Genomic DNA, 54,220 nt, shown 5'->3' with positions numbered 1-54,220 from the left:
GAGGGGCCGTCATCGACCGCCATCAGGATCGTGAATTCATCGCCGCCGGTCCGCGCGACCACGTCGCCGACGCGTAGCGCCCCCTTCATCCGCCGCGCGACCGAGATCAGCAGCTCGTCGCCCGAGAGTCCGCCCATGCACGCATTGACGCGGCTGAAGCGATCGAGGTTGATCGATAGCACCGCGAATGCCGCGCGCGAACGCTCCGCAATCGCGGTTTCGAGCTGTTCGGTGAAGCCCGCGCGATTGGGCAGCCCGGTGAGGCTGTCGGTCATCATTTCGCGGCGCAGGCTGTTCTCGGTACGCGTCTCCGACGTATTGTCGATCAGCGTCACCAACGCGCGCTTGTGGACGTGATCGACCTTCCGTCGACTGATCTTGACCCGGAAATAGCGGCAATCGACGGCATCGCCGAACGCCCAGTCGAATTCGATCGACCGTTCGTCGCTGGCGAAGAAGCTGGCGATCCGCTCCCCCAGCAAGCCGATCACCGGCGACGACTGCGCAGCGACGCCCAGCCCCGCGCGCCGGAACGCCTGATTGATGCCTTCAAACCCGAATCCGGTGCTCGTGAGCACCACGATCGCCGCCGGGATCGGCAGCATGTCAAGAAACTTGGCGCTCTTTTGCGGCCCGAACAGCTTGGTCGACGCCTCTAGCGACAGCCGGGGCGTGTCTGAAGATTGCGCTTCGCAGGCATCGGGTACTTCCATTTTCCCAGCGCTAGGGCGAAATGGTTAAAACCGCTTGAAGAACTACGGGATCACGGCGCGCGCCGAAGTGGTTCAGCCGAAACGATTATCGCGCGGGAAGCCGTTGGGCGGCATCCGCCCCGCCGCGCCGCGTGCGGCACGCCAGGCCGACATATCGGCCTCGGTCCGCGTCCGCGCGCTTTCGCCGCCCATCGTCCAGCTCAGTCCCTCGGCGAAGCGGAAGGTGCGCGCATCGGACAGCCCGCCGTCGCGATAGCGCTGCAACTGCACCCCCTGCCCGCGCGACAATTCGGCCATTTCGGTCAGGGGAAACACCACCAATTTGCGATTGTCGCCGATCGCCGCGACATAATCGTCAGCCGGATCGATGACGCGCACCAGCTTGAGCTTCCCCCCGGCGCGCGGGGTCACCACCTGCTTGCCTTTGCGCGTCTCGGCGATCAGGTCGGCCATCCGCACAACGAAGCCGCGCCCGTCGGTCGCCGCGACCAGCAGCCGCATGTCGGCGGCGCCGGCGCGCACGAACGCGACGATGTCGCCATCGCCGTCGAGGTCGACCATCGCGCGCACCGGCTCGCCAAAGCCGCGCCCGCCGGGCAATTTGTCGGCCCCCAGCGTGTAGAAGCGCCCGCTTTCGGACGCGAGCACCAGCTTGTCGGTGGTTTGCGCGTGGAAGGCGAAGCGCGGGCCATCGCCTTCGCGGAACTTCATCGGCTCGGTCGATGCGAGGTCGGCATGGCCCTTCATCGCGCGGATCCAGCCGCGCTGCGACAGGATGACGGTGATCGGCTCGCGCTCGATCATCGCCTCGAGCGGGATTTCGCGCGCTGGTCCGGCTTCCTCGATCAGCGTGCGCCGCTTGCCGAGCAGCGTCTCTGGACCATAGCGCTCGCGCACCTTGCCCAGGTCGCGCTTCAGCCGCGTGCGCTGCTTGCCGGGCGACGCCAGCAACGCCTCGAGCTCGGCCTTTTCCTTGTCGAGCTTGTCGCGTTCGCGGCGGAGTTCCATTTCCTCGAGCTTGCGCAAGCTGCGCAGCCGCATGTTGAGGATCGCCTCGGCCTGGCGGTCGGTCAGCGCGAATTCGGCGATCAACACCGGCTTTGGCTCATCCTCGGCGCGGATGATCGCGATCACCCGGTCGAGGTTGAGATAGGCGATGATATAGCCGTCGAGCAGCTCGATCCGGTCGGCGATCTTGTCGAGCCGGTGCTGCGACCGGCGCTGAAGCACCACAAACTGATGCTCGACCCACGCCGCCAGCGCCTCGCGCAGCGACATCACCCGCGGCGTGCGATCCTTGTCGAGCACATTGAGGTTCAGCGGCACGCGCACTTCGAGGTCGCTCAGCCGGAACAGCCCATCCATCAGCGTCTGGGCGTCGACGGTGCGGCTGCGCGGTTCGAGGACGATGCGGATTTCGGCATCCGATTCGTCGCGAATATCGGCGAGGATCGGGAATTTGCGGTCGTTGATCAGCGCCGCGATCGCCTCGATCAGCTTGCCCTTCTGCACGCCGTAAGGGATTTCATGCACCACCGCGGTCCAGCCGCCGCCCTTTTCGCGCTCGATCTGCCACTTGGCGCGCACGCGAAACCCGCCGCGCCCGGTGGCGTAGCTCTCGGCGATCGACGCGGGCGAATCAACGACGATGCCGCCGGTGGGGAAATCGGGGCCGGTGACATGCGCCAGGATCGCGGCGTCATCGGCATGCGGCTGGTCGATCAGCAGGATCGCGGCATCGAGCAATTCGGCGGCATTGTGCGGCGGAATCGAGGTCGCCATCCCCACCGCGATGCCGGCGGCACCATTGGCGAGCAGATTGGGGAAGGCGCCCGGGAACAGCTCGGGCTCGTGATCCTCGCCATTATAGGTCGGGCGATAATCGACCGCATCCTCGTCGAGCCCGGCCATCAGGTCGATCGCAACCTGCGTCAGCCGCGCCTCGGTATAGCGATAGGCGGCAGCGTTATCGCCGTCGATATTGCCGAAATTCCCCTGCCCGTCGACCAGCGGATAGCGCAGCGCAAAGGTCTGCGCGAGCCGGACCATAGCATCGTAAACCGACTGATCCCCATGCGGATGATATTTGCCGATGACGTCGCCAACGACGCGCGCGCATTTCTTATAGCCGCTGGCGGGATCGAGCTTGAGCAGCCGCATCGCCCATAACAGCCGCCGATGCACCGGCTTCAGCCCGTCGCGCACGTCGGGCAGCGATCGCGCGGTGATCGTCGACATCGCATAGACCAGATACCGCTCGGACAGCGCGCTGTCGAACGGGGCATCCACGATCAGGTCGAAGGGGTCGGGTGGATCGGTCAGGTCGGTTGCCATTACGCCAAGCGATAGCAAGCCAGGGCCGCGCTGGCGAGATGCCAGCAGTAGGCGGCTGACGCCTCGAAGAAGATCGCCTCCCCTCCCTGGAAGGGAGGGGTCGGGGGTGGGTCGGGCGGTTGGCTAGCGCACCGCCCGCCACCAACCCACCCACCCCCAGCCCCTCCCTTCCAGGGAGGGGGGTAAAATGCGCGTTCTTCTAAAGATCGTCGGAAGGTCGTAACGACCGGCAATGCCTCGTATCGCCCTCCTCGCCGCGCTGCTGCTCGCCGGCTGCGCCGCCACCCCGCCGCCCGCCGCGAGCGGCGCCTTCACCCCGATGCGCTGGCCCGCGCTCACCGATCGCGCCAAGCCCGCCCCCGATGCGACGGTCGCCTATGGTGCCGACGCGATGCACAAGGTCGATGTCTGGCTGCCCGCGGGCACCGGCCCGCACCCGACCGTCGTCATGGTGCATGGCGGCTGCTGGACCAGCAGCATCGCCGATCGCAGCCTGATGAACTGGATTTCGGACGATCTGCGCCGTGACGGGATCGCGGTGTGGAACGTCGAATATCGCGGGGTCGATCTGCCCGGCGGCGGCTATCCGGGGACGTTCCGCGACGTCGCAGCCGCGACCGATTCGCTGCGGACTCATGCCGCGCACTTCCGCCTCGATACCCGCCGGATCGTCGCGGTCGGCCATTCGGCTGGCGGCCATCTGGCGCTGTGGCTGGCGGGCCGCCCGAAGCTCCCCACCGGCAGCGCGCTGCGCACCGCCGATCCGCCGCCGATCGCGCATGTCGTCAGCCTGGGCGGGTTGCCCGATCTCGAAGCCACCGCCGCCGCCACCGACAATGGCTGCGGCACCGAAGTGGTGGGCAAGCTGGTCGGCCCCTCGCCCACCGAACGCCGCGACGTCTATGCCGACACCTCGGTCCCGCGCCTGTTGCCGATCGGCGTGCCGCACACCCAAATCGTCGGGCGCGAGGATCGGATCATTCCGATCCGCCTGCCGCAGGGCTTCGACGCCGCGGCGCGCGCCGCCGGCGATAATGCGACGCTGACGATCGTGCCCGGCACCGGCCATGTCGAACTGATCGCGCCCGAAACCGCCGCCTGGGGCCAAGCCAAGCGCGCGATCCGCAAGGCACTCAAGCCATGATGACGCTCGACGAAGCCCGCGCGCGCGACCCCGCCGATCCGCTGCGCGATCTGCGCGATCGGTTCGTGCTGCCCGAAGGCGTCATCTATCTAGACGGCAATTCGCTCGGGCCGCTGCCGCGCGCGACGATCGCCGCGCAGACCGACCTGCTCGAGCGCCAATGGGGCGACCGGCTGATTCGCAGTTGGGGCGAGGGCTGGATGGACAGCCCGGCGCGGATCGGCGGCAAGCTCGCGCGCTGGATCGGCGCCGAGGCGGACGAAATGCTCGTCGCCGATTCGACCTCGACCAATCTCTTCAAGCTGATCGTGGCGGCGCTCCGTCATGATCCGACGCGCACGGTAATCGTGAGCGAGGCGGGCAATTTCCCCTCCGACCTGCACATTGCCGAGGGCGCGGTCGCCTGCGTCCCCGGCGCAACGCTGCGCGCGGTGCCGCGCGAAACGCTGGCCGAAGCGATCGACGAGCGCACCGCGCTCGTGCTGCTGACGCATGTCCATTACAAGACGTCGCAGCGCTTCGACATGCCCGCCTGGACCGCCCGCGCGCACGATGCCGGCGCGCTGATCTGCTGGGATCTGAGCCACAGCACCGGCGCGGTGCCGGTCGATCTCACCCAAGCCAATGCCGATTGCGCGGTCGGCTGCGGCTATAAATTCCTCAACGGCGGCCCCGGCGCGCCCGCATTTTTGTACGTCGCCAAGCGGCATCAGGCGGGGTTCCACAATCCGATCTCGGGCTGGATGGGCCATGCCGACCCGTTTGGTTTCGCCGATCCCTATGAAGCCGGCCCCGGCATGGAACGCTGGCGCACCGGCACCCCCGCGATGCTGGCGATGGGCGCGCTCGAGGCCGGGCTCGATTCGATCGCCGACGTCTCGATCGATTCGCTCGCCGCCAAGAGCGCGGCGCTGTTCGACGTCTTCGTCGGCATCGGCGATGCGCTCGGCCTCGAATGCGTCTCGCCGCGCGATGCCGGCCAGCGCGGCAGCCACATTGCCTTTCGCCATCGCGATGCCCGCGCGATCATCGCCCGGCTGATCGACGCAGGGGTGATCGGCGATTTCCGCGATCCCGACATTCTTCGCTTCGGCCTGACCCCGCTCTATATCGGCTATGCCGACATCGTCCGCGCGGGCGAAGTGCTCGCCCAAGTCCTTCGGCACGATTGATTGCGCCGCCGCATTCGTTTCGATATATGCGCGGTCAACATGCCCCGGCACGCGCGGCGAAAGCCGAGCGCCGCCGGGGTCTCTCATTTTCAGGGGTTCCGCCCATGGCACGCCGCCGCCAAATCTATGAGGGCAAGGCCAAGATCCTTTACGAGGGTCCCGAGCCTGGCACGCTGATCCAGTATTTCAAGGACGATGCCACTGCGTTCAACGCGCAGAAAAAGGGCACGATCAGCGGCAAGGGCGTGCTGAACAACCGAATTTCCGAGCATGTCTTCACCTTGCTCGGCAATATCGGGGTCCCGACGCATTTCCTGCGCCGCCTCAACATGCGCGAGCAGCTGATCCGCCAGGTCGAGATCGTGCCGATCGAAGTCGTCGTGCGCAACGTCGCCGCCGGATCGATGTCGAAGCGCTTGGGGATCGAGGAAGGCACCCAGCTGCCGCGCACGATCATCGAATATTGCCTTAAGGACGATGCGCTCGGCGACCCGCTGGTCACCGAAGAGCATATCCTGTGCTTCGGCTGGGCCGCGCAGGAAGAATTGCACGACATCGCCGACCTGGCGATCCGTGTGAACGACTTCCTGTCGGGGCTGTTCGCCGGGATCGGCATCCGGCTGGTCGACTTCAAGCTCGAATTCGGCCGCATCTGGGACAATGATTACAGCCGGATCATCCTGGCCGACGAGATCAGCCCCGATAATTGCCGGTTGTGGGACATGACCACCGGCGAAAAGCTCGACAAGGACCGCTTCCGCCGCGATCTTGGCGGCGAAGTCGAAGCCTATCAGGAAGTCGCGCGCCGCCTGGGCCTGCTGCCCGAAGACGCCGATTCGGCGGTGCTCGACCTCGAAACTCACCGCAAGCGCCGGGGCAAATAACGCCATAACAACGGCCCAATAACCCGTTCGTTTCGAGCGAAGTCGAGAAACCGCTGCCGGATAAGCCCCGCGCTTGCCCGGCCGCGCACGAGACGAACGGGCTGCTCGCTTGCAGCCCCGGCCCCATCGCGGCATAGCGACCGCGACATTCCGCATCACCCGAAGGCGCACCCCATGAAGCTTCGCATCATCGTCACGCTCAAATCGGGCGTCCTCGATCCGCAGGGCAAGGCGATCCAGCACGCGCTGGGGTCGCTCGGCTTTGCCGGCGTCGCCGATGTCCGCGCGGGCAAATTGTTCGAACTCGACGTCGCCGACGACACCAGCGATCAGGCGATCGACGATATGTGCCGCAAGCTGCTCGCCAACACGGTGATCGAGAATTATCGGGTCGAGAAGCTGGCATGAAGACCGCGGTCATCGTCTTCCCCGGATCGAATTGCGACCGCGACATCGCGACCGCGCTCCACGACGTGACCGGGGTGGCGCCGACGATGGTGTGGCACGGCGACACCGATTTGCCCGATGGCATCGGCCTGGTCGCGGTGCCCGGCGGCTTTTCCTATGGCGACTATCTGCGCTGCGGCGCGATCGCCGCGCGCTCGCCGATCGTCGCTGCGGTCCATGCGGCAGCCGAACACGGGATGCCGGTACTCGGCATCTGCAACGGCTTCCAGATCCTCACCGAGACCGGACTGCTGCCCGGCGCGCTGATGCGCAATGCCGGGCTCGATTTCGTCTGCCGCGACGCGCGGCTGAGCGTCGCCAACGACCAGTCGATCTTCACCCGCGGCTATGACGCGGGCGAAGCGATCACCGTCCCCGTTGCGCACCACGACGGCAACTACTTCGCCGACGCCGAGACGCTCGACCGGCTCGAGGGCGAAGGCCGCGTCGCCTTCCGCTATGCCGAGGACGTCAACGGCTCGGCGCGCGACATCGCCGGCGTGCTCAACGAACGCGGCAATGTGCTGGGCATGATGCCGCACCCCGAACGCCGGATCGAAGCCGCGCATGGCGGCACCGATGGCCGCCGCCTGTTCGAAGGCCTGCTCGCCGCGATTGCGTAATATAGGGCGATCGATACACTGAAGCCGTCCGGAGAATCGAACGATGACGGCTATATCCATCACCGAGTTCAAGCAAAACATCGCCCAGCTCATCGATCGCGCGGCCAAGGGCGAGGTGATCGAGGTCACGCAGAACAACCGCACGATCGTAGAGCTTCGGCCACGGCGCGGTGCAAGCGATGCCGAGTGGAATGCCGCCAACAAGCGAATGATCGATACGATGCGCCGCGGTTTCGTGCTGGAGGCCGGGACGATCACCGAAGATGACAAATATGGTGACGTCGCGCTTTGAGATACTCGCTGGATTCGAACGTCCTGGTCTATGCGCTGGATCGTGGCGAACGACAGAAACGCGATATCGCGCTCGACATCATAAGCCGCGCCGACGGCTTGCTGTTGGTGCTTACCAGCCAGGTGATCGGCGAATTCCTCAACGTCGTCCGCCGCAAGAATGCGGCCGCCTATGAAGAAGCCATAGGATTGGCAGCCGATTGGTCCTTGCTCTTCGCCACGTCGCCGACCCAGCCCGAACACGTCATCGCCGGGGCGCGGTTAGCCCAGCGGCACAAGCTGCAGCTCTGGGACTCAATCATCCTGGTGTCGGCAAAAGCGATGGGCGCCGAAACGCTGCTGACCGAAGACATGCAGGACGGGGCCATCATCGACGACGTCCGGATCGTTAACCCGTTCGCACCGGCGAACGCTGCGATCGTCGCCAGCTTGAACGATTAGGCCTCAAACCCGCGTGCGGAACGGGGTGAAGTCGGTGCCTTGGTCGAACACGTCGACCCCCTCACGGCGCTTGAGCCAGCCGACGACGGCATAGGTGACCGGGGTCAGCAGTGCCTCCCACAGCACTTTCAGCCCCCAATTGGTGACCAGCACGGTGAAGACCTGCGCGGTGTCCCACACCCCCAGGAACGCCAGCGGATAGAAGATCAGGCTGTCGACGCCCTGCCCCACGACCGTCGATCCGATCGTGCGCGACCACAAGTGCTTGCCCTTGGTCAGCAGCTTCATCCGCGCGAGGACATAGGAATTGACGAACTCGCCCGCCCAGAACGCGGCGATCGACGCCAGTACGATCCGCGGCACCGCGCCGAACACCGCCTCATACGCCGCCTGCCCCTCCCAGCCGGGCGCCGGCGGCATCGCCACCACCACCGCGGACATCACCGCCAGGAAGATCATCGCGCCGAACCCCGCCCAGATGCAGCGGCGCGCGCGGGCATAGCCATAGACTTCGGTCAGCACGTCGCCGATCACATAGCTGACCGGAAAGAACAGGATCCCTGCGCCAAACACGAAGCCGTCGATCGCCGACACCTTGCCCGCGCCGATGACGTTCGACAGCAGCAGGATGGTGACGAACGCCGCCATCACGAAATCGAAATAGCGAAAGCCGCCGCCGCCGATCCTGTCGGCGGGGATCGCCGCCGGCCCCTTCATGCTGTCCTGCTCGCTCATCGCCCACCCCTTCGATGCAGCTTCATCCGCGATCCGCCGGGCGACGGCAAGCCGCCTCAACGTCCATCACGAAGCTCGGTTCGCGTGCGCCCGCGGCGTTTCCTCGCCCCGCGAAATCGGCTAGGGGAAGGTGGCGCGCGCCCGTAGCTCAGTTGGATAGAGCAAGGAGCTTCTACCTCCTCGGTCGGGGGTTCGACTCCCTCCGGGCGCGCCAATCCTATGCATTATTGCTGGGACAGCCTTACCATGCCCAAGGGGCCACCTTGAAGCAGCCCCCCTGGCTAATCAGTCCCGGGACAACGTCAGGAAAAAACGTCTGTTCGATCCTGAACTCAAGGCCGTCGGCCAACATGGATGTCGAATCCGACGCGATTTGCCCAAGCATGTGAGATACGGCGGCGGAGACAAGCGCTTCAACCAACGATGAATTTTCGTCGAAACCGTCGAAAACGCCTGCCCTCTCCGCAAGCGAAGCGCCATAACGATCTCCCAACCGCGAGCGGACGTCAGCTCCATGCCACGCCAGAACGTTATAATCGATCTGCATGGAAAGCTCGACGCCCTTCTGGGCGGCCAACATCGCTCACGTCGGGATCAGCGTTCATATCTACCGGCTGCAGCAGAGTCTGCATGGAGGACTGCGCGATCCTATACGCTTTCGCAGAAGGGATGCGACGACGCGCACTAAAAAAAGGCCTGTTAGCGCCGCTTGGTTCGGCCATGACCTAAGATGCAATTAGCGCCATTGGAAGCGCCACCCGGCGGGCCGACCATGCGAAGCATCATGCCGTCGCAGATATGCCAGTAGGAGGATCGATTGACCCGTAGATTTCAGCTGCCTGGCATGATCCTCCAATGCGCACTCGTGGGCGGAATAGCTGCACTAACATTGGCGCCACCCGCCGAAGGCGTGATGTTGGTGGCACCCCTGCGACCTGGCACTGCAGCATCAACTTTGGGCTGGGTGCTACCAACCGGTGCCCGGCTTGTGGCTCCCGGCTTCTATGAAGGTTCGTTTATCGTATACGGTGTGAGATCGGCACTGATCGCTTCCGCCGTGAAGCATGGCGCACTGCTTCTTTCATTCCGCTTTTACGGATGTGGCACTACCGCGAGCACCGTTGCATGAATACCGATCTCGGTCTTGCGAAGCTTCGTCATGTGGGCATGCGCCTTGTCGTGGGCCTGATCGCTACCTTGGCGGCTTTGGCAGGCCTCATGGTGCTGTTTCTCCCAACGCCTGACAAATGGCCGGCAGCGGTGCTCGCGCTCTTGCTCGTCGTTTATCCGGGGGTTCTGATTGCGCAGCGCCGCATCGATGCGGGTGCCCGCTTGGCGGTAAGCATTACCGTGGCCGCCCTACCCGCGCTTCTGCTGTTCATCAGCGAGGGGTATGGCTGGCAGACCGACCTGCACATGCTGTTCTTTGCGCTGCTCGCAGCAGCGTCGATCCTTTGCGACTGGAAGGCACTCGCCGCAGCAACGGGCGTCGTTGCCGTCCACCATCTCGGGCTTGGCATGATTATGCCACAATGGTTGTTTGCCGGTGACGGCTCGTTGGCGCGGGTCGCCTTTCATGCGATCGTCCTTGTTGTCGAGGCAGCCACGCTCATCTGGGTGGCGCAGCGTATCGTTGCGTTGGTTAACGCCAATGACCGGCAAACCATAGATCGAGAACATTCGGCGGAGGCACTTGCCACCGAACGTGCCGAGCAGGCGCGTATCCTTCAAACAGTCACGACTTGTTTGGGCGAGAGCTTAACAGCGCTTGCAGCCGGCAATTTGACCGAAACAATCGAAGTGGATTTCCCTGGTGACTATGCTCTGCTCAAGCGGGACTATAACGCCGCGGTGTCGTCGCTACGGACGACGATCGCCGCGGTGAGCGACAGCGCGATCAACATCCGTACCGGCTCGAGCGAAATCGCGCAGGCGTCCGAGGATCTTGCTCGCCGTACCGAAAGCAACGCCGCTAGCCTCGAAGAGACCAGCGCAGCGCTAGTACAGATTGAGCGCCGCCTCAGGGCCACCTCGTGAACTACGCGGTCAACGCGCCCTATGCGTCGCTGAACTACCACATCGGCAAGATCGCGATCGGCGGCAGCGTCCGCTATGATTTCGGCAAGGTCGCCGGCACGTTGTTCGGTCTCGAGCTCGGCGGCGGTCGGGTCGGCGTGCTGCCGTTCGACGTCAACCGCAATGGCCAGATTTCGCAGGCCGAGCGTCAGGCCAACGTCCTGCCGCTCGACCGCCCGGGTCGCATCGATTACAACTATGGCTACCTTAGCTATTCGGGCGGCATCAACTTCCGCATTGCCGAGCCGCTGGCGATGTTCGCGCGCTACAGCCGCGGTGGCCGCGCCGCCGCCGACAAGATCCTGTTCACGCCGGCGGTCAATTACGGCAGCGGTTCGCTGTTCGATGACGACAGCGGTTTCGACACGATCAAGCAGGCCGAAATCGGCGTCAAGTTCCGCCAGCGCGGCTTTACCGCCAACGTCACCGCCTTCCAGGCCAAGACCAGCGAGCGCAATTCGCAGGTCACCAGCCTTCCCGATGGTTCGTCGACGATCGTCGACATCGTCCGATCGTACAGCGCGAAGGGCGTCGAGTTCGAAGGCGGCGTACAATATGGTGTCTTCAACCTGACCGCGGGTGGCACCTATACCGAAGCCGAGATCGCCGCCGACGCGACCAACGCCGCGATCGTCGGCAACACCCCGCGCCGGCAGCCCAGCCTGATCTTCCAGGCGACGCCGCAGATCGACCTGAAGCATGTGACCTTCGGCGCGAACGTGATCGGCACGACGAGCAGCTTCGCGCAGGACGTCAACAGCCTGAAGCTGCCCGGCTACACGCTGGTCAACGCCTTCGTGCAGGTCCGCCCGACCGATCGGGTGCAGTTGATGCTAAACGTCAACAACCTGCTCGACACGCTCGCCTTCGCCGATGTTACGCAGGGCGCGATCCCGGCCAGCGGCGTCGTGCTCGGCCGCGCCTACACCGGCCGGACCCTCTCGGCGACAATGCGTTACGCGTTCTGATCGCGGCCCGGCCGGTGCGCCATCGCGCCCCGGCCGGGAGGATCGCCCGCCCGCCGATCACCGCCGCCACCTATCCGCCTTGTCCCAGTTCCTGAACAACATGGCACGGATCAGTGTCGGTGATCGAATGATTGCGCGCCAAAACGCTCGCCGGTGATCAGCCGTCTATAATGGAGATATGCCAGCCTCGGGCAAGCTGAGGCTTCGCATTAAGTTAAAATTTCGTTTCAACCATCTGTCAACGCAAGCTGCACCTGATTTCGATCCGTTCCCGCTTGGTTGATCTTTAATTGGATAGTCAGTGAACCGCCTTCGCCTCTTGCTTACGGTCGCGCCAATGGCGCTGTTGGTCCCGGGCCTCGCCCATGCGCAGTCTGCCACAAACAAACAGGCAGCCGAGCGATCCGATCCCCAAGCGGAACAAGCCGCAAAGGAAGCGCCTGCCGAGGAGGCTTTTACCACCGGCGTCGCCAAGGGCCGCGACCGGCTGGACAGCGCGACCTCGACCAGTGCGCTGAAGGCGACCGAGATCGAGAAGTTCAGCGCGCGCTCGCTCGGTGAAGCGCTGCGCAACATCCCGGGCATGCGCGTCGAATATGCGATCGGCGAGGGCAACGCCAATTTCACGATCCGCGGCCTGCCGATGTCGGGCACCGGTTCCAAATATCTGCAGCTGCAGGAAGACGGCCTGCCGGTGTTCGAATTCGGCGACATGCAGGGCTTTGGCGCCGACATGTTCATGCGCTTCGACCTCAACGTGGCGCAGGTCGAGGCGATCCGCGGTGGGTCGGCATCGACCTTTGCGTCGAACTCGCCGGGCGGCGTGCTCAATCTGATCTCCAAGACCGGCGACGTCGAGGGCGGCGCGGTCCAGACGACGGTAGGCCTCAACTACGGCGAATATCGCGTCGATGGCGATTATGGGCACAAGATCAGCGACACGCTGCGCTTCCACGTCGGCGGCTTCTTCCGCCAGGGTGAAGGCCCGCGCAGCCAGGGCTTCGACGCCTTCCGCGGCGGCCAGGTCAAGGCCAACATCACCAAGACATTCTCGAACGGCTATGTCCGTGTGTACGGCAAGTATCTGAATGACATCACCCCCCCCTACCAGGCGATTCCGCTGCGCGTGACCGGCACCAATGCGGCGCCGGTCTATGCCAGTGTGCCAGGCCTCGACATCAAGTCCGATACGCTGATGTCGCCCAACACCGCCGGCATCCTGGGGCTCGATGCCGACAATAATCCGACACGCAGCGATTTGCGCGACGGCCAGCACGCGATCGTCAAGTCGATCGGCTTCGATGGGCAGTTCGATTTCGGCGCGTGGACCGTCAGCAACAAGTTCCGCTTTGCCGACATGTCCGGAAAGTCGCTTCAGAACTTCCCGCGCTCGGTCGGATCGGCAGCGGCGCTGGCCGCCGCCAGCGGCGGCGCGGGTGCGCGGCTATCCTACGCCACCGGCCCGTTGACCGGGCAGGCGATCACCGACCCGGCAGCGCTGAACGGCAACGGCCTGCTGGTGCAGACGCTGTTCATCGATCGCACCGCGAACAGCCTCAACAATGCCACCAACGATTTGCGTATCAGCCGCGTCTGGCAGGTTGGCAACGGCAACCTGACGACCACCGCCGGCTTCTACAAGTCGTCGCAGGACTATAAGACCGACTGGCACTACGCTACCATCCTGTCCGACGTGCGCGGCGGCGGTAATGCGGCGCTGGTCAACATCACGACAGCAGCGGGCGTACCCGTGACGCAGGAGGGTTACCTCACCTACTCTGTCAGCGGCGGCTTTGGTCATCGCAGCTACGACGTGAACTACGCGATCAACGCGCCCTATGCCTCGCTCAACTATCACATTGGCAAGATCGCCATTGGCGGCAGCGTCCGCTATGATTTCGGCAAGGTCGCCGGCACGCTGTTCGGTGCCGAGCTCCTTGGCCGTGGCCCCGGCGCGCAACCGTTCGACGTCAACGGCAATGGGCAGATTTCGCAGGCCGAACGACTGACTGGCGTGCTACCGCTCGACCGCCCGGGTCGCGTCGATTACAACTATGGCTATCTCAGCTATTCGGGCGGCATCAACTTCCGTATTGCCGAGCCGCTGGCGATGTTCGCGCGCTACAGCCGCGGTGGCCGCGCTGCCGCCGACAAGATCCTGTTCACGCCGGCGGTTGGTTACAGCAGCGGTGGGCTGTTCAATGACGACAGCGGCTTCGACACGATCAAGCAGGCCGAAATCGGCGTCAAGTTCCGCCAGCGCGGCTTGACGGTCAACGTCACCGCCTTCCAGGCCAAGACCAGCGAACGCAATTCGCAGGTCGTCAGCAATGCCGATGGTTCAAGTCAGTCGGTCAACATCGTCCGGTCTTACAGCGCCAAGGGCGTCGAGTTCGAAGGCGGCGTACAATATGGTGTCTTCAACCTGACCGCGGGCGGTACCTACACCGACGCCGAGATCACGGCCGATGCAACCAGCGCCGCGATCATCGGCAACACCCCGCGCCGGCAGCCCAGCCTGATCTTCCAGGCGACGCCGCAGATCGACCTGAAGCATGTCACCTTCGGCGCGAACGTGATCGGCACGACGAGCAGCTTCGCGCAGGACGTCAACCAGCTGAAAATGCCTGGCTACACGCTAGTCAATGCCTTTGTGCAGGTCCGTCCGATCGAGCGGGTGCAGTTGATGCTGAACGTCAACAATTTGTTCGACACGCTCGCCTTGGCCGATGTCACGCAAGGCACGATTCCGGCCAGCGGCATCGCGCTCGGCCGCGCCTACACCGGCCGGACCATCTCGGGAACGCTGCGCTACGCCTTCTGACGCGGCGCACCGACCGGGGCGCCTGCGCGCTCCGGTCGGGCATTCCCACGGACCTCAGCTACCGACCGAAAGATCCCGTCATGTTCAAATCCATGAAGATCCCGCGCAAACTCGCGCTGTCGTTCCTCATCATCTGCGTCTCGGCAGCGGCGATGATGGCGGTGTTCTTCGCGAACATCACGTCGATCCGCAACGCGTCGGACGGCAACAACCTCAGCCAGACGATCCATTCCAAGGCGTTGACGCTGGAAACCTCTTTGCTGCGGCAAAACAGCCAGATGCGCGGGTTCCTGGTCACGGCTGATCCGAGCTACCTCAAGTCCTACGACGAGGCGCGCGACGAATATGATGCCGCGTCGCGCGAGCTCGAGACGCTGCTGACCGACGCGCCGTTGCGAGCCGCGCTGCTGCAGTCGCGCACCGCGACGCTCGACTGGCGCAAGACCTGGGGCGACCGGCTGATCGCGCGCGTCAAGGCCGGCGAGCGCGAAGGCGCGGAGGCCGAAGTCCGCGCCGCCGGCAAGGCGGTGCTGACCAGCGCCGCGGTACTGCCGCTGCGTGAGATCCGCGACGCCGAAGAGGCGTTGATCAAGACCAATTCGGAAAGCCAGCAAAGCGCGATCAATTCGGCCGTCACGGTGCTGATCATCGGCGGCATCGCGATGATCGGCATTGCGATTGGGCTCGCCTTCATGCTCAGCCAGCTGATCGCCCGCCCGGTCTCGCGACTGACCGGCACCATGGCCGATCTTGCCGCCGGCAAGCACGACATCACCGTCCCCGACCTCGATCGCCACGACGAGCTGGGCGACATGGCACGCGCAGTGCTGGTATTCCGCGACGCCGCGGTGGCCAAGGACCAAGCCGACGCCGCCGCCGCCCGCGCCGAAGCCGAGCAGAAGCTGGTCGTCGACACGCTGTCGCAGCATCTGTCGGACGTCGCCGAGGGCGACCTCACGGCCGAGATCACGCGCGACTTCCCGGCGAGCTATGCCGCGGTGAAGTCCAACTTCAACGACGCGATCGGCTCGCTGCGCGAACTGATCGGCTCGGTCGGCGAGTCGACCGCATCGATCCGCACCGGATCGAGCGAGATCGCGCAGGCATCGGAAGACCTCGCACGCCGAACCGAGAGCAATGCGGCGAACCTCGAGGAGACGTCGGCTGCGGTGATCCAGATGGACACCCGCCTCAAGACCACCGCCGAAGCCGCGACGCGCACCGTGCACCGCGCCAATGGCACGATGACGACCGTCGCCGACGGCCGTGCAACCGCCGAGGAAGCGGTCGCCGCGATGAGCCGGGTGTCGGACAGCGCCAAGGGAATCGACAGCGTGATCGAGGGGCTCGACAAGATCGCGTTCCAGACCCGCGTGCTGGCGATGAACGCCGCGGTCGAGGCAGGCCGAGCGGGCGATGCCGGGCGCGGCTTCGCGGTGGTCGCCGATCTCGTCTCGGCGCTGGCGATGCGCGCCGAGGAAGAGGCCGGCCGTGCCCGCGACCAGCTCAGCGCGACCCAAACCGACATCATCACCGCGGTCGAGGCGGTGCGCCGCGTCGATGGCTCGCTGGCCGACATCTCGACCGGGGTCGTCGAAGTGAACAGCCTGCTAGGCGACATCGCCACCGACAACCAGGCGCAGTCGACCGCGATCACGCAGATCAGCGCCGCGATCGCGACGATGGACCAGGCTACCCAGCAAAATGCCGCGATGGTCGAAGAGACCTCGGCGGCTGCGCGCAACCTTGCAACCGAAGTGCGCGGCCTTTCGGAACATGCCGGTCGCTTCAATGTGGGGACCGCCGCGGTGGTCGATGGATATGCGACGCAGGTCCGCTTTTCGGGACCGGTCAAGCAACTGCCCAAGGCTGCGGTGGCGGCGCTCGTCCGTCCGGCAGCGACCGAATCGGACGATTGGCAATCCTTCTAAAGGCTTCCCACCGCTCGCGGTCCCTTCCGAACGAACCAACGCCCGCACCCCGGGCAAGGAACCACAATGAACATGTACGCGCCAATACCCGAACGGGGGGAGCTATGGCGTCACGCCGAGGTTGCACGCGATCTGGGCTCGCCGTTCGTCGCGGCGGTCCTTGAGGCAGGCCAGCGCCAGTTGCACCGCGCGCCGCGCACCGCCGCGCTGATCCGCGACTGGCCGGGCGATCCGCTGCGCGATGCGGTAGCGGTGCGCTTCAATGCCGGGCTGCATGCGATCGCCCGGCGGGGCAGCTCGCCGGCATTGAGCGCGCTGTACGCCGGCCAGCATGACGATTTCGACGGCGCGATCGGCGAAGCGCTGGCGGCGCATGACCAGTTGATGGCGACATCGATGCACGATACGCCGCAAACCAACGAAGTAGGTCGGTCGGGGGCGATCGCGGCGGCGCTGATGGAAGCCAGCCGTGAGTTCGGATTGCCCTTCGAGCTGCTTGAGATTGGTTCGAGTTGCGGCCTCAACCTCAATCTGGGGCTGTATGCCTTCGAACTGGGCGGCATCGTTGCCGGCGATGCCGGTTCGCCGGTCCGCGTCGCCCCTTCATGGCGCGGCGAAGCGCTGGTGCGCGCGCCGCTGACGATTGCCAGCGCGCGCGGCACCGATCTCAATCCCTTGCGCGCCGACGACATGGCAACCCGCGACCGGCTGTTGTCCTACATCTGGGCCGATCAGCCGCAGCGCGCCGACCGGCTCGAACAGGCTTTGGCGCTGGCGCAGCGCCATCCGCCCCAGGTCGATCGCGGCGATGCCTGCACATGGCTGGCCGCGCGGCTGGACGAGCCCCAACGCGCCGGAATCTGCCGGGTGGTGGTGCATTCGATGGTATTGCAATATCTGCCCCAGGCACAGCGCGATGCCATTGCGGCGATGCTGGCGCAGGCCGGCAGCGACGCCACCATCGATCGCCCACTGGCGCGGATCAGCTTCGAATGGAACACGATGCGCCGCCAAGTCCAGTTGCTGCTGACGTGCTGGCCCAGCGGGCAGGAACGACTGCTGGCCACCTGCCACGCTTATGGCGACTGGCTCGACTGGTCGCCCGGCGCACATGCTTGAGCGAGAAGGCGTTCGCCGACGCCATCCGCAACTTTCCCGAATCGAGCAGGTCGAGCATCCCGTCCTGGATTACCTCGGTGTACGACGTCATGTCGCCGAACGGCCCGGTCACCAGCCCGCTCAACACCGCATTGGCGATATTGCCCACCCCCGATTGCAGCGGCAGCAACGACGCCGGCAGCCGCCCGCGCGCGACTTCGTGCGCGAAGAACTCGATCAGATGCCCGGCGATCGCATGCGCGGCAGCATCGGGCGCGGCGGCATCGGGCGCGGCAAAGGGCAGGTTGCAGTCGGGGCTTCGGTCTCGACGATCGCGACGATCTTTTCAGGATCGACGCGGAAACAGGCCTCGCCGATCCGGTCGTCGGGGCGGATCAATGGGATCGGCACGCGATGCGGCGGCAGCGCGGTGCCGTAATAGATGTCGTGCATCCCCTCGAGCGCGGGGGCCGAACGTACGATCGCGGCACCGGAACTCGCTCGGCTTCTCAACGTCCCGACGAACCCGCTCGTCAAGATGATGGCAAAGCAACACGACCTGAGGAAGGCCAGCATCGATTGGGTGAGAAGCGAAGTCGAAACCAATCTGCAAGCTCTACATCGCGCCGCGGCGGTGCAGCCTTGGTGCGGTCAGGACTGCGATAACGATCATCCTTGACGATTGGTCAGCTTCAGAACGGTGACTATGCCATTTGGGCGTGTTCAGGTCGTCCCGGTAAGGTTGTCTGACGCTATCTGTTCTCCCATTCACCGGCCCCAACGAGTGATTGCGTTCAGCCTTTCCCAGCCATCCGCGCGAGCCGAGCGCCGCTAGCGTGTTCTGGGCCAGTTCGGCGGCCAAGATGTGTCGCCTCCGCGTCGAACCGAGGCTCGGTTGCGGCAAGGCTGGCGGTGTGCGAAAGCCCCCCGCGATACGCCAGCAAAGGTATGACATGCGCCAAGCGCGTGCGGAGAAGCAATGACCAGTACCGCCGAAACGCTCAAGCCGCTGTTGTGGGAACCGAAGAATCTGGTGAGGGCGATCGAAGCAGCCGGGGTCACGCTCTGGTCTTGGAACGTCGATACCGATGCGCTGGCGATGGACGATCACGCCTATGATCTCTGGGGTATTCCCCGCGCCACCGATGTGAGTTTCGAGGATTTATCGGCGCACATCCACCCCGCCGATCGCGACCGGGTCCGCGCGGCGTTCAATGCGACGCGCGCGATCATCGGCCCCTATGAGATCGATTTTCGGATCATGATCGGCGACGAGCTCAAATGGATATCGGCGCGCGGCAAGGGCGATGATGCCGGCATGGTAAGCCGAATCATGTTCGGAATCTTCATCGACGTAACCGGGCGCAAACAGGCCGAGGAAGGCCGCGAACTGCTGGCTGGGGAGATGAGTCATCGCGTGCAGAACCTGCTCGTGATCGCCTCGGGGCTTGCCGCGATATCGTCGCGATTGACCTCGACCACCACCGAAATGGCCGAGGAACTGACGCTTCGGCTTACCGCGCTGGGGCGTGCGCATGATCTGGTTCGTCCGGTCCCGGGGCAGACGAAGGCCGCGTCGGCATTGCTGGGCGATCTGTTGACCGTCTTGCTTGCGCCGTATGACGATCTGGGCGCCTTCAGCGGGCGCATCCGCGTGTCGGTGCCGCGAATGAGCGTAGGCGATTCGGCGACAACGATCCTGGCCCTCGTGATTCACGAGCTGGCCACCAACTCGCTCAAATACGGCGCACTGTCGGTCGACGACGGCACGCTAGACGTTTCGTGTTCGGCGCAGGACGAAGCCGTCACGATCGTATGGACCGAAAGCGGCGGCCCCAAGGTCGAACCGCCATCGGGAAAGGCAGGCTATGGCAGCAAGCTGGTCGAGCGGAGCGTAACCGGACACTTGCGCGGCGCGATCGATTACGACTGGGCCGAGAGCGGGCTTATCGTGACACTGAAAGTGGCACCGGGACGCCTGGCCGCCTGAAGCCGCTCTCGCCGCCCTTTCGGCGGATTGCAAATAGTCTTCAGCACAGGTTCGCGCTGGCACCTTTCGCGAGCAAGAACGCGGGTCAAAGGAGCGGTCGCTCGCCATGTTCGAGCAATGCGGGGACGACAATTTCCTCCTCGTCGGCAAGATGCCGCAGCATCAGCGCCAGGAAGCGGTCGGCGCGCTGGGCATAGCCATCGGCCGCGCGCAGGCCGGCGTCGCCGGGGAGCGCCAGCGCCGTGAGCAGCGCGCGCGCATCGTCGACGGTCTTGAGCAGAAGTTCGTGGATCAGCGCGTGATCGGCCTCGAGCAGGTCGAAGCCGGCGACCATCCGCGGATCGATCGTCTTGAACCTGGGGAAATACGCCGCATCCTCGATCTGGTGATGCTGTTCGAGATGCCCGAGAAAGCCGTTGAGCCGCGGCACGAAGGCGCGCTGGAAGGCATGAGGATCGAGCTGGCGGACGCGAAACCGATCGACGACGCTGGCCACCTCGGCGCCCTCGCTACGCAGCGATTCGTGGACGTGCAGCCAGAAATCGGCGAGCTGCCCGAAATTGGCATGCGTGCGCCATCCAGCTTGCGGATACGCACCGCGCAGATAAGCGATCGAATCGTCGATCCCCGAACGCTCGGCCAGCGCCAGATCGGTGTTGTCCTCAGCGATGCCGCAATCCTCCTCGTCGCCCCGCGCGGTCCAAAGCGCGCGCTCGGAACGCACATACAAAAAACCCCGCCAGCTCGTCGAGCCGGCGGGGTTTTTGATGGTGGGCGCGGCAAGGATTGAACTTGCGACCCCTGCGATGTCAACACAGTGCTCTACCACTGAGCTACGCGCCCCCAGTGGGAGCGACGCCATTAGCGAGGGTCGCCGCCGGGTGCAAGCGGGTAAACGCCTGCGCGGCCCCCGCGGCGCATCAATTATGGGTGGGAACGGTTTCGCTCTCGAACAACCGGTCGATCTCGAGCACCAGATCGCGCAGGTGGAACGGCTTCGACAGCACGCGCGCATGCGGCACCGCCTTGCCCGCCTTCAGCGTCACCGCGGCGAAGCCGGTGATGAACATCACCCGCATGTCGGGCGCCATCTCGCCCGCGCGCTGCGCGAGTTCGATCCCGTCCATCTCGGGCATCACGATGTCGGTCAGCAGCAGGTCGAACGATTCGGCCTCGAGCAACGGGATCGCCGCGGTCCCGCGATCGACCGCGCTGACGACATACCCCGACCGTTCGAGCGCGCGCGTCAGATATTCGCGCATGACGTTGTCGTCTTCGGCCAGCAAAATCCTGTACATCACGTCCCCGTCTCTCGCCGGCCCCGGCGCCCTCGCCATCCTATGGGACAAGCCCTTAATATTTTCCAGCCGACGCCGCGGCGAAACCGGCGCGAATGCGGCCCCGATACTGCATTGTCGGCGCCATCGGCAGCGTTTAGCAACGAAGCGGTGACCAGCAGCGCAGCATCGCCGAGCTTCGATCGGTTCGGCCCTGCCGAGCCCGCATCGCCGGTGGTCCTGTCGGTGCCGCATGCCGGACGCGAATATCCCGCGGCGATGCTGGCGGCGATCCGGCTCCCTCTCGCGGCATTGCTGCCGCTTGAGGACCGCCATGTCGATTCGATCGCGCATGCCGCGCGCCGCGACGAAACGATGCTGGTCGCGCGCCGCGCCCGCGCCTGGATCGACCTCAACCGCGGCGAGGACGAGCGCGATCCACGGATCGACGAAGGCGTCTCGGCCAGCGCGATGCCGTTCGAATCGGCCAAGCTCAAGGGCGGGCTCGGGCTCGTCCCGCGGCGCGCCGGGGTCTCGGGCGACGTGTGGCGGCGGCGGCTGCGCGGCGACGAGGTGATGGCGCGGATCGTCGAGGATCATCGGCCCTATCACGCAGCGCTCGCTGCCGCGCTGGCGGCGGCGCGGCGGCGCTTCGGCGTCGCGGTGCTGCTCGACATCCATTCGATGCCGACGCTGGCGGGCGAGGCGCCGGCGCGGATCGTGCTGGGCGATCGCTTCGGCCAGAGCGCCGCAGCGCCGTACCTCGCGCGGATCGAGGGCGCCGCCACCGCCAGCGGGCTGCGGATCGCGACCAACGCACCCTATGCCGGCGGGCATATCCTCGACGCGCATGGCGCGCCCGCAGCGGGCATCCACGCGGTGCAGATCGAATTCGATCGCACGCTGTATCTCGATCCCATGACGCTGACCCCCAACGCGGGCGCGCAGCGGCTGGGACATATCCTGCGCACGATGATCGATGCGCTGCTCGACGAGATCACCCCGATCGCTGCCGCCGCCGAATGACCACGACCGCGAGCACCGCATAAAAAAACCACCCCGTACGTAACCGTACGAGGTGGCCAAGGTTCAGGGAGGAGACACGCCTGAAAGGCGTGTCGCACGATCCCGCGAAAGGGGGGACACGAGATCGCGTAAGGCCGATATAGGCGATGGGTTTTGGCGCTTCAAGGCTTTCGGGCGACATTCGCCCAAGCGTTGCAAAGCATCGACAAATCGGCGCCGCGACCGTCGTTGGGACGGCCGCGGCGGGTGTGCGTCAGTTGAGTGGCTGGGCGTTCAGCGGCTGCGCCTGCTGCGGCATTTTGCCCTGCTGCATTTGCTTCGAGAACAGGTCGCGCATCAGGCTGAGCGAGAACAGGTGCGCATAGACGAGCGGCAGGATGCCGTTCTGCGTCAGCTTGCGCAGCTGGTCGCCGCGCAGATCGTTCAGCTTCTTCTCGTCGACCATCTGGAAACCACGATAGACGAAGGGCTGCGCGCCCTCGGGCTGGATCGAGATTTCGCCGTCCATCAGGATGCCCAATTCCTTGAGCTCGCGCATGAACTGGCCGGTGCGCTGGCCTGCCTGCTCGAACTGCTCGGCGAAGTTCAGGATGCCCTTGGTCAGCTCGGTCGGCTCGCCGTTCTCGAACAGGCGTTCGCCATCCTCGAACGCGCCGATCGTTTCCGACGTCGGATCGAAGCACAGCGACAATTCGTCGGTGTCGGGACGCAGCTTGGCGAGCAGATAGGGATAGCGGCGGATATAGGCGGGGACATACACCTCGTTGTCGACCAGCGCGCCAGCATCGTCGATGAAGGTGTTCACGCCCTCATTGAGGCCCATCAGCGCCAGCGGCACCGGATCGTCACCGATCGAAAAGACGATCGGCATCCGGCGCTGGACCAGCGGGAATTCCTCGACGGTCAGCGGCACCGCGTGATGCTTGGCGAGGAACGGCGCCACATTGGCCGGGCGCACGCGGAAGTCGGCATGGGTCTGGCTCGAAAGCGGCTCGAGGTTGTTGTAGAAAAGGGGCAGCGATTGCGACTGCGGCACGGTGGCCATCTTACTCTCCCGGACGAATAAAGTCCGCCGCGCTCTAGGTGGCGGGCAGGTCGCGCGCAAGGGACACGAGTTTGCCCGGGTTGAAAAGCCCCTGCGGGTCGAACGCGGTCTTGATCGCGCGCAGCGCCGCCAGCCGCGACGGTGGCCCCAGCCGCGCCAGTTCGTCGCGCTTCATCTGCCCGATACCGTGCTCGGCCGAGATCGACCCGCCCGCGGCAACGACCAGATCGTGGACGAAGCGCGTGGCGATCGGCGCATCCTGCGAATACCAGCGCGCGGGATCGGCGCCCGCTGGCGCGCGGACGTGGAAATGGACGTTGCCGTCGCCGAGATGGCCGAACGCGGTGGCGTGGGTGCCGGGGAAGCGCGCCTCGACCGCCGCCGCCGCCTCGATCATGAAGCGCGGCATCGCGGGCACGGGTACCGAGATGTCGTGCTGCGCCGCCGGCCCGGTCGCGCGTTCGGCCGCCGACAGCGAATCGCGCAACGTCCAGAATGCCGCGGCCTGCGCCTCGCTCGCGGCGATCGTCGCATCGGCGACCAGCCCGTCGGCGATCGCATCGCCAAGCAGCGTTTCGAGCGTCGCGGCGGGATCGGCCTGCGGATCGCCGCTCGCCGCCTCGATCAGCACGTGCCAGCGATGCGACCCCGCCACGGGCGACCGGCCGCCGGGAACATGCGCGATCGCCAGCGCCAGCGTGTCGCCGGGAATGATCTCGAAGCTTTCGACCAGCTCGGTGCGCGCCTCGATCCGGCGCAGCAGCGCCAGCGCGTCCTCGGGCGAGCGCAATCCCGCCCAGGCGACCGCGCGCACCGCGATTCCGGGCACCAAGGTCAGCGCGGCGGCGGTGACGATCCCCAGCGTCCCCTCGGCGCCGATCAGCAGCTGGTCGAGATCATAGCCGCGATTGTCCTTCTTCAGCGACGACAGCCCGTCATGCACCGATCCGTCGGGCAGCACCGCCTCGATACCCGTCACCAGCCGCCGCATCGTGCCGAAACGCAGCACCTGGGTGCCGCCGGCATTGGTCGATACCAGCCCGCCGATCGTCGCCGATCCGCGCGACCCCAATGTCAGCGGAAAGCGCATCCCCTCGGCATCGGCGGCGGCTTGCAGATCGGCGAGGATCACCCCCGCCTCGGCCACCGCGAGGCCTTCGCTCGGCGATACCGATCGCACCGCGTTCAGCCGGCGCAGCGACAGGATCAGCGCGCTGCCATCGGCGGGCGGCGTCGCCCCGCCGACCATCGAAGTGTTCCCCCCCTGCGGCACCAACGCGACGCGATGCTCGGCGGCCAGCGCGACGATCGCGGCGACGCCCGCGGTATCGGCGGGCTGGAGGATCGCCGGCGCCTGCCCATGATAGCGGCCGCGCCAATCGACCAGCCAGGGCGCGATCAGCTCGGAATCGTCGATCACCGCGCGTTCGCCCAGGCGCGCGCGCGCCGCCGCGATCATCAGGGTCTGGGCTGGCGTCATGGTCACGCAAGGCGTAGCATAGCCGCCGAGGCGCGAGCAATTCATCGGACGTTCAACCCAGTTTCCGCAGTTTCGCGCACGATGGTGCATGTATTGGCGATACCGTTTCCTTTTTTGACGGCGATGCTCCTTTGGATCGGGGCGGCGCCCGCGCAGCAAGCGCAGGTTCGCCCCGCCGAACCCGCCCAGCCGGCCACGCTTCGTGTCCGCCAGCGGATCCTGATCCGCGTCACGCGCCTATCGATACCGCGCACCCCGATCGCCTCGGCAGCGCCGCTGCCGCCGATCAGCTGGGTCGAACAGCGCAGCGAACAATGCGTGCCGATGGAGTCGCTCGCAGGCGCAGCGATCACGCGGCCCGACAGCGTCGACCTGGTATTGGCCGGCGGCAAGCGGATGCGCGCCAAGCTGGACGGCGATTGCCCCGCGCTCGGCTTCTATCAGGGCTTCACCGTCGCACGCACCAGCGACGGGCGGTTGTGCGCGCAGCGCGACACGATCCGCTCGGCATCGGGGGGCACGTGCCGGATCGAGGGTTTCCGGTCGCTGGTGCCCGCGCGCTGACGCGCGAACCTTGACAATCCGGCGCAAATCCGCGACCCGATTTGAACCTGCGGGTGCATCGCGCGCCCGCGATTTCCGGACATTCGCATGAGCTTTGCCGATCTCGGCCTGTCTGACGAACTACTGCGTGCCGTCAATGAATCGGGTTATACCGAGCCGACGCCGATTCAGGCGAGCGCGATCCCCTCGGTCCTGATGATGCGCGACCTGATCGGCATCGCCCAGACCGGCACCGGCAAGACCGCGTCGTTCGTGCTGCCGATGATCGACATCCTGGCGCAGGGGCGCAGCCGCGCACGGATGCCGCGCTCGCTGATCCTCGAGCCAACCCGCGAACTCGCCGCGCAGGTCGCTGAGAATTTCGAGAAATACGGCAAATATTCGGGCCTTTCGATGGCGCTGCTGATCGGCGGCGTGTCGATGGGCGACCAGATGGCGGCGCTCGAAAAGGGCGTCGACGTGCTGATCGCGACGCCGGGCCGGCTGATGGACCTGTTCGGGCGCGGCAAGATCCTGCTCACCGGCTGTTCGCTGCTGGTGATCGACGAGGCCGATCGGATGCTCGACATGGGGTTCATCCCCGATATCGAGGAAATCTGCACCAAGCTGCCCAAGGCGCGCCAGACGCTGTTGTTCTCGGCGACGATGCCGCCACCGATCAAGAAGCTGGCCGACAAGTTTCTCGACAATCCCAAGATGATCGAGGTGTCGCGCCCGGCATCGAGCAATCTCAGCATCGCCCAATATCTGGTGCCGCTGAAGTCCGACGCCAAGCGATCGACGCTCCTGGCGCTGCTGCAGCAGGAAGAGGTGCGCACCGCGATCATCTTCTGCAACCGCAAGACGACGGTGCGCGAGCTGAACAAGAGCCTGCGCCGCTCGGGGCTGGCGTCGAGCGAGATCCATGGCGACATGGACCAGTCGGCACGGCTGGCCGAGCTCGATCGCTTCAAGCGCGGCGAGGTCAATATCCTGGTCGCGTCGGACGTCGCCGCGCGCGGGCTCGACATCAAGGGGGTCAGCCACGTCGTCAATTTCGACGCGCCCTGGCATCCCGACGATTATGTCCACCGCATCGGCCGCACCGGCCGCGCGGGCGCGACGGGGGTCGCCTATACCTTCGTGACCCCCGAGGACGCCGAGAACGTCGCGAATATCGAGAAGCTGCAGGGGCAGAAGATCGAGCGCCTGGCGGCCCCCGCCGCCGCAACGGTCGAAACGCCCGCCGCGCGGGAGCCCGTCGCCGACAGCCCGCGCCGCGAGCGCTCGCCGCGCCGCGGTGCCAAGCCGCGGACGAACGCGCCGAGCTTCGAACCCGAGATCGCCGAAATCCTCCCCGAGCCGATCCTCGACGATCCGCTGCCCGCCGAGATCGTCCGCCCGGTGCGCGAAGAGCGCCGTCCGCGCGACGATGCACGGCCGCAGGAAGCCAGCCGCTCGCGCGACGAAGGCCGTTCACGCGACGAGGGGCGCTCGCGCCGTGGCGACCGTCCGGCGCGCCACGAACGCCAGGCCGACGATCAGCCCGACGATGGCTGGAACGGCCCGTTCCCGGCGTTCCTGGAAGTCACGCTGAACCGCTGAAGCACGCAATGGCCGCCGCCGACTTCATCGCCTTCCCTTCCCCGCCCAAGGTAGCGAGCCCGTGCAACCTGGTCTGCACGCTCGACAAGGCGACCGGCTGGTGCCTGGGGTGCGGGCGCAGCGGTAGCGAGATCGCCACATGGTCGGCGGGCGACGACGCCGCGCGGCAGGCGATCCTCGATCAGCTGCCCGCCCGGATCCGGCTGCTGGGCGACCGCGCCGTCTCCACCGACGACGCGGTCAGGGGAGTCCCGACCCCTCGCTGACCGTCGTCGTCGCGGGCTGGCCGTAGGTGATCGTCGTCGTCATCACCGGCGGGTAATAATAGCCATTGGCGACATAGCCTGCGGTGGTCATCACCGTGCGCTGCGAGGTAATCACCCCCGGCTGATAGGTGCGGGTCGTCACCGTTCCCGCGGCATAGTCGCGCGGCATCGCGTTCGCACCGGGCCGGCTATCGACATTGGCGACCATCGTTCCGGGCAGCGGCTGGACGACCTCGCCGCGCTCGCCATAGCGGACGCCCGCGCGCGGCGGCGCTAGCGGCGCCACGACCGGTACCGAAGCCGCGGCATAATCGACGCCGCGGCGCTGGCTGGGCGGCGGGGGTGGCGCTTGCGGTCCGCGATCGTTGGCGCGATTGATCGCGGCGCCGGCGACGGTGCCCATCATCGGGGCATCGTCGGTCGCCCGGGCAGCATAGGCCGTATCGCGATACGGCTCGGCGCGATCGACATAGCCGCGTCCGTCGCGGTTCCAATCGACCCCAGCGACCGAATCATGGACATAGCCCGCCTGGTCGATCAGCACCGCGTCGTCATAATAGCGATACCAGCTATAGCCCTGCGGCGGCGCGCCGAGCCCATAGCCCGCGAAATCGGCGATGTAGAAGCTCGGCTGGATCCAGTAGCGCGGCACGCCAAAGCCGCGCACCGGGCGGCGATAGGCGGTCCAGCCGCCCGGCGCGCGGTATCCGGCATGCCAGCGGCCCTGATAGCGCTCGCCCCAACGCGCCGGCTGGATCGCGGGGCGCGGCATCGACACCGGCTGGGCTACCGGGGCGGGCGCGATCGCGGGGCGGGCCTGCTGCCGCGCCTGCACGGCGGTTCCGATCGGCAGCGCCGCCAACAGCACCGCGGTCTTCATCAAGCTTCGCATCGGTCCACTCCCTGCCAGCCATCGCCAACGCGATCGCGAAGGTAGCGATCACGTTCACGATTTCTTAACAGTTTGCGCGCGCGCCCGCGAATCGAGTCACGATACGCCGGCGTCCCTTATCGGGGCAGGTCGAGCCGGTCGGCGAGCATCGCCACCAGCGCCTCGCACCCCTTGGCGTCTTCGCCATCGAAGCGCCCGGGCAGCGGACTGTCGAGGTCGAGCACCCCGAGCAACACCCCGTCGCGAACGATCGGCACCACCAGCTCGGAGCGGCTGGCGGCGTCGCACGCGATGTGGCCGGGGAAGGCGTGGACGTCGGCGACCACCTGCGTCTCGAACGTCGCGGCGGCGGCGCCGCAAACGCCCTTGCCGAACGCGATCCGGATGCACGCAGCCTTCCCCTGGAACGGTCCGAGCACCAGTTCGCCCTCGACGACGCGGTAGAATCCCGCCCAGTTGAGGTCGGGCAGATATTGCCACAGCAACGCCGCGGCATTGGCCATGTTCGCGATCCCGTCGCGCTCGTCGGCGGTCAGCGCGTCGAGCGCTTGCGCGAGATCGCGATAGAGGTCGGATTTCTGGGTCGCGGTGATGGCGAAGTCGTACATGGCGGGCTTTCGGATGCGTTGGTTTGCTCCCCCCTACTCCGTTCGCCCTGAGCTTGTCGAAGGGCGGCCCGCAATCTCGAATGGCGCGCGGGTTGATGGTTCGGGCCGACCCTTCGACAAGCTCAGGGCGAACGGCAGGGAGATGGGCTGCTCTGCTCCCCTCCCCCCTTCTCCTCAATCCATCGACACCTTGCCGCGCCCCGCCTTCACATTCGCGCGGCTTTTCTTCGCATCGACCCGCTTGGCCTTGGCATTGCGGCTCGGCTTGGTCGCGATCCGCCGCGCCTGGCGCACCATCGCCTGGCCGACCAGTTCAGACAGCCGCGCGCGGGCATCCTCGCGATTCGCTTCCTGCGTGCGAAATCGCCGCGCGGTGATCAGCAATTCGCCGCCCGCGGTCATCCGGCTGCCCGCCAGCGTCTTGAGTTGTGCATAGGCCCAGGGCGCGAGCCCCAGCCGGTAAACATCGACGCGCAGTTGCACCGCGGTCGCCACTTTGTTGACATTCTGCCCCCCCGGCCCGGTCGCGGCGAGGAAACGTTCCTCGACGATCGCTTCGTCGGGGATGCGATAGTCAGACACCCGCCGGGTCGCTCGGCTGATCGCTCGGCTCGGCAACGGCAACCGGCACCGGCCCGAACCCCGCCAGCGCAAAACGCTCGGGTAGCTCCGACGTCGCGGCGACCGGCGGCTTGCCCTCGCGCGGCACCGACAGCTCGACCGCGTGCAACAGCATCACCAGCCGCTGGTCGGCCCGGCCATAGACCGGGTCGCCGACGATCGGGATTCCCATGCCGTGCGAGGCGTGGACGCGGATCTGGTGCGTCCGCCCCGTCTCGGGCGTGAAGGCCACCAATGCGCGGCCCTGATGCTCGCGCAGCACTTCCCAATGCGTCACCGCGCGCTTGCCCTGCGGATCGCCGACCATCCGCCAGCCGGTTTCGGCGGTGCTGACCTTCGCCAGCGCCATGTCGACGGTGCCGGTCGCCTCGTCGGGCACGCCGTCGATCACCGCGAGATATTTCTTGGTCACCAGCCCTTGTTCGAACGCCTGCTGGAACCGCTTGTGCGCCTTGGGGTTGCGCGCCAGTAGCAGGCAGCCGCTGGTGTCGCGGTCGAGCCGATGGACGGGCAAAGGAACGCGCTTGAAACCGAAAGTCAGCTCATCGAGCATCGATTCGACACTCGGGCTGCGGTCGCGCGGCGAATCCACCGGCAGGCCGGCGGGTTTGTCGAGAATCAGTGCCTCGCCATCGATGAACAGGATGCGGTCGCTTAACATGGCATTGCCCTTAGCGCTGTTTGGCCAAAGCGCGAACCTGTCATCGCACATTCGACGAATGCCCCCCCTCCCGTTCGTTTCGAGCGAAGTCGAGAAACGGGTACGTGGCGCGTTGCGCGGTTTCTCGACTGTGCTCGAAACGAACGGGCGGAGCGTACTGGGGATTACGGCAGCGCTCACCCTCGCCGCCTGCGCCGCGCCGCCGGCGGAGGTCGCCGCGCCTGCCCCACCCCCGCCGGTCGCGGCACCCACGGTCGCTATCGCCCCGCCACCGATCGTCGCACGCACGCCGGTCGCGCTGTGCGGTCGCGGCAGCGTCGCCCTCACCAGCGACGGGCGGCTGCTCAACCATTTCCCCTATCCCGGCGTGTCCGAAAGCGTGCTGCTGCCCGCCCCGCCCCCGCTCGACGACGGCGGCGCGTGCCGGGTCCATCCGGCGATGCTGGGTGATCTCAACCGGCTGATCGCCGCTTCGAACGCCGATCCCGCGGTCGCGGGCAAGCTTCGCTCGGTATCGTGCCATCGCGGCGTCGCCTTCCAGGCGCAGACCTTTTGCGCGGGCATATTGTCGGGCCGAAGCATGGGCTTTCGCGACCGCGCCTGGGCATCGGCGCCGCCGGGCTATAGCGAACACGCCACCGGCTATGTGGTCGATTTCGGCACCACCGATCGCGGCGGCTGCCCCGATGCCGATGCGTGCTTCGCCGCGACGCCGGTCGGCAAATGGCTGATTGCCAACGCCGCGCGCTACGGCTTCGAAATGTCGTTCCCCGCGGGCAACAAGCAGCAGATGAAGTGGGAGCCGTGGCATTGGCGCTGGGTGGGCACCAGCGCTGCGGTGCCGGGGGCTACGGCGGCGCGGGCTACCTTCTCGCAGGCGCGCAAGGCATTCCCGGCGAGGCCGAGGCCGGAGTGACTTCTGACGTACCGTTCGTCCTGAGTAGCCGCTGAGTAGCTGCGCAGCAGCGTATCGAAGCGGCGTATCGAAGGACCCGCCCGCTTGGGGCAATGTCCTTCGATACGGGTCTTCGCCTTCGCTCAGCCCCTACTCAGGACGAACGGTGGGGGTTGACCCTACCCGAACAGCTTCGCCGCGACCTCGGCGATCCGCCGCCCCTGATAGCGCGCGCCGTCGAGCTCGACCGCGCTCGGCTGGCGGCTGCCGTCGCCATCGGCGATCGTCGTCGCGCCATAAGGCGATCCGCCCTTGACCTCGTCGAGGCCCATCTGCCCCTGGAAACCATAGTCCAGCCCGACCACCGTCATGCCGAAGTGCAGCAGGTTGGTGATGATCGAAAACAGCGTGGTCTCCTGCCCGCCATGCTGGCTCGCGGTCGAGGTGAACGCGCCGCCCACCTTGCCGTTGAGCGCGCCGCGCGCCCACAGGCCGCCGGTGGTGTCGAGGAACGCCGCCATCTGGCTGCTCATCCGGCCAAAGCGCGTGCCGGTGCCGATGATGATCGCGTCATAGTCGGCCAGCGCGTCGGGGCCTTCGATCACCGGATGCGAGCTGTCGGTCTTGAAATGCGCGGCTTCGACCACCGCCTGCGGCGCGGTTTCGGGAACGCGGCGGATATCGACGCTCGCGCCGGCACCGCGTGCGCCCTCGGCGATCGCCTCGGCCATCGTCTCGATATGGCCGTAGGACGAATAATAAAGCACCAGAACTTTTGCCATCTTCAATCTCCATTCCAAACCATGATCGTCACCCAGCGAAAGCTGGGGTCTCCCGCGGCCAGAGACCCCAGCTTTCGCTGGGGTGACGCGCGGGCAGCCGCAGGGGGCTATTCCGAATCGACCAATACGATCTCGGCTTCCGCGGTCGCGCGGATCGACACGGTCTGGCCGCCCTTCAGCGCAGCACCGTCGCGGGCGTTCACCGCCTCGCCATTGACCTCGATCGCGCCGGTCGCCGGCACCAGATACACGTGCCGCCCCTCGCCGATCACATAGTCAATTGTTTCTCCGGCCTTCACCGTCGCCCCCAGCACGCGCGCCTCGGCGCGGATCGGCAGCGCGTCGCTATCCTCGGCAAAGCCGCTGGCGAGCACCGCGAACTGGCCTGAACGCTGCTCCTTGGGAAAGGGCTTGGCACCCCAGGAAGGCGCGCCACCGCGCCGGCTCGGCTCGATCCAGATCTGGAAGATCCGCGTCGTCTCGGGCTCGAGATTATATTCGGCGTGGCGAACCCCGGTGCCTGCCGACATCACCTGGACATCGCCCGCCACGGTGCGGCCTTCATTGCCCATCGAATCCTTGTGGGTGATCGCACCCGAGCGGACATAGGTGATGATTTCCATGTCGCTGTGCGGATGCGGCGGGAAGCCCGAATTGGCGGCGATCTCGTCGTCGTTCCAGACGCGAATCTTGCCCCAGCCCATCCGCGCTGGATCGTAATAATTGGCGAACGAGAAATGATGGCGCGCCTTGAGCCAACCATGGTCGGCATGGCCCAGGCTTTCGAACGAACGTTTGTCGATCATCGCTGAGTTCCTTTCGTGTTGAAGGGAACATAAGTGCGATCGATGGTCACGAAAATCGAAACGATGGAAACACTTCGTTTCGCTGCCAGCTATTGGCGATAGCGTATTTCGCAAAGCCCCTGCTGGCCCTGCGTCGTGCGCCACTGGCCGGTCCATTCGCCGCGTTCGCGGATCGCTACCCCCTGGCACTTCACCTGCGCATCGACCTGGTTGAAGATCACCCCGGCAGCGACTTCGCGCACCAGGTCGCGCGAGCGCATGTCGTCGCGGTCGTCGTAGCGGCGGTCGTCGTAGCGGCGGTCGTGGTAGCGGCGATCATCATAGCGACGGTCGTAGCGGTCGCGGCGCCGGTCGTAGCGACCGCGCCCCACCCGGTCGCCGGCGCCGGTCCGCGTGCCGTTGATCGCGTACAACCGCCGCCACGCGCCGCGCCGCTCGGTGATCTCGATCACCCGGCCGCGAATATTCAGGCGAATCTGCAGGTCGCGGGTGGCATCGTCGAGGTCGATATGGCCATCGGTGCGCCCGGTCTCAACGAACCGCGCCTTCACCCGCCCGTCGCTCGCATATTCGACCCACTCGCCGCGCCGACCTTCGACGAAATAGCCGCCCGAATACTCGACGCGACCGACATCGAGCGCGACATCGCCGCGCCGATCCCAACGCTGCACCACCGCCTCTGGCCGCGCCGCCGCTCCGCCGATCCCCACCAGCACCGCCAACCCAAGAGCAACGCTACCCAGCATCGTCCCCTCCGCCGAAGTCGTTTCGATCGCACAACCATATCGCGGCCACGGGGCGAGGGGAACATGGTAAACACCCGCGCAATTGCCGATCGGCTTCGGTTGGCTTATCCCACCGACACGATGCAGCTCCCCGACCTAGAAGCATGGGCGATCTTCGCCGCGGTGGTCGAACAGCGATCGTTCAGCGGCGCCGCCACCGCGATCGGCGTCAGCAAGGCGACGGTGTCGAAGGCGATCACCCGGCTCGAGGCGCGGCTTGGCACCTCGCTGTTCCACCGCAGCTCGCGCAAGCTGACGCTCACCGACAGCGGCAAGGCGCTCGCCGAACGCGCGCAGCGAATCGTCGAGGAGGGCCATGCCGCCGAGGAAGCCGCGCGCGAGGCCGCGACCGCGCCCGCCGGGCTGGTCCGCGTCGCCGCGCCGATGACCTTCGGCGTCCGCCACGTCGCCCCCGCGATCGCCGATTTCCTGCTCGCCAATCCGGCGATCCAGATCGACCTCACCTTGTCCGACACGCGGATCGACATCATCGCCGCCGGCATCGATGTGGCGCTGCGGATCGCCGACCTGCCCGACAGTTCGCTGCGCGCGCGCCGGCTGGCGAGCGTGCGCGGGCATATCGTCGCCGCCCCCGCCTATCTGGCGCGCGCGGGCACCCCCGCGCATCCCGCACAGCTCGCCGAACATGCCTGCTTCACCTATACCAACCGCCCCAACCCGACCTGGCAGTTCGAGGGGCCGAATGGCGAAGTCGCGGCGATCCGCCCGAGCGGACCGCTCGCCGCCGACAGCGGCGATGCGATGCTGCCGGCATTGCGCGCCGGGCTCGGCATCGCGCGGCTGCCCGATTTCATCGTCGACGACGACCTGGCTGCGGGATCGCTCGTCACCATTCTTCCCGAATGGGCGGGACAGCCGATCGGGCTGCATTTACTTACCCCGCCAGGTGCAAGGCGCCCCGCGCGCGTCGAGACCTTGATCGCCTTCTTCGCCGATCGCTTCCGTAACTTGGCCGCCAACCCCTAACAATTCGCTGCGACTCGCGGGAATAGGCCGGTTAGGGACAAATTAACCTTTTGCCTTCAGATGTGTTTAGGTTAATCGAATGCTCAGGGGTGGGCTGTCCGCAGGGGGGGCAGGTTCGCTCTACACGAGTACAGGGGGACGAACCGATGCGCGTATTGCTGATCGAGGACGAGCCGACGACCGCCAAGGCGATCGATCTCATGCTGACGACCGAAGGTTTCAACATCTATACGACCGATCTGGGCGAAGAAGGCCTCGATCTGGGCAAGCTGTACGATTACGATATCATCCTGCTCGACCTGAACCTGCCCGACATGCACGGCTATGAAGTGCTCAAGCGGCTCCGCGTCGCACGGGTTTCGACGCCGGTGCTGATCCTGTCGGGCAACAACGAAATGGACAGCAAGGTGCGCTCGTTCGGCTTCGGTGCCGACGATTACGTCACCAAGCCGTTCCACCGCGACGAGCTGGTCGCGCGCATCCACGCCGTCGTCCGCCGCTCGAAGGGGCATAGCCAGTCGGTGATTCGCACCGGCAAGCTGGCGGTCAATCTCGATGCCAAGACGGTCGAGGTCGACAATGCGCGGGTGCATCTGACCGGCAAGGAATATGCGATGCTCGAGCTGCTCTCGCTGCGCAAGGGCACGACGCTGACCAAGGAAATGTTCCTCAACCACCTCTATGGCGGGATGGACGAACCCGAGCTCAAGATCATCGACGTCTTCATCTGCAAGCTTCGCAAGAAGCTGAGCATGGCGACCGACGGCGACAATTATATCGAGACCGTATGGGGGCGCGGCTATGTGCTGCGCGATCCCGACGGGATCGGGCTGAGCCTGGTCGAGGCGCAGGTCGCCTGACCCGAATGCTTTACCAGCGGGGGCTGTGAAGCGTAGCGGCCGCGGTTTCCGACAGGGAGCCGCGGCCGTTTCTTCGTGATGCGGCGCGCCGAAGCGTCTTTCGCTCGTCACGCTTCGGTGGCAGTGCCCGGCCATGCACCTCATCACCCGCCTCACCGCCGTCGCGCTCGCCGCTGCGCTCCAGGCCTGCGCCGCCGGCCCCGCCATCGCCCCCGAACCACGGCTTGCGGCCGCCTCCGCCGAACAGCGCGAACCGGTGACGATCCTGCTGTCGATCGACGGCTTCCACCCCGATTACCTCCAGCGCGGGCTCACCCCCAATTTGTCGCGGCTGGCGGCGCAGGGCGTCCAGGCGCCGATGCGCCCGTCCTTCCCGACCAAGACCTTTCCCAACCATTATGCGATCGTCACCGGGCTGCATCCCGACCGCAACGGCATCGTCGCCAACCGCTTCGAAGACCCGACGCGCCCCGATGAAGTCTTCACCATGGCCAATCTCGAACCCTATTGGTGGGACCAGGCCGAGCCGATCTGGGTAACCGCCGAAAAGGCGGGCATCCGCACCGCGACGATGTTCTGGCCGGGATCGAACAGCAAGGTGCGCGACACCTATCCCAGCGACTGGCAGCAATTCGCGCAGGCGCTGCCCGAGCGCAATCGCGTCGCCGCGGTGGTCGACTGGCTGCGACGCCCCGCCGCGACCCGCCCCAAGCTGGTGACGCTGTATTTCGACACCGTCGATACCGCGGGCCATCGCTTCGGCCCCCAATCGCCCGAGGCGAACAAGGCGATCGGCGAGGCTGATGCGCAGATCGGCGATCTGATGCGCGAGTTGGACACGCTTGGTCAGCCCGCGAACCTGATCGTGGTGTCCGATCATGGCATGGCCGAGGTGTCGGCCGATCGGACGATCGACCTGCTCGCCGCCTTCCCCGCGAGCGACATCCGGCTGGCCGAGGACGGCCCCTACGCGTCGTTCCACGCGCAGCCGGGACGCGAGGCTGCGGTGCGCGCCGCGCTCGCCAAGCCACACCCGCACATGCGCTGCTGGGAAAAGGGCGAACTGCCCGCGCGGCTCGCTTACGGCCGCAACCCGCGCGTCCCGCCCTATATCTGCATCGCCGACAGCGGCTGGACGATCCTGGGGCAACCGCCCAAATATCCGGTCAAGGGCGGCGCGCACGGCTATGACAATGCCGATCCCGCGATGCACTCGATCCTGGTGGCCAACGGCCCGGCGTTTCGCCGCGGCGTCACGCTGCCGATCGCCGACAATGTCGATGTGTACGCCCTCCTCCGGCACCTGGCGGGACTCCCCGCCGCGACCGACGTCGATGCCCGGATCGAGCCACTGCGCGCGGCGCTCGCCGAATAGGGCTTGCGGGAGACGCGTTTCGCATCGAAACTGACCGCATGCGTTATTTCGAAGACCTGCAAGTCGGCGACAAGGCCGCGTTCGGCAGCCACCTCGTTACCCGCGACGAGGTGCTGGCGTTCGCGACGCGCTACGACCCGCAGCCCTTCCACCTGTCCGACGCGGCGGCAGCCGAGACCTATTTCGGCCGGCTGTCGGCGAGCGGCTGGCACACCTGCGCGATGACGATGGCGATGTTCGTCGCGCACCTGAAGGAACACCCCCAGGCCGCGCTCGGCGCCGCGGGCGTCGACGAGCTGCGATGGCTCAAACCCGTCTATCCCGGCGATACGCTGCGCTGTGAGAACGAGCTCATCGAAAAGCGCGCATCGCGTAGCCGCCCCGAGATGGGCAGCACGCGTGCGCGCATGACGACGTTCAACCAGCATGACGAGCCGGTGCTGACCTTCGTCGCGATCGGGCTGATCGCGACGAGGCCAGCCTCTGCGCCGTAAGCCTTATTGCGGGCGGACTGCGCCGCGGTTCATCGCCCGCGTCGCTTGACGATTGGCGCGATTGACCTGGCGGGTGGCGCGGTTCTGCTGGCGATTGACGCCGGTGGGACGGTTCGGCCGCGTGATTTGACGGTTTTCACGACGCAGTTGGCGCGCATCGCCACGACGTTCTTGGCGAAACTCGCGCCGGTCGTCGCGTCGCTCGGCGCGGAATTCTGGCCGGGTTACTTCACCCTGGCGGAAGTCACGGCGGTCACCACGGCGATCCTGCCGGAAATCGCGCGTGTCCTGGCGGCGATCCTGGCGGAAGCCCTGCCAATTGGCGCGCAGATCGCGGCGCTGCGCAGGGGCAAGATTGCCGCGGCGGCCTTCCCAATAACGCTGTTGCGCGCCGTTCCAACGGACCGGGCGCCGATCGCGGCCATACACATAATAACCGGTGCCGGGATAATAGAAGCCGTTGTTCCAGCCGAAATAGGAACCGCCGATGCCACCGCCATACAGCCCGCCGAAGCCGGCACCATAATAGCCGTCGTCATAATAACCATCGTCGTAATAGCCGGTACCGACCCCGACCCCCAGACCGCCATAGCCATAGCCCTGGTTATAACCACAGGCCGACAGGCCGATAGCGGCGACGATGGCAAAACCTGCCGTGCGAATGCGTGACGTGAACATCTGGGAGCCCTCCAGGGTACGCGGAAGTATGGTCCGCCTATACATTAGCGCGTTGAACCGAGTGTGAACCGGTGATGCGTGCTGAACGGGGGACGAGTGGTGAAGGTTCCCGCGCCGCCCGCTGGCTAGGCCGCCTCGGGCACCCGTCACGTCCTCCCCCGCCAGGGGGAGGGGGACCGCCGCGCAGCGGTGGTGGAGGGGGCGTACACGAACGCGCCGTTGGGCAAACCGCCCCCTCCGTCAGCCCTCCGGGCTGCCACCTCCCCCTGGCGGGGGAGGATGTTGCGCATCGCGCGCCTGCATGGGCCGTTGAAGCTAAGGCACCCCACATCCTCCCCCGCCAGGGGGAGGGGGACCGCCGCGCAGCGGTGGTGGAGGGGGCGGACACGAGCGCGCCGTTGGGCAATCCGCCCCCTCCGTCAGCCCTTCGGGCTGCCACCTCCCCCTGGCGGGGGAGGATGTTGCGCATCGCGCGCCTGCATGGGCCGTTGAAGGCTAAGGGCACCCCCACATCTCCCCCGCCAGGGGGAGGGGGACCGCCGCGCAGCGGTGGTGGAGGGGGCGGACACGAGCGCGCCGTTGGGCAATCCGCCCCCTCCGTCAGCCCTACGGGCTGCCACCTCGCCCTGGCGGGGGAGGATCAAGTGCGGCGCGTCAGTGGCCCTCGAACGCCACCAGCGTATGCACTTCGATATCGTCGCCGCGCAGCGCTCCGGCGCCGCCGAGTTCAGGCAGGTCGATCACGAACGCCGCCTGCGTCACCACCCCGCCCGCCTTGCGGATCAGCCGCACCGCGGCGCGCGCGGTGCCCCCGGTGGCGATTAGGTCGTCGACCAGCAGCACGCGCGCGCCGGGCGTCAGCGCGTCGGCATGCATCATGATCCGATCGGTGCCATATTCGAGCGCATAGTCCTCGGCGATCGTCGCGCCGGGCAGCTTGCCGTCCTTGCGGATCAACAGCACCCCGGCGTTCAGCGCCAACGCGAGCGTCGGCGCGAACACGAATCCGCGCGCCTCGATCCCCGCCACCAGATCGACCGGGCCGGTGATCGCCGCCGCCATGCTGTCGGTCGCCAGCCGCAGTCCCGCGGGGTCGAGCAGCAGCGTGGTGATGTCGCGGAACTGGATCCCGGGCTTGGGGAAATCGGGGATCGTGCGGATGAGCGAGCGAAGCTGGTCGGCAACGGTCATGTCGGTCTCCAATAGGGCGTCCTGCGCGGGTCGCATGAAAAAGGCCCCGAACTCCTGGCCGGAGTTCGGGGCCTTTCGTCGAACCGTCAACCGACGATCAATGCTTCAGGTCGCGCCAGATGTTGCGATAGGCGCCATAAGCGAGGCCCGTGAAGACCAGGATGAACAGGAATGCCGCAAGGCCCGCCTGGTGGCGCACTTCGAGCTTGGGCTCGGCGGTCCAGGTGAGGAATGCCGAGACGTCCTTGGCCATCTGGTCGACCGTTGCCGGCGTGCCGTCGGCATAGGTGACCTGGTTGTCGGCCACCAGCGGCGGTGCCATCGCCAGGTTCAGCGTCGGGAAATAGGGGTTGTAGTGCAGCCCCGGCGGGGTCGCGGCGGTCGGGTGCTCGGCCACCAGTTCGGCGGGCTGCGGCTGATAGCCGGTCAGCAGCGAATAGACGTAATTCGCGCCATCGCCGCGGGCCTTGGTCATCAGCGACAGGTCGGGCGGGATCGCGTTGTTGTTCGCGGCGCGCGCGGCGACTTCGTTGGCATAGACCTTGGGCAGCCGATCGGCCGGCGTGTTCTTGCGCGTCGCGACTTCGCCGGTGTCGGGGTTCACGCTGGGCGCCTCGACCGTCCACTGGTTGGCGATCGCCTTCACTTCGCCTTCGCTATAGCCGAGCGAGGCGAGGTCGCGGAACGACACCAGGTTGACCGAATGGCACGCCGAACAGACTTCCTTGTACACCTGGAAGCCGCGCTGCAGCTGGCGGTTGTCGAACTTGCCGAAGATACCTGCCGAAGGCAGGCCGGCGTCGCGCGGGCTCTGGTGGAACTCGTGCGACACGTCTTCGGGCTGGGCTTCGGCGGTGAGCGTGCCGAACAGGCCCAGCACCAGGACGAAGGCGAAGCCCAGGCCGATAAGTGGTGCGATGATACGGATCATGTGGGTCGTCTCGTCCTTGGTTCGACTGGCTTATTCGGCAGGCTGCGGCTGCGCGCCGTGCGCCTCGGGAATCGCCGTCTGCGCCGGGCTGGTACCGCCCTTCCCCTTCAGCACTGCTTCGGTGATCGAATTGGGCAGCGGGCGCGGACGCTCGGCAGCCGACACGATCGGCAGGATGACCAGGAAGTGGAGGAAATAATAGGCGGTCGCAATCTGGCCGATCATGACGTTGAAGTTGGTCGCGGCGGCGCCACCGACATAGCCGAGGACCAGGACGTCGACCAGCAGCACGATCAGGAACATCCGGTTCTTCGGGCGATAGTTCGACGAACGCACCGGCGAACGATCGAGCCATGGCAGGAAGAACAGCAGGAGGATCGAGCCGAACATCGCCAGCACGCCCCACAGCTTCGCGTCGAGGATGAAGTCGGCGGTGAAGCTCTTGAGGATCGCGTAGAAGGGCAGGAAATACCATTCGGGCACGATGTGCGCAGGCGTCGAAAGCGGGTTCGCCTGGATGTAGTTATCCGGGTGGCCCAGGAAGTTGGGCGCGAAGAACAGGAAGCCCGCGAACACCAGCAGGAACACGCCCAGGCCGAAGCCGTCCTTGGCGGTGTAATAGGGGTGGAACGGCACGGTGTCCTGTTCGCCCTTCACCTGGACGCCAGTGGGATTGTTCGATCCCGGAATGTGCAGCGCCCAGATGTGCAGGATGATGACGCCGGCGATGACGAACGGCATCAGATAGTGGAGCGAGAAGAAGCGGTTCAGCGTCGCGGCATCGGGGGCATAGCCACCCAGCAGCCAGATGCGGATCGGCTCGCCCACCAGCGGTATCGCCGAGAAGAAGCCGGTGATCACCTGCGCGCCCCAGAAGCTCATCTGGCCCCATGGCAGCACATAGCCCATGAACGCGGTCGCCATCATCAACAGGAAGATGACGACGCCCAGCAGCCACACCATCTCGCGCGGCGCCTTGTACGAGCCGTAATACAGCCCGCGGCAGATATGGATGTACACCACGATGAAGAACATCGACGCGCCGTTGGCGTGTGCATAGCGCAGGAACCAGCCGGCGGGGACGTCGCGCATGATGCGCTCGACCGAGAAGAACGCGGTGTTCGCGTCGGTCGAGAAATGCATCGCCAGGAAGATCCCGGTGATGATCTGGATACCGAGCGCCGCGCCCGCGAGCACGCCGAAGTTCCAGAAATAATTCAGGTTGCGCGGGACCGGATAGCCGGCGCCGACGGCGTTGTAGGCCAGACGCGGCACGGGCAGCCGTTCGTCGATCCACTTGGTGAGCGGCGAGGCCGGCTCATATTGCTTTGCCCAGGGGAAGCTCATCTGCTCGCTCCTCAGCCGACCGTGATCATGGTGTCGGTGGTGAATGCATATTCGGGAACCGCGAGGTTCGTCGGTGCGGGGCCGGACCGGATCCGGCCGGCGGTATCATAGGCCGAACCATGGCACGGGCAGAAATAGCCGCCAAACGCGCCCTTGTTCTCGCCCTCGGCAGCGCCCAGCGGCACGCAACCCAGATGGGTGCAGACGCCCAGCGTCACCAGCCAGTTCGACTTGCCCGCCTTGGTCCGCTCGGCCAGCGTCTGCGGATCGCGCAGGTCGCTCAGCGACACCTTCTCGGCGTCGGCGATTTCCTGCGGGGTCAGGTTACGGACGAACAAGGGCTGTTTGCGGAAGCTCGACTTGATCGCCTGGCCCGGCTGGATCGCCGAAATGTCGATCTCGGTGCTCGATGCCGCCAGCGTGTCGGCGGCGGGGCTCATCGAATTGATCAGCGGCAGCGCGATCACGCCGGCGCCGACGCCGGCAAAGGCGACCGCACCGATGGCCATATAGTCGCGGCGACGCGGATCGGCAGGGCCTTCGCCATGCGTCTCGTTGTGCGGGATAGTCGTATCAACCGTAGCCATGCGTCAGCCCTTGAAAACCAATGCCTTGGGCGGATAATCGCACGGATGTCGCCTGCATGCGAGGCGAATCCCGTGCGGTCGCGCCGGACCCACCGGACAAGCGGTGGCTGCGGCCTGATAGACGCGCATGTGGCCTTTTGCCAACACCCCATTTCGACGGTAGCTGCAGCGGCCCCCTTCCGAACGGATTTCTTATCATGCGCATTGCCCTGTTCGAACCCGATATCGCCGGCAATGTCGGCGCGATCCTGCGCACCGCCGCCTGCCTGAACGTCGCGGTCGATCTGATCGAGCCGATGGGGTTCACCTTCAGCGACCGGGCGCTCGCGCGCGCCGGCATGGACTATGCGCGGTCGGCACAGGTGACCCGCCATGCCGACTTCGCGGCGTTCGCGGCGGCGTTGCAGGGGCGACTGGTGCTGGCGACGACCAAGGGCGCGACGCGGCTCGACGCCGCGGCGTTCAAGGCCGGCGACACGCTGTTGTTCGGGTCCGAAGGAACCGGGGTGCCCGATCATGTCCATGACCGCGCCGAGGCGCGCGTCGTGGTGCCGATGATGCCCGGCATGCGCTCGCTCAACGTCGGGGTCAGCGTCGCGCTGGTGCTCGGCGCGGCGCTGCAGCAGACGGGGGGCTGGCCGGCACCCCCGCCCGCCTGAGCCTTACGCCTTGGGCTTGAGCATGCCGTGCATGTCGAGCCAGCGGGTGAAGGCGTCGAACCAGCCCGTGCTCGTCGTCGCCTTTTGATACATGCCGAAGCCGTGGCCACCCTGTTCGTACAGGTGGAACTCGACCGGGCGCTTGGCGGTCTTCCAGCTCTCGATCAGCCCGAACCCGCCATTGGCGAAGAAGGGATCGTCGGCGGCGAGCGCGACGAACATCGGCGGCGCGTCGGCCGGCGCGGGCATCGCGCTGAGCGGACCATAGATGTTGCCGATAAAGGCAGGCTTGGCGTCCTGCCCCGCCACGGTGGTCGCCAGCGTCAGCATCGCGCCCGCCGAAAAGCCGACCATGCCGATCCGGTCGGTATCGACCTTCCATTCGCCCGCGCGCTTGCGAATCAGCGCGAAGGCAGCGCGCGAATCGGCGATCTGCGGCGCGAGCGCCGCCATCGCATCGGCGGGTGCCGGGCGCGGCGGGCGGGCAGCAACGCCTGAGAACATCTCGCGCATCGATCGTTCGAAGCCCGGCATGTCGGCGGGCGTCTGGTTCAGCCGATACTTCAGCACGAACGCCGCGACGCCCTTGGCGGCGAGCGCGCGCGCGACGTCCCAGCCTTCATTCTCCATCGACAGCGCCCGGAAGCCACCGCCGGGTGCGACGACGACCGCCGCACCCGTCGCCTTGGCGGGGTCGGGCAGGAACGGCGTCAGCGTCGCGACGGTGACGTTGCGCGCGAAAACGCTCTTATACTGGCTGTGCCATGATTCGGCGGCGGTGGCGCCGGGCAGCGGCCCGGTATCGAGCACGATCGCGTTCGGCTGCGCCGGGGTCGCGATCGGCGTCATCACATCGTCCTGCGCGTGCGCCGGGACGGCGACGGCGATCGCCAACGACATTGCGACCGCCATGCGTCGCTTGCGGATCGTCCGAATCATGGCATCTCTCCCCTCGGTGAAGTGCTTCGTGCTTCGAGCTCTATCTATTTGTCGTACATGAGCGTCGATCTGCTGTCATCCCGCGGCTTCCCCTGCCCCGCGCGGCGCGCTAGACCCTCGCGCATGTCACCGCTCGACCCGCAGCAAGCCGCCGCCCGTACCTGGTTCGAAAGCCTTCGCGACCGCATCTGCGCCGCCTTCGAGGCGATCGAGCGCGACGCCGGCTCCGACGCCAGCTTCGAATACACCCCGTGGGATCGCATCGATCCCTCGGGCGAACCCGGCGGCGGCGGGGTGCGCGGGGTGATGAAGGGCAAGGTCTTCGAAAAGGTCGGCGTCAACGTCTCGACCGTCGGCGGCACCTTCGAGGGCGATTTCGCCAAGTCGATCCACGGCGCAGGCAGCGATCCGCGCTTCTTCGCGACCGGAATCAGCCTGGTCGCGCACATGGTCAATCCGCACGTCCCCGCAGTCCACATGAACACCCGCTTCCTGGTGACCACCAAGCGCTGGTTCGGCGGCGGCGGCGACCTCAACCCGCCCCTGCCCTATGCCGAGGACACCGCCGATTTCCACGGCGAGATGCAGGCCGCCTGCGACGCGCACGACCCCAGCTATTACCCGCGCTTCAAGCAATGGGCCGAGGACTATTTCTGGATCCCGCATCGCGGCGTTGCGCGCGGCGTCGGCGGCATCTTCTACGATCACATGGACGGCGATTTCGACGCCGATTTCGCGCTCACGCGATCGGTGGGCGAAGCGTTCCTCGCCAGCTATCCGCGGATCGTGCGGCGGCGGATGGACATGGCCTGGACCCCCGAGGAAGAGGCGATCATGCTCGAATGGCGCGGCCGCTATGCCGAATTCAACCTGGTGCACGATCGCGGTACGTTGTTCGGGCTCAAGACCGGCGGCAATATCGACGCGATCCTGATGAGCCTGCCGCCGCGCGCCACCTGGAGCTGACGCGATGGGCCTGACGCCGGTGCCCGAGGGGCATCTCGCGACCGTGGTCACCACGCTCGAGATGCGCGAGCGCCCGCGCCTCGCGCCGATGCCGCCTTCCGAGCTTCGGCTGGTGCGCTGGGAACAACCGACATTGCCGCGCTATCGCACGCTGTTCGCGCGGATCGGCGCGCCATGGCTGTGGTATTCGCGGCTGGTGATGGCCGATGCCGCGCTCGCCAAGATCATCCACGACCCCAAGGTATCGGTCTATGCCGCGGTCGATCGCGCAGGGATCGAGGTCGGGTTTCTCGAGCTCGACCATCGCCACGACGGGATCTGCGAGCTCGCCTATTTCGGGCTGGTCCCCGAACGCGTCGGGCGCGGCGACGGACGCTGGCTGATGGCCAATGCGCTGATGCTCGGCTGGGGCCGAGAGGTCACGCGGCTGTGGGTGCATACCTGCACGCTCGACCATCACCGCGCGCTCGATTTCTATCGTCGCAGCGGCTTCACCGCGTTCCGCCGGACGATGGAGACCTTTCCCGATCCGCGGATCACCGGCATCCTGCCCCCCGAAACCGCGCCTCAGATCCCGTTGCTGGCGCCGGCCAGCCGGCGATAGGCAGCGACCTTCAGCAGCAGGCTGGCGAGCGCCGCCGCGGTCGATGCCAGCGCCGCCAGCGCGTTGAACAGGAATACCGTGACCGGCGACGCCATCGACCCCGCGATCATCGCGCGATCGATGCTGCCCGCGACCATCACCCCCACCTGCCCCGTCAGGAACACCGCCGCGACCAAAGTGAACAGCATCCACCCCCGCCCCTTGGTCAGCGCGAACGACCGCGCGATCGCCTGGACCGGGCTCTGCCCGCCCTCGCCGGCGATCACCGCGTTCACCAGGAAGCAGCGTCCGATCAGATAGAGCCCGGGCAGGATCAGCAATGCGCCCACAAACACCCCCGCCCATACCGAGATCGTCGCGATCAGGAAGATCGGCAACAAGCCGAGCGCGCGCTGCAGCGCCTGCGCGGCGGTGGGTCGCGAACGGTCGAGGAACAGCAGCAGCACCGCCGCCGCGCCGAACAGGTTGGCGAGATTGGCCGACAGGATCGCGCCGGCATTGTCGAGCGTATAGGCGATCAGCGCCTGGCTGGCCGCGTCGGTGCCGGGTTCGGCCACCTGCTCGGGCTGCGGCAACAGCAGCAGCAGCGCGAGCGATGGCAGGAAATAGAACAGCCCCATGATCGGCAGCAGCAGCGCGCGCTCGTCGCGCCACATGCGCCGGGCGTCGGCAATCAGTTGCCCCAGCGAAAAGGTCATGCGCGGTCGGTCATGCAAAATCGTTCACCAGGTCGCGTTGCGGCGCCAGCGCCAGGTACAGCTTGGCGACGAAGCCGGTCTGCAGCACCGAGATGATCGTCGTCACGACGCCGACCAGCAACGCGGTCATCACATCGTCGATGCCGAAATTGCCCGGCACCCCCAAGGTCAGCCCCAGGATCGTGCCGAACGCGGCCTGCGCCGCCAGCGTCGCGATCGCCGCGATCAGGCCATAGAGCAGGATGACGCCGATGATGCGCAGCGCATGGCCGCGCGTCAGCCGCCAGGCGCGCGCGATCGCGCCCAGCCCGCGCCGCTCGGCAACCACCACCGGGGTGACGACCACCAGCCGCGCCAGCAGCCAGATGATCACCACCAGCGCGACCAGGCCATAGATCAGCACCCCCAGCGCCGTGCCCGCGCTCAGATCGGGCATCGCCCCCGTCTGCGCATTGGCCAGCGCCGCGACGTCGATCCCCGCCGCCAGGATGATGCCGAGCATCGGCAGCAGCAGCACCAGCACCCCCAGCAGCAGCACGATCGTCACCGCAATCACCGGCAACAGCCGCCGATTGGCAACCGCCGCCGCGCTCGCCGCCCCCATCGGCTCGACCGCCAGCGCGGTGATCGCGGTCGTTCCCCACAACGTAACCACGGTCAGCACCAGCCCCGCGATGCTCACCGCCATCTGGCTTGCCGGGTCGAGCGTCAGCCGCCACGCATCGAGCGTTCCCGACGCCGCGGTCGGCAGCAAGATGGCAAGGATCGCGATCGGCGCGATCGCGCCGGCATGGCTGCCCACAAACTCGGTCGTCCGGTCCCAGACGGTGCTCATCTTGACCATGCGGCGTTCCCCGATCATTTGGGCTTGGTAGTGCAACCCCGTAGCCGAAGCCGATTGTTCTTGCCAACCTTGTCTCCTGCCCCTGCGACCGAGATCGACGGCGTCGAATGGTGCGTCGCGCCGGGGCAGATCGACTATCCCGCGGCGGTGGCGGACATGGAAGCGCGCGCCGCCGACATCCGCGCCGGCACCGCGCGCGAACGGATATGGCTGCTCGAACACCCGCCGCTCTACACCGGCGGCACCAGCGCCGACCCCGCAGAACTGCTCGACCCGCGCTTCCCGGTGTTCAAGAGTGGGCGCGGCGGGCGCTATACCTATCACGGGCCGGGCCAGCGGATCGGCTATGTCCAGCTCGACCTCGCCGCGCGCGGACGCGACGTGCGGCGCTATGTCCACGCGCTCGAGGCCTGGGTGATCGCGGCGCTCGGGGAAATCGGCGTCACCGCCTATGCGGTGCCCGACCGCGTCGGCATCTGGACCGCCGATGGCGGCACCGAGGCCAAGATCGGCGCGATCGGCGTCCGGGTGCGCCAATGGGTCACGTTACATGGATTTTCGGTCAATCTTGCCCCCGATTTGACGCATTTCGGCGGTATCGTGCCCTGCGGACTGCCCGAATTCCCTGTGACCAGCACACATTCCCTGGGAAAACGCGTGACCGAGGCAACTTTCGATGCTGCACTTGCGTTGTGCTGTTCTACGTTCCTGCGCGCCCTCGATGATCCGAACGATTCGAGGCTTGAGGGGCGTGCTGTAACCGTTTAATGCATATCGCGGTTTGGGTATTAACGGCCTTCGGCCAACCAAGTCCACTATCTAGGGAGCTCCACATGCGTTCATTCATTTCAAAGGTCGTCACCGGTTCGATGATCGCCAGCGCTGCGCTGCTGGTTTCGGCCTGCGGCGAGACCACTGAAACCACCACCGACAACACCGTCGTCACCGATCTGAACACCACCGATCCGATGATGGACGGCACGATGACCGACAACATGACCGCCGTCGACGGCGCCATGATGGGCAACGACGCCATGATGATGAACGACACCATGATGTCGAACGACATGATGATGTCGAACGATTCGATGATGTCGAACGACACCATGTCGAACGCCATGTAATCGTCTGGCCAGCGGCCTATGCCGCCGGCCACGATTGAAAGGCCGCCCGGGCAACCGGGCGGCCTTTTTCATGCCTATTCGACAGCCAGCAAGCTGAATCGGTAGCGTAACGGCCAAGCTCCGCGCTGGGGTTTCGGCCGTTTGCCGGCATATCTAGTGATGCCGCCCGTGCGGGCGGCGCAAAAAGCCTCTTGGGCCAATCCGCAAAAGCGCTTAACCCTTGCCGCGATGATCCGGCGGGCGGGGCTCGGGCGGTCAGAGCGAGAGGCTGCGATGAACGTGTTGCGTATTGGACTGGTGGTCGCCGGAGTTGCGGCCATGTTGGTATCCACCCCTGCCTCAGCGCAGTTTTATTTCCAATCCAAGGACTTGAGCGGCCCGCGTGTCACCGGCGCCGAACCCGGCATCGTCGGCCAGGACCTGCCGGGCGCGACCCCGGCCGAGTATCGCGCGGCATTGCTGTGGAACCTGCGCGCCGCGCTCAACGTGGCCGCGCTGCAATGCCAGTTCGAACCCACGCTGCTGACGCTGGGGAACTATAATGCGATGCTCCGCAACCATACCGACGAACTGAAGGACGATTTCGACGACCTGATGAAGTATTTTCGCCGGGTCAACAAAACCGCCAAGGAAGGCCAGACCGCGTTCGACCAGTTCGGCACCCGCGTCTATTCGGGCTTCTCGACGGTGGCCGCACAGCGCATCTTCTGCCAGACTGCGGGCCGGGTCGGTCGCGACGCGCTGTATGTGAAGCGCGGCGAGCTCGGCGAGTTCGCGGCGACGCGGATGCAGGAACTGCGCAATTCGCTGCGCCCCTGGGGTGAGCAGCAATTCCGTGCGGGCGGCTATGCGTACCTCGCGGCGTATCCGCCGGCATTCCCCGCCAACTTCGCCGACAAGAAGTGCTGGCGGCGTGACGTGTGGCAGGAAAGGCGTTGCGGACCGATCTATTATCGCACCGCCGCCACGCCTTCAGCCGCCGCGGTTGCGAACCGCTGAAATACCGGGTGCCGGGCGGCTGTCCCTCGCCCGGCGCCTCAGCGCAGGCCGAGCAGCTTGTGCGTCTGCAACGACAATCGCCAGCCCGGCCGCGTCATCGCGAAAGCCACCGCCGCCGCGCGGTTTTCATCGGCCGCCAGATCGTCCATCGGCTGGATCAGGAAATGGCGGAAGTCCCAGCGCTCGATCTCGTCGACGTCGCTTCCCGCCTGCGGCCATACCAGCTTGAGCTCGTCGCCCGCGCGCTGGACCACCACGCTGCCCGCCTTGGGGCTGACGCAGACCCAATCGATGCCCGGATGCACCGCGATCGTGCCGTTGGTCTCGATCGCGATCTCGAAGCCCGCGGCGTGGAGCGCCTCGACCAGCGCATCGTCGATCTGCAGCATCGGCTCGCCGCCGGTCAGCACCACGAAGCGCGCCGCGGTCGATGGCCCCCAAGCCGCCGATACCGCCGCCGCCAGCGCGGTCGCATCGGCGAACCGTCCGCCGCCATCGCCATCGATGCCGACGAAATCGGTGTCGCAGAACTTGCACACCGCGGTCGCGCGATCCTGCTCGCGCCCGGTCCACAGATTGCACCCGGCGAAGCGCACGAACACCGCGCGGCGCCCGGCATGGAACCCCTCGCCCTGCAGCGTCAGGAACAGCTCCTTGACGGCATAGCTCATGGCCTGACGGCGTAGGCGGTCGGGTCGTCGATCCCGGCTTCGTCGAACCCCTTGGCGCGCAGCCGGCAGCTGTCGCACATCCCGCAATGCAGGTGGCCGGGGGCCGGGTCGTAGCACGACCAGCTCATCCCCGCGTCGAGCCCCAGCCGCGCCGCCTCGCGGACGATATCGGCCTTGGTGAGGTGCTGCAGCGGCGCGTGGATACGGAAGGGCTCGCCCTCGACGCCCGCCTTGGTCGCAAGCTCGGCCAGCCCTTCGAACGCGGCGATGAATTCGGGGCGGCAATCGGGATAGCCCGAATAATCGAGCGCGTTGACGCCGATATACAGATCGCGCGCACCCGCCGCCTCTGCCCAGCCGAGCGCTAGGCTCAGGAAGATCGTGTTGCGCGCGGGCACATAGGTGACCGGAATCCCGCCGCCTTCTGCCGTGCCGATGCCGTCCTTGGGCACGTCGATATCGGCGGTCAGCGCCGACCCGCCAAAGGCCGACAGATCGAGCGGCAGCACGACATGGCGCACCGCGCCGAGCGCGGTCGCGATCCGCCGCGCCGCGGCAAGCTCGACTTGGTGCCGTTGGTTATAGTCGACCGACAGCGCAAGGACGCGGAAGCCGTCCTCGCGCGCGCGGGCGGCAGCGACCATCGAATCGAGGCCGCCCGATACCAGGACGACGGCTAAAGGCTGTTCTTGCATGATGGCGCGCGCCCTAGGCTGATATTAGGACGCGCGCAACGTTGCGGGCGATGCGCTCAGCTGCATTCGCCCAACCGCCGCGCCTCGATCGCGGCTTCGAACGGCAGGCCGTCGACCACGCCTTGCGTCTTGATGTTCATCAGCCGCGGGGTTTCGATCTGGATCGTGGTGCGGCCATGGCCGGTGCCCGCGCAGGTGTAATGCACCGTGCCTTGCGACGGCTGGTTGTCGATCACGAAGCGCGAACATTGCGCGCCGCCGCCATGGCGCAGCTGGAGCAGCACGCGCGGATCGGAGACGCATACGCTGCGCGACACACCGCCGCCGGTTTCGCGCAGCTGCCACTGGCCGGGCTCGACCTGCGCCAAGGCGCGCAGCGACGGCGCCTGCGCGGGTGCCGCCCCGGCCGCCACACCCGTAATCGCCAGCGCGCCGACGATCGCCGGCCGCAGCATCCGCCGCACCTTCATCCCTGACATTGTCTCGATCCCCATTTCCGCCAGTCGACGCTGCAATAAGCCTACGCCAGCGTTCAGAATCGCCATGTGGGAGCGATCGGGAGAGTTGCAATACCTGCGTGGCAAAGCTTTTTTCAGGTCTCGACCGGGTCGAGCGCCACCGGAAACTTTCGCGCGCAAAAGGCGCAATCGATCGCGATCACGCCGTTTTCATCGGCCATTTCGGCGCGATCCTCGGGAGTGAACTTGGCGAGCACCGAGCTGATATAATCGGCATCGCAGCGGCAGCCGCGCGACAGCGCGATCCCGGTCAGCGTGCGCACCTCGCGCTCCTCGTTGAACAGCCGCCACACCAATGTCTCGAGCGACAGCAGCGGATCGGCGAGCTCGTCGGCGCCCATCGTCGCCGCCAGCGCCTCGACGCCATGCCATTCGGGATGGTCGAGCCGGGTGTGCAGCCGCTCGCGGCCCTCTTCACCCTCGGGCAAGTGCTGGAGGAACAGCCCGCCGGCGATCAGTTTGCCATCGTCGCCGCGCCCCAGCCCCAGCCGAACGAGGCTCGGAATCTGCTCGGACTGGAGGAAATAGGCCTCGATCACCTCGCCCAGCGTCTCGCCGTCGAGCGGGACGATGCCCTGATAGCGCTCGTTGGTCGTCACCTGGTCGAAGGTGACCGCCAGATAACCCTTGTTGAACAGCGCGAACAGCGACGGGCTCTTGCCCAGCATCGACAGCCGCGCGGCATCGAACTGGACATAGCCGCGAAGCTCGCCGCCCTTGTAGTCGCACACCAGCAGATTGACGACGCCGCCCTTGGTCTGCGCCTGGATCGTCAGCTGCCCGCCCGCGTCCTTGAGCGTCGAGCCGAGCAGCGCGGTCAGCGTCAGCGCCTCGGCCAGCAGCCGCTCGATCGGCGGCGGATAGGCGTGTGCCGACAGGATTTCGTCGAGCACCGGCCCAAGCCGGACGATCCGCCCGCGCGCATGGCGATCGGGCAAGGTGAAACCGATCGCGCGGTCGATATCGGTGGGGGTGGGCAGGTCGGGCATACGCATTCCTCGTCAAACTCCACAGGATCGTCATCCCAGCGCAAGCTGGGATCTCAGGCCGCGAGGGCGACGCAGATGGAGGGAGATTCCAGCCTTCGCTGGAAGGACGAAAATGGGGGGCGAGCGATTGCTTTCAAGCCACCTGCCCGAAGCACCAACGCAGGATCGACTTCTGCGCATGCAGCCGGTTCTCCGCCTCATGCCAGATCAGCGATTGCGGACCGTCGATCACCTCGGCGGTCACTTCCTCGCCGCGATGCGCGGGCAGGCAGTGGAGGAACTTGGCGTCGGGCTTGGCGCGCGCCATCAGCGCGGCATCGACCTGATAGGGCGCGAGCGCCGCCAGCTTGGTTTCGGCGTGGAGCTGGCCCATCGAAATCCAGGTGTCGGTGACGACGATGTCGGCCCCCTCGACCGCCTCGGCGGGGCTGGCGACGCAGCGCGCCCTGCCCTGTCCGCGCGCCATGTCTTCGTCGGAGGGCTGGAAGCCCTGCGCGCAGGCAGCGACAACGTCGAAATGCATCAGCCCGGCGGCCTCGACGATCGAGGCGAGGACGTTGTTGCCGTCGCCCAGCCACGCGACCTTCAGCCCGGGCAGCGCCTTGCCGCCTTCGAGGATCGTCAGCAGATCGGCCATGATCTGGCAGGGATGCGACTGGTCGGTCAGCCCGTTGATGACGGGGACGGTCGCGTGATGCGCCATTTCCTCGAGCTTGGCGTGATCGTCGGTGCGGATCATGATCGCATCGCAATAGCCCGACAGCACGCGCGCGGTGTCGGCGACGGTCTCGCCGCGGCCGAGCTGGGTGGTGCCGCTGTCGAGCACCAGCGCGCTGCCGCCCAATTGGCGCATCGCCATGTCGAACGACACGCGGGTGCGCGTCGAACTCTTCTCGAACACCATCGCGAGCGTATGGCCGGCGAGCGGCGCATCGGCATCGGCACGGCCCTTGGGCCAGCCCGCGCGTGCGGCCTTGCGATCGAGCGCATCGGCCAGGATCGCGGCGACCCCGTCGGGGCCGGCGGATGACAGGTCTAGGAAATGGCGCATGGTCATGGACAGGATCCTTGAAACCCGTTCGTCCTGAGTAGCCGCTGAGCTTGTCGAAGCGGCGTATCGAAGGATCCGCCCGCTTGGGGAGTGTCCTTCGATACGCGCCTTCGCCTTCGCTCAGTCCCTACTCAGGACGAGCGGCAGTTAATCGTCGCTCACCGGCACATATACCCGCGCGGCTTCGCTCAGCTTCTCGATCGCCTCGGCGATATGCGCCTCCTCGATCACCAACGGCGGCAGGATGCGGACGACATTCTCGCCCGCCGCCACCGTCAGCAGCCCATGGTTGTCGCGGCAATGCGCGACAAACCGCCGGCTGTCGCTCTTGAGCTTGAGCCCGAGCATCAGCCCCATGCCGCGCACGCTTTCGAACAGATGGTCGTGATTGGGGATCATCTGTTCGAGCCCCTGGCGCAGCCGGTCGCCCATCGCCTTCACATGATCGAAGAAGCCGTCCTCGAGCATCACGTCGAGGATCGCAGATCCCGCCGCCATGCCCAGCGGATTGCCGCCATAGGTGCTGCCATGCGTGCCGAACACCATGCCCTTGGCGGCTTCCTGCGTCGCCAGGCACGCGCCGAGCGGGAAGCCGCCGGCGATGCCCTTGGCCGCCGACACGATGTCGGGAACCACGCCATATTGCTCATGCGCGAACAGCGTGCCGGTGCGACCATAGCCGCACTGCACTTCGTCGAGCACCAGCAACAGGCCGTGCTCGTCGCATGCCCGGCGCAGCCCCTGCAGGAATTCGGGGCTGGCGACGCGGATGCCGCCCTCGCCCTGCACCGGCTCGACCAGGAAGCCCGCGGTGTTGTCGTCGATCAGCGCCAGCGCGCCCGCCAGGTCGTTGAACGTCGCATACGCGAAGCCCGGCAGCAGCGGTTCGAACCCGTCGCGCATCTTGGCCTGGTTGGTCGCCGAAATCGCGCCGAGCGTTCGCCCGTGAAACGCGGTGTCGAAGGTGATCAGCGTATGCCGCTGCGGATTGCCGTTGGCATAATGATAGCGGCGCGCGGTCTTGATCGCGCACTCGATCGCCTCGGCGCCCGAATTGGTGAAGAACACCGTATCGGCAAAGCTGTTGGCGACGATCCGCTCCGCCAGCGCTTCACCCTGCGGGCTGCCATACAGGTTGCTGACATGCATCAGCGTCGCGGCCTGCTCTTGGATCGCCTTGGTCAGATGCGGGTGGCCATGGCCGAGCGCGTTGACCGCGATGCCGCTGGCGAAATCGAGATACCGCTCGCCGCGTTCGCCGATCAGATAGCATCCCTCGCCTCGGACCGGACGCACGTCGCACCGCGGGTAAACGGGCATGAGCGCTGGCATCGACATCGGGACACTCCTTCTATTGGACTTCGGCAGATGAACTAAGGGGGTAGCAAAAGCTCCGGGGCAGAACGCGAAAAGGCGGCCACCGGGCCGCCTCGTCTTGTCCTTTAGAGGCGCGCGGCCCCGGGGGTCAATATGGGCGTCAGTTCTTGAGCTTCCAGCCGCGTCGCAGCAGCCAGTAGCAGAAGGCCGCCAGCGCGACGGTCAGCACGCCGAGCAGCACGCCGCCGAACATCACGTCCGAATCGGCGGTGCGCAGGAAACCGAAGCGGAAGCCGCTGATGATATAGAAGAACGGGTTGAACTGGCTGATCGCGCGGAAGGTGGGCGACAGCGACTCGACCGAATAGAAGGTGCCCGACAGCAAGGCGAGCGGCGCGATCACGAAATTGGTGACCGCGGCGGCATGATCGAACTTCTCGGCCCAGATCGAGGTCAGCACGCCGAGCAGCGCGACGAACGCCGATCCGACCACGCCGAACCAGAGCAGCGCCAGCGGATGCCGCGGGGTCACATCGACGCCCCACAGCGCCATCGCCAGCCACACCGCCCCGCCGACGCACAAAGCCCGCGTCACCGCGCCACCGGTCAGCCCCGCGAGCAGCTCGCCGGTCGACAACGGCGGCATCAGATAATCGACGATCGTCCCCTGGATCTTGCCCACCAGCAGCGAGAAGCTGGCATTGGCGAAGGCGTTCTGCAGCATCCCCATCAC

The 54,220-nt window shown here is 66.4% G+C and carries 58 protein-coding genes, 2 tRNA genes and 1 pseudogene (2 of these 61 only partly in view); 29 read left to right on the top strand and 32 right to left on the bottom strand.

Annotated elements, in window-relative coordinates:
- Together OKW76_RS14585 and parC are read right to left on the bottom strand one after the other, a co-directional pair.
- Positions 1–713, bottom strand: the beginning of a protein-coding gene (locus OKW76_RS14585) for a putative bifunctional diguanylate cyclase/phosphodiesterase (RefSeq protein ID WP_416221824.1). It extends 1,003 nt beyond the left edge of the window; 713 of the gene's 1,716 nt are visible here — the first part of the coding sequence; it begins with the start codon at positions 711–713; its stop codon lies off the left edge, out of view.
- Between the two features lie 72 nt (positions 714–785).
- Positions 786–3,047: a DNA topoisomerase IV subunit A gene (gene parC / locus OKW76_RS14580; protein WP_265549559.1), complete on the bottom strand. Its 2,262-nt coding sequence runs from the start codon at positions 3,045–3,047 to the stop codon at positions 786–788.
- A 232-nt stretch (positions 3,048–3,279) separates the two neighbouring features.
- Here parC and OKW76_RS14575 point away from each other — a divergent pair, with 232 nt between their 5' ends.
- The 7 genes from OKW76_RS14575 (at position 3,280) to OKW76_RS14545 (ending at position 8,049) form a co-directional block, all read left to right on the top strand.
- A complete protein-coding gene (locus tag OKW76_RS14575; RefSeq protein ID WP_265549558.1) occupies positions 3,280–4,191 on the top strand; it encodes an alpha/beta hydrolase in 912 nt (303 codons plus the stop codon).
- Entirely contained in the window at positions 4,191–5,363 is a 1,173-nt protein-coding gene (gene kynU, locus OKW76_RS14570; RefSeq protein WP_265553009.1) for a kynureninase, read from the top strand. The genes OKW76_RS14575 and kynU overlap by 1 nt, the downstream gene beginning before the upstream one ends.
- 104 nt (positions 5,364–5,467) lie before the next feature.
- Entirely contained in the window at positions 5,468–6,247 is a 780-nt protein-coding gene (gene purC, locus OKW76_RS14565; RefSeq protein WP_256506589.1) for a phosphoribosylaminoimidazolesuccinocarboxamide synthase, read from the top strand.
- Positions 6,248–6,421: 174 nt separating this feature from the next.
- Positions 6,422–6,655, top strand: coding sequence for a phosphoribosylformylglycinamidine synthase subunit PurS (gene purS / locus OKW76_RS14560; protein WP_256506588.1), 234 nt, complete (start codon positions 6,422–6,424; stop codon positions 6,653–6,655).
- Positions 6,652–7,317, top strand: a complete 666-nt coding sequence (gene purQ / locus OKW76_RS14555) for a phosphoribosylformylglycinamidine synthase subunit PurQ (protein WP_265549557.1) — start codon at positions 6,652–6,654, stop codon at positions 7,315–7,317. The genes purS and purQ overlap by 4 nt, the downstream gene beginning before the upstream one ends.
- A 43-nt stretch (positions 7,318–7,360) precedes the next feature.
- Positions 7,361–7,609: a type II toxin-antitoxin system Phd/YefM family antitoxin gene (locus tag OKW76_RS14550; protein WP_265549556.1), complete on the top strand. Its 249-nt coding sequence runs from the start codon at positions 7,361–7,363 to the stop codon at positions 7,607–7,609.
- Positions 7,606–8,049 carry a PIN domain-containing protein gene (locus OKW76_RS14545; protein ID WP_265549555.1) on the top strand — a complete coding sequence of 148 codons (444 nt, stop codon included), beginning with the start codon at positions 7,606–7,608 and terminating at the stop codon, positions 8,047–8,049. Before OKW76_RS14550 ends, OKW76_RS14545 begins: the two co-directional genes overlap by 4 nt.
- Positions 8,050–8,052: 3 nt before the next feature.
- Here OKW76_RS14545 and OKW76_RS14540 read toward each other — a convergent pair whose 3' ends face one another.
- Positions 8,053–8,766, bottom strand: coding sequence for a queuosine precursor transporter (locus OKW76_RS14540; protein ID WP_265553007.1), 714 nt, complete (start codon positions 8,764–8,766; stop codon positions 8,053–8,055).
- A 155-nt stretch (positions 8,767–8,921) separates the two neighbouring features.
- Here OKW76_RS14540 and OKW76_RS14535 point away from each other — a divergent pair.
- Positions 8,922–8,998 (top strand) — tRNA-Arg (locus OKW76_RS14535).
- 27 nt (positions 8,999–9,025) lie between these two features.
- Here OKW76_RS14535 and OKW76_RS14530 read toward each other — a convergent pair.
- Positions 9,026–9,364, bottom strand: coding sequence for a hypothetical protein (locus tag OKW76_RS14530; protein ID WP_265549554.1), 339 nt, complete (start codon positions 9,362–9,364; stop codon positions 9,026–9,028).
- A 545-nt stretch (positions 9,365–9,909) separates the two neighbouring features.
- On the opposite strand from OKW76_RS14530, the gene OKW76_RS14525 reads away from it, so the two are divergent.
- The 5 genes from OKW76_RS14525 to OKW76_RS14505 all read left to right on the top strand — a co-directional run bounded on the left by OKW76_RS14525 (position 9,910) and on the right by OKW76_RS14505 (position 17,702).
- Positions 9,910–10,821, top strand: a complete 912-nt coding sequence (locus OKW76_RS14525; RefSeq protein ID WP_265549553.1) for a methyl-accepting chemotaxis protein — start codon at positions 9,910–9,912, stop codon at positions 10,819–10,821.
- On the top strand, positions 10,818–11,828 hold the full coding sequence (locus OKW76_RS14520; protein WP_265549552.1) for a TonB-dependent receptor domain-containing protein: 1,011 nt from the start codon (positions 10,818–10,820) through the stop codon (positions 11,826–11,828). The genes OKW76_RS14525 and OKW76_RS14520 overlap by 4 nt, the downstream gene beginning before the upstream one ends.
- 337 nt (positions 11,829–12,165) lie before the next feature.
- Entirely contained in the window at positions 12,166–14,652 is a 2,487-nt protein-coding gene (locus OKW76_RS14515; RefSeq protein WP_265549551.1) for a TonB-dependent receptor domain-containing protein, read from the top strand.
- A gap of 80 nt (positions 14,653–14,732) precedes the next feature.
- A complete protein-coding gene (locus OKW76_RS14510) occupies positions 14,733–16,583 on the top strand; it encodes a methyl-accepting chemotaxis protein (protein ID WP_265549550.1) in 1,851 nt (616 codons plus the stop codon).
- Positions 16,584–16,655: 72 nt separating this feature from the next.
- Complete coding sequence (locus tag OKW76_RS14505; RefSeq protein WP_265549549.1) at positions 16,656–17,702, top strand: DUF2332 domain-containing protein; 1,047 nt, start codon at positions 16,656–16,658, stop codon at positions 17,700–17,702.
- Here the strand turns inward: OKW76_RS14505 and OKW76_RS14500 are convergent.
- Positions 17,701–18,149, bottom strand: a pseudogene (locus OKW76_RS14500) (propionyl-CoA--succinate CoA transferase); the annotation flags it as partial. The gene OKW76_RS14505 and the pseudogene OKW76_RS14500 sit on opposite strands and share 2 nt — an antisense overlap.
- Before the next feature lie 511 nt (positions 18,150–18,660).
- On the opposite strand from OKW76_RS14500, the gene OKW76_RS14495 reads away from it, so the two are divergent.
- Entirely contained in the window at positions 18,661–19,671 is a 1,011-nt protein-coding gene (locus tag OKW76_RS14495; protein ID WP_265549548.1) for a sensor histidine kinase, read from the top strand.
- 85 nt (positions 19,672–19,756) lie between these two features.
- On the opposite strand, the gene OKW76_RS14490 is transcribed toward OKW76_RS14495, so the two are convergent.
- The 3 genes from OKW76_RS14490 to cpdR all read right to left on the bottom strand — a co-directional run bounded on the left by OKW76_RS14490 (position 19,757) and on the right by cpdR (position 20,969).
- Positions 19,757–20,395, bottom strand: coding sequence for a hemerythrin domain-containing protein (locus tag OKW76_RS14490; protein ID WP_265549547.1), 639 nt, complete (start codon positions 20,393–20,395; stop codon positions 19,757–19,759).
- Positions 20,396–20,439: 44 nt separating this feature from the next.
- Positions 20,440–20,514 (bottom strand) — tRNA-Val (locus OKW76_RS14485).
- Between the two features lie 77 nt (positions 20,515–20,591).
- On the bottom strand, positions 20,592–20,969 hold the full coding sequence (gene cpdR / locus OKW76_RS14480; RefSeq protein WP_265553004.1) for a cell cycle two-component system response regulator CpdR: 378 nt from the start codon (positions 20,967–20,969) through the stop codon (positions 20,592–20,594).
- Positions 20,970–21,119: 150 nt separating this feature from the next.
- Between cpdR and OKW76_RS14475 the strand changes: the two genes are divergently transcribed.
- A complete protein-coding gene (locus OKW76_RS14475) occupies positions 21,120–21,974 on the top strand; it encodes an N-formylglutamate amidohydrolase (RefSeq protein WP_265549546.1) in 855 nt (284 codons plus the stop codon).
- 253 nt (positions 21,975–22,227) lie between these two features.
- Here OKW76_RS14475 and OKW76_RS14470 read toward each other — a convergent pair whose 3' ends face one another.
- Together OKW76_RS14470 and OKW76_RS14465 are read right to left on the bottom strand one after the other, a co-directional pair.
- Positions 22,228–23,019 carry a SapC family protein gene (locus OKW76_RS14470; protein ID WP_265549545.1) on the bottom strand — a complete coding sequence of 264 codons (792 nt, stop codon included), beginning with the start codon at positions 23,017–23,019 and terminating at the stop codon, positions 22,228–22,230.
- A gap of 34 nt (positions 23,020–23,053) precedes the next feature.
- Positions 23,054–24,499 carry an FAD-binding oxidoreductase gene (locus OKW76_RS14465; RefSeq protein WP_265553003.1) on the bottom strand — a complete coding sequence of 482 codons (1,446 nt, stop codon included), beginning with the start codon at positions 24,497–24,499 and terminating at the stop codon, positions 23,054–23,056.
- A 123-nt stretch (positions 24,500–24,622) separates the two neighbouring features.
- Between OKW76_RS14465 and OKW76_RS14460 the strand changes: the two genes are divergently transcribed.
- The 3 genes from OKW76_RS14460 (at position 24,623) to OKW76_RS14450 (ending at position 26,913) form a co-directional block, all read left to right on the top strand.
- Positions 24,623–25,063, top strand: coding sequence for a hypothetical protein (locus tag OKW76_RS14460; protein ID WP_265549544.1), 441 nt, complete (start codon positions 24,623–24,625; stop codon positions 25,061–25,063).
- An 87-nt stretch (positions 25,064–25,150) separates the two neighbouring features.
- On the top strand, positions 25,151–26,647 hold the full coding sequence (locus tag OKW76_RS14455; RefSeq protein WP_265549543.1) for a DEAD/DEAH box helicase: 1,497 nt from the start codon (positions 25,151–25,153) through the stop codon (positions 26,645–26,647).
- 8 nt (positions 26,648–26,655) lie between these two features.
- The gene (locus OKW76_RS14450; protein WP_265549542.1) at positions 26,656–26,913 is read left to right on the top strand and encodes a DUF1289 domain-containing protein; all 258 of its coding nucleotides are present in this window, start codon (positions 26,656–26,658) and stop codon (positions 26,911–26,913) included.
- Here OKW76_RS14450 and OKW76_RS14445 read toward each other — a convergent pair.
- From OKW76_RS14445 to OKW76_RS14430, 4 genes are all read right to left on the bottom strand, one after another.
- Complete coding sequence (locus OKW76_RS14445) at positions 26,888–27,805, bottom strand: RcnB family protein (protein WP_265549541.1); 918 nt, start codon at positions 27,803–27,805, stop codon at positions 26,888–26,890. The genes OKW76_RS14450 and OKW76_RS14445 overlap by 26 nt on opposite strands.
- A 116-nt stretch (positions 27,806–27,921) precedes the next feature.
- Positions 27,922–28,413: a GAF domain-containing protein gene (locus OKW76_RS14440; RefSeq protein ID WP_265549540.1), complete on the bottom strand. Its 492-nt coding sequence runs from the start codon at positions 28,411–28,413 to the stop codon at positions 27,922–27,924.
- Positions 28,414–28,587: 174 nt separating this feature from the next.
- Positions 28,588–28,995 carry an alternative ribosome rescue aminoacyl-tRNA hydrolase ArfB gene (arfB, locus tag OKW76_RS14435; RefSeq protein WP_265549539.1) on the bottom strand — a complete coding sequence of 136 codons (408 nt, stop codon included), beginning with the start codon at positions 28,993–28,995 and terminating at the stop codon, positions 28,588–28,590.
- Positions 28,988–29,695 (bottom strand): RluA family pseudouridine synthase, encoded by a 708-nt coding sequence (locus OKW76_RS14430; RefSeq protein ID WP_265549538.1) that lies wholly within the window; start codon positions 29,693–29,695, stop codon positions 28,988–28,990. Before OKW76_RS14430 ends, arfB begins: the two co-directional genes overlap by 8 nt.
- A gap of 58 nt (positions 29,696–29,753) precedes the next feature.
- On the opposite strand from OKW76_RS14430, the gene OKW76_RS14425 reads away from it, so the two are divergent.
- Positions 29,754–30,611, top strand: a complete 858-nt coding sequence (locus OKW76_RS14425) for a M15 family metallopeptidase (protein WP_265549537.1) — start codon at positions 29,754–29,756, stop codon at positions 30,609–30,611.
- A gap of 158 nt (positions 30,612–30,769) precedes the next feature.
- On the opposite strand, the gene wrbA is transcribed toward OKW76_RS14425, so the two are convergent.
- The 3 genes from wrbA to OKW76_RS14410 form a co-directional block, all read right to left on the bottom strand.
- Complete coding sequence (gene wrbA / locus OKW76_RS14420) at positions 30,770–31,372, bottom strand: NAD(P)H:quinone oxidoreductase (protein ID WP_265549536.1); 603 nt, start codon at positions 31,370–31,372, stop codon at positions 30,770–30,772.
- Positions 31,373–31,479: 107 nt separating this feature from the next.
- On the bottom strand, positions 31,480–32,178 hold the full coding sequence (locus OKW76_RS14415) for a pirin family protein (protein WP_265549535.1): 699 nt from the start codon (positions 32,176–32,178) through the stop codon (positions 31,480–31,482).
- Between the two features lie 89 nt (positions 32,179–32,267).
- Complete coding sequence (locus tag OKW76_RS14410) at positions 32,268–32,924, bottom strand: mannan-binding lectin (protein WP_265549534.1); 657 nt, start codon at positions 32,922–32,924, stop codon at positions 32,268–32,270.
- 120 nt (positions 32,925–33,044) lie between these two features.
- On the opposite strand from OKW76_RS14410, the gene OKW76_RS14405 reads away from it, so the two are divergent.
- From OKW76_RS14405 to OKW76_RS14390, 4 genes are all read left to right on the top strand, one after another.
- Positions 33,045–33,950: a LysR family transcriptional regulator gene (locus tag OKW76_RS14405; RefSeq protein WP_265553001.1), complete on the top strand. Its 906-nt coding sequence runs from the start codon at positions 33,045–33,047 to the stop codon at positions 33,948–33,950.
- A 146-nt stretch (positions 33,951–34,096) separates the two neighbouring features.
- Positions 34,097–34,810, top strand: coding sequence for a response regulator transcription factor CtrA (gene ctrA / locus OKW76_RS14400; RefSeq protein ID WP_256506566.1), 714 nt, complete (start codon positions 34,097–34,099; stop codon positions 34,808–34,810).
- A gap of 133 nt (positions 34,811–34,943) precedes the next feature.
- The gene (locus tag OKW76_RS14395) at positions 34,944–36,185 is read left to right on the top strand and encodes an ectonucleotide pyrophosphatase/phosphodiesterase (protein ID WP_265549533.1); all 1,242 of its coding nucleotides are present in this window, start codon (positions 34,944–34,946) and stop codon (positions 36,183–36,185) included.
- Positions 36,186–36,223: 38 nt separating this feature from the next.
- Entirely contained in the window at positions 36,224–36,679 is a 456-nt protein-coding gene (locus OKW76_RS14390) for a MaoC family dehydratase (protein WP_265549532.1), read from the top strand.
- A gap of 3 nt (positions 36,680–36,682) precedes the next feature.
- Here OKW76_RS14390 and OKW76_RS14385 read toward each other — a convergent pair whose 3' ends face one another.
- The 5 genes from OKW76_RS14385 to petA form a co-directional block, all read right to left on the bottom strand.
- Positions 36,683–37,357, bottom strand: coding sequence for a peptidase (locus OKW76_RS14385; protein ID WP_265549531.1), 675 nt, complete (start codon positions 37,355–37,357; stop codon positions 36,683–36,685).
- 654 nt (positions 37,358–38,011) lie between these two features.
- Positions 38,012–38,548: an adenine phosphoribosyltransferase gene (locus OKW76_RS14380; protein WP_265549530.1), complete on the bottom strand. Its 537-nt coding sequence runs from the start codon at positions 38,546–38,548 to the stop codon at positions 38,012–38,014.
- A gap of 97 nt (positions 38,549–38,645) precedes the next feature.
- The gene (locus OKW76_RS14375; RefSeq protein WP_265549529.1) at positions 38,646–39,479 is read right to left on the bottom strand and encodes a cytochrome c1; all 834 of its coding nucleotides are present in this window, start codon (positions 39,477–39,479) and stop codon (positions 38,646–38,648) included.
- A gap of 30 nt (positions 39,480–39,509) precedes the next feature.
- Positions 39,510–40,826: a cytochrome b gene (locus OKW76_RS14370; RefSeq protein ID WP_265549528.1), complete on the bottom strand. Its 1,317-nt coding sequence runs from the start codon at positions 40,824–40,826 to the stop codon at positions 39,510–39,512.
- A gap of 11 nt (positions 40,827–40,837) precedes the next feature.
- Complete coding sequence (gene petA, locus OKW76_RS14365; RefSeq protein WP_265549527.1) at positions 40,838–41,413, bottom strand: ubiquinol-cytochrome c reductase iron-sulfur subunit; 576 nt, start codon at positions 41,411–41,413, stop codon at positions 40,838–40,840.
- A gap of 197 nt (positions 41,414–41,610) precedes the next feature.
- On the opposite strand from petA, the gene OKW76_RS14360 reads away from it, so the two are divergent.
- Positions 41,611–42,072: a tRNA (cytidine(34)-2'-O)-methyltransferase gene (locus OKW76_RS14360; RefSeq protein ID WP_265549526.1), complete on the top strand. Its 462-nt coding sequence runs from the start codon at positions 41,611–41,613 to the stop codon at positions 42,070–42,072.
- Positions 42,073–42,075: 3 nt separating this feature from the next.
- Here OKW76_RS14360 and OKW76_RS14355 read toward each other — a convergent pair whose 3' ends face one another.
- Positions 42,076–43,011 carry an alpha/beta hydrolase gene (locus OKW76_RS14355; protein WP_265549525.1) on the bottom strand — a complete coding sequence of 312 codons (936 nt, stop codon included), beginning with the start codon at positions 43,009–43,011 and terminating at the stop codon, positions 42,076–42,078.
- A gap of 123 nt (positions 43,012–43,134) precedes the next feature.
- Here OKW76_RS14355 and hemF point away from each other — a divergent pair, with 123 nt between their 5' ends.
- On the top strand, positions 43,135–43,977 hold the full coding sequence (hemF, locus tag OKW76_RS14350) for an oxygen-dependent coproporphyrinogen oxidase (protein WP_265549524.1): 843 nt from the start codon (positions 43,135–43,137) through the stop codon (positions 43,975–43,977).
- Between the two features lie 4 nt (positions 43,978–43,981).
- Complete coding sequence (locus OKW76_RS14345; protein ID WP_265549523.1) at positions 43,982–44,581, top strand: GNAT family N-acetyltransferase; 600 nt, start codon at positions 43,982–43,984, stop codon at positions 44,579–44,581.
- On the opposite strand, the gene OKW76_RS14340 is transcribed toward OKW76_RS14345, so the two are convergent.
- Together OKW76_RS14340 and OKW76_RS14335 are read right to left on the bottom strand one after the other, a co-directional pair.
- On the bottom strand, positions 44,545–45,279 hold the full coding sequence (locus tag OKW76_RS14340; RefSeq protein WP_265549522.1) for a hypothetical protein: 735 nt from the start codon (positions 45,277–45,279) through the stop codon (positions 44,545–44,547). The genes OKW76_RS14345 and OKW76_RS14340 overlap by 37 nt on opposite strands.
- Positions 45,280–45,289: 10 nt before the next feature.
- On the bottom strand, positions 45,290–46,123 hold the full coding sequence (locus OKW76_RS14335) for a hypothetical protein (protein WP_265549521.1): 834 nt from the start codon (positions 46,121–46,123) through the stop codon (positions 45,290–45,292).
- 60 nt (positions 46,124–46,183) lie between these two features.
- Here OKW76_RS14335 and lipB point away from each other — a divergent pair, with 60 nt between their 5' ends.
- The 3 genes from lipB (at position 46,184) to OKW76_RS14320 (ending at position 48,246) form a co-directional block, all read left to right on the top strand.
- Positions 46,184–46,891, top strand: coding sequence for a lipoyl(octanoyl) transferase LipB (gene lipB, locus OKW76_RS14330; protein ID WP_416221823.1), 708 nt, complete (start codon positions 46,184–46,186; stop codon positions 46,889–46,891).
- Between the two features lie 65 nt (positions 46,892–46,956).
- On the top strand, positions 46,957–47,247 hold the full coding sequence (locus tag OKW76_RS14325; RefSeq protein WP_256506550.1) for a hypothetical protein: 291 nt from the start codon (positions 46,957–46,959) through the stop codon (positions 47,245–47,247).
- Positions 47,248–47,616: 369 nt separating this feature from the next.
- Positions 47,617–48,246 carry a hypothetical protein gene (locus OKW76_RS14320; protein WP_322740097.1) on the top strand — a complete coding sequence of 210 codons (630 nt, stop codon included), beginning with the start codon at positions 47,617–47,619 and terminating at the stop codon, positions 48,244–48,246.
- Between the two features lie 38 nt (positions 48,247–48,284).
- Here the strand turns inward: OKW76_RS14320 and queE are convergent, their stop codons facing one another.
- The 7 genes from queE to OKW76_RS14285 form a co-directional block, all read right to left on the bottom strand.
- Positions 48,285–48,917 (bottom strand): 7-carboxy-7-deazaguanine synthase, encoded by a 633-nt coding sequence (gene queE, locus OKW76_RS14315; protein WP_265549518.1) that lies wholly within the window; start codon positions 48,915–48,917, stop codon positions 48,285–48,287.
- Positions 48,914–49,612 carry a 7-cyano-7-deazaguanine synthase QueC gene (gene queC, locus OKW76_RS14310; protein ID WP_265549517.1) on the bottom strand — a complete coding sequence of 233 codons (699 nt, stop codon included), beginning with the start codon at positions 49,610–49,612 and terminating at the stop codon, positions 48,914–48,916. The genes queE and queC overlap by 4 nt, the downstream gene beginning before the upstream one ends.
- A gap of 56 nt (positions 49,613–49,668) precedes the next feature.
- On the bottom strand, positions 49,669–50,157 hold the full coding sequence (locus OKW76_RS14305) for a DUF3617 domain-containing protein (RefSeq protein ID WP_265549516.1): 489 nt from the start codon (positions 50,155–50,157) through the stop codon (positions 49,669–49,671).
- 47 nt (positions 50,158–50,204) lie between these two features.
- Positions 50,205–51,119 carry an Hsp33 family molecular chaperone HslO gene (locus OKW76_RS14300; protein ID WP_265552999.1) on the bottom strand — a complete coding sequence of 305 codons (915 nt, stop codon included), beginning with the start codon at positions 51,117–51,119 and terminating at the stop codon, positions 50,205–50,207.
- Positions 51,120–51,252: 133 nt separating this feature from the next.
- Complete coding sequence (gene argF, locus OKW76_RS14295) at positions 51,253–52,170, bottom strand: ornithine carbamoyltransferase (protein WP_265552997.1); 918 nt, start codon at positions 52,168–52,170, stop codon at positions 51,253–51,255.
- Positions 52,171–52,317: 147 nt separating this feature from the next.
- Positions 52,318–53,508, bottom strand: a complete 1,191-nt coding sequence (locus OKW76_RS14290) for an aspartate aminotransferase family protein (protein ID WP_265549515.1) — start codon at positions 53,506–53,508, stop codon at positions 52,318–52,320.
- A 139-nt stretch (positions 53,509–53,647) separates the two neighbouring features.
- Positions 53,648–54,220: the 3' portion of an ABC transporter permease gene (locus OKW76_RS14285; RefSeq protein WP_265549514.1), read on the bottom strand. 237 nt of this gene lie beyond the right edge of the window; the window shows 573 of its 810 coding nt (coding positions 238–810); its start codon lies beyond the right edge, outside the window; the stop codon is at positions 53,648–53,650.

The sequence above is a fragment of the Sphingomonas sp. S1-29 genome (assembly GCF_026167545.1).
Taxonomy (GTDB): domain Bacteria; phylum Pseudomonadota; class Alphaproteobacteria; order Sphingomonadales; family Sphingomonadaceae; genus Sphingomonas.
This window is presented reverse-complemented; position numbering and strand designations above follow the sequence as displayed.

Coding starts and splice junctions, on each gene's coding strand:
- parC (WP_265549559.1), bottom strand. CDS start 3,047: ATGGCAACCGACCTGACCGATCCACCCGACCCCTTCGACCTGATCGTG.
- OKW76_RS14575 (WP_265549558.1), top strand. CDS start 3,280: ATGCCTCGTATCGCCCTCCTCGCCGCGCTGCTGCTCGCCGGCTGCGCC.
- kynU (WP_265553009.1), top strand. CDS start 4,191: ATGACGCTCGACGAAGCCCGCGCGCGCGACCCCGCCGATCCGCTGCGC.
- purC (WP_256506589.1), top strand. CDS start 5,468: ATGGCACGCCGCCGCCAAATCTATGAGGGCAAGGCCAAGATCCTTTAC.
- purS (WP_256506588.1), top strand. CDS start 6,422: ATGAAGCTTCGCATCATCGTCACGCTCAAATCGGGCGTCCTCGATCCG.
- purQ (WP_265549557.1), top strand. CDS start 6,652: ATGAAGACCGCGGTCATCGTCTTCCCCGGATCGAATTGCGACCGCGAC.
- OKW76_RS14550 (WP_265549556.1), top strand. CDS start 7,361: ATGACGGCTATATCCATCACCGAGTTCAAGCAAAACATCGCCCAGCTC.
- OKW76_RS14540 (WP_265553007.1), bottom strand. CDS start 8,766: ATGAAGGGGCCGGCGGCGATCCCCGCCGACAGGATCGGCGGCGGCGGC.
- OKW76_RS14530 (WP_265549554.1), bottom strand. CDS start 9,364: ATGTTGGCCGCCCAGAAGGGCGTCGAGCTTTCCATGCAGATCGATTAT.
- OKW76_RS14525 (WP_265549553.1), top strand. CDS start 9,910: ATGAATACCGATCTCGGTCTTGCGAAGCTTCGTCATGTGGGCATGCGC.
- OKW76_RS14515 (WP_265549551.1), top strand. CDS start 12,166: ATGGCGCTGTTGGTCCCGGGCCTCGCCCATGCGCAGTCTGCCACAAAC.
- OKW76_RS14510 (WP_265549550.1), top strand. CDS start 14,733: ATGTTCAAATCCATGAAGATCCCGCGCAAACTCGCGCTGTCGTTCCTC.
- OKW76_RS14505 (WP_265549549.1), top strand. CDS start 16,656: ATGTACGCGCCAATACCCGAACGGGGGGAGCTATGGCGTCACGCCGAG.
- OKW76_RS14495 (WP_265549548.1), top strand. CDS start 18,661: ATGACCAGTACCGCCGAAACGCTCAAGCCGCTGTTGTGGGAACCGAAG.
- cpdR (WP_265553004.1), bottom strand. CDS start 20,969: ATGTACAGGATTTTGCTGGCCGAAGACGACAACGTCATGCGCGAATAT.
- OKW76_RS14470 (WP_265549545.1), bottom strand. CDS start 23,019: ATGGCCACCGTGCCGCAGTCGCAATCGCTGCCCCTTTTCTACAACAAC.
- OKW76_RS14465 (WP_265553003.1), bottom strand. CDS start 24,499: ATGACGCCAGCCCAGACCCTGATGATCGCGGCGGCGCGCGCGCGCCTG.
- OKW76_RS14460 (WP_265549544.1), top strand. CDS start 24,623: ATGCTCCTTTGGATCGGGGCGGCGCCCGCGCAGCAAGCGCAGGTTCGC.
- OKW76_RS14455 (WP_265549543.1), top strand. CDS start 25,151: ATGAGCTTTGCCGATCTCGGCCTGTCTGACGAACTACTGCGTGCCGTC.
- OKW76_RS14450 (WP_265549542.1), top strand. CDS start 26,656: ATGGCCGCCGCCGACTTCATCGCCTTCCCTTCCCCGCCCAAGGTAGCG.
- OKW76_RS14445 (WP_265549541.1), bottom strand. CDS start 27,805: ATGCGAAGCTTGATGAAGACCGCGGTGCTGTTGGCGGCGCTGCCGATC.
- OKW76_RS14440 (WP_265549540.1), bottom strand. CDS start 28,413: ATGTACGACTTCGCCATCACCGCGACCCAGAAATCCGACCTCTATCGC.
- OKW76_RS14430 (WP_265549538.1), bottom strand. CDS start 29,695: ATGTTAAGCGACCGCATCCTGTTCATCGATGGCGAGGCACTGATTCTC.
- OKW76_RS14425 (WP_265549537.1), top strand. CDS start 29,754: ATGCCCCCCCTCCCGTTCGTTTCGAGCGAAGTCGAGAAACGGGTACGT.
- wrbA (WP_265549536.1), bottom strand. CDS start 31,372: ATGGCAAAAGTTCTGGTGCTTTATTATTCGTCCTACGGCCATATCGAG.
- OKW76_RS14415 (WP_265549535.1), bottom strand. CDS start 32,178: ATGATCGACAAACGTTCGTTCGAAAGCCTGGGCCATGCCGACCATGGT.
- OKW76_RS14410 (WP_265549534.1), bottom strand. CDS start 32,924: ATGCTGGGTAGCGTTGCTCTTGGGTTGGCGGTGCTGGTGGGGATCGGC.
- OKW76_RS14405 (WP_265553001.1), top strand. CDS start 33,045: ATGCAGCTCCCCGACCTAGAAGCATGGGCGATCTTCGCCGCGGTGGTC.
- ctrA (WP_256506566.1), top strand. CDS start 34,097: ATGCGCGTATTGCTGATCGAGGACGAGCCGACGACCGCCAAGGCGATC.
- OKW76_RS14395 (WP_265549533.1), top strand. CDS start 34,944: ATGCACCTCATCACCCGCCTCACCGCCGTCGCGCTCGCCGCTGCGCTC.
- OKW76_RS14390 (WP_265549532.1), top strand. CDS start 36,224: ATGCGTTATTTCGAAGACCTGCAAGTCGGCGACAAGGCCGCGTTCGGC.
- OKW76_RS14385 (WP_265549531.1), bottom strand. CDS start 37,357: ATGTTCACGTCACGCATTCGCACGGCAGGTTTTGCCATCGTCGCCGCT.
- OKW76_RS14380 (WP_265549530.1), bottom strand. CDS start 38,548: ATGACCGTTGCCGACCAGCTTCGCTCGCTCATCCGCACGATCCCCGAT.
- OKW76_RS14375 (WP_265549529.1), bottom strand. CDS start 39,479: ATGATCCGTATCATCGCACCACTTATCGGCCTGGGCTTCGCCTTCGTC.
- OKW76_RS14370 (WP_265549528.1), bottom strand. CDS start 40,826: ATGAGCTTCCCCTGGGCAAAGCAATATGAGCCGGCCTCGCCGCTCACC.
- petA (WP_265549527.1), bottom strand. CDS start 41,413: ATGGCTACGGTTGATACGACTATCCCGCACAACGAGACGCATGGCGAA.
- OKW76_RS14360 (WP_265549526.1), top strand. CDS start 41,611: ATGCGCATTGCCCTGTTCGAACCCGATATCGCCGGCAATGTCGGCGCG.
- OKW76_RS14355 (WP_265549525.1), bottom strand. CDS start 43,011: ATGATTCGGACGATCCGCAAGCGACGCATGGCGGTCGCAATGTCGTTG.
- hemF (WP_265549524.1), top strand. CDS start 43,135: ATGTCACCGCTCGACCCGCAGCAAGCCGCCGCCCGTACCTGGTTCGAA.
- OKW76_RS14345 (WP_265549523.1), top strand. CDS start 43,982: ATGGGCCTGACGCCGGTGCCCGAGGGGCATCTCGCGACCGTGGTCACC.
- OKW76_RS14340 (WP_265549522.1), bottom strand. CDS start 45,279: ATGACCTTTTCGCTGGGGCAACTGATTGCCGACGCCCGGCGCATGTGG.
- OKW76_RS14335 (WP_265549521.1), bottom strand. CDS start 46,123: ATGGTCAAGATGAGCACCGTCTGGGACCGGACGACCGAGTTTGTGGGC.
- OKW76_RS14325 (WP_256506550.1), top strand. CDS start 46,957: ATGCGTTCATTCATTTCAAAGGTCGTCACCGGTTCGATGATCGCCAGC.
- queE (WP_265549518.1), bottom strand. CDS start 48,917: ATGAGCTATGCCGTCAAGGAGCTGTTCCTGACGCTGCAGGGCGAGGGG.
- queC (WP_265549517.1), bottom strand. CDS start 49,612: ATGCAAGAACAGCCTTTAGCCGTCGTCCTGGTATCGGGCGGCCTCGAT.
- OKW76_RS14305 (WP_265549516.1), bottom strand. CDS start 50,157: ATGGCGATTCTGAACGCTGGCGTAGGCTTATTGCAGCGTCGACTGGCG.
- OKW76_RS14300 (WP_265552999.1), bottom strand. CDS start 51,119: ATGCCCGACCTGCCCACCCCCACCGATATCGACCGCGCGATCGGTTTC.
- argF (WP_265552997.1), bottom strand. CDS start 52,170: ATGCGCCATTTCCTAGACCTGTCATCCGCCGGCCCCGACGGGGTCGCC.
- OKW76_RS14290 (WP_265549515.1), bottom strand. CDS start 53,508: ATGTCGATGCCAGCGCTCATGCCCGTTTACCCGCGGTGCGACGTGCGT.